This is a genomic window from Bradyrhizobium sp. BRP22, from assembly GCF_020194175.1.
GTDB lineage: Bacteria > Pseudomonadota > Alphaproteobacteria > Rhizobiales > Xanthobacteraceae > Bradyrhizobium.
The window spans coordinates 1-57,210 of record NZ_JADYVX010000040.1 but is presented as its reverse complement, the minus strand read 5'-3'; the positions used below and the strand labels follow the sequence as shown (position 1 = coordinate 57,210).

General features: G+C 64.1%; 55 protein-coding genes and 1 pseudogene (1 of these 56 only partly in view). 35 read left to right on the top strand and 21 right to left on the bottom strand.

Annotated elements, in window-relative coordinates; all coding sequences use genetic code 11:
* Positions 1-350, top strand: partial view of a CDP-diacylglycerol--serine O-phosphatidyltransferase gene (pssA, locus tag I6F35_RS33325; protein ID WP_225121877.1) — the 3' end only. It extends 526 nt beyond the left edge of the window; 350 of the gene's 876 nt are visible here — the last part of the coding sequence; its start codon lies off the left edge, out of view; it ends in the stop codon at positions 348-350.
* 262 nt (positions 351-612) lie between these two features.
* Positions 613-1,332, top strand: coding sequence for an RraA family protein (locus I6F35_RS33320; RefSeq protein ID WP_225121876.1), 720 nt, complete (start codon positions 613-615; stop codon positions 1,330-1,332).
* Between the two features lie 18 nt (positions 1,333-1,350).
* Here the strand turns inward: I6F35_RS33320 and I6F35_RS33315 are convergent, their stop codons facing one another.
* Positions 1,351-1,974: a TerC family protein gene (locus I6F35_RS33315; RefSeq protein WP_225121875.1), complete on the bottom strand. Its 624-nt coding sequence runs from the start codon at positions 1,972-1,974 to the stop codon at positions 1,351-1,353.
* A 324-nt stretch (positions 1,975-2,298) separates the two neighbouring features.
* Positions 2,299-2,592, bottom strand: coding sequence for a hypothetical protein (locus I6F35_RS33310; protein ID WP_225121874.1), 294 nt, complete (start codon positions 2,590-2,592; stop codon positions 2,299-2,301).
* A gap of 250 nt (positions 2,593-2,842) precedes the next feature.
* Here I6F35_RS33310 and I6F35_RS33305 point away from each other — a divergent pair, with 250 nt between their 5' ends.
* The 8 genes from I6F35_RS33305 (at position 2,843) to I6F35_RS33270 (ending at position 12,355) form a co-directional block, all read left to right on the top strand.
* Positions 2,843-3,673 carry an SDR family NAD(P)-dependent oxidoreductase gene (locus tag I6F35_RS33305; RefSeq protein WP_225121873.1) on the top strand — a complete coding sequence of 277 codons (831 nt, stop codon included), beginning with the start codon at positions 2,843-2,845 and terminating at the stop codon, positions 3,671-3,673.
* Positions 3,674-3,879: 206 nt separating this feature from the next.
* Complete coding sequence (locus tag I6F35_RS33300) at positions 3,880-4,653, top strand: MotA/TolQ/ExbB proton channel family protein (protein WP_225121872.1); 774 nt, start codon at positions 3,880-3,882, stop codon at positions 4,651-4,653.
* Between the two features lie 33 nt (positions 4,654-4,686).
* On the top strand, positions 4,687-5,517 hold the full coding sequence (locus I6F35_RS33295) for a flagellar motor protein MotB (RefSeq protein ID WP_225121871.1): 831 nt from the start codon (positions 4,687-4,689) through the stop codon (positions 5,515-5,517).
* 133 nt (positions 5,518-5,650) lie between these two features.
* Positions 5,651-7,549: a potassium transporter Kup gene (locus I6F35_RS33290; RefSeq protein ID WP_225121870.1), complete on the top strand. Its 1,899-nt coding sequence runs from the start codon at positions 5,651-5,653 to the stop codon at positions 7,547-7,549.
* 148 nt (positions 7,550-7,697) lie between these two features.
* Positions 7,698-9,623, top strand: a complete 1,926-nt coding sequence (locus I6F35_RS33285; RefSeq protein WP_225121869.1) for a potassium transporter Kup — start codon at positions 7,698-7,700, stop codon at positions 9,621-9,623.
* Positions 9,624-9,734: 111 nt separating this feature from the next.
* A complete protein-coding gene (locus I6F35_RS33280; RefSeq protein ID WP_225121868.1) occupies positions 9,735-10,064 on the top strand; it encodes a rhodanese-like domain-containing protein in 330 nt (109 codons plus the stop codon).
* A gap of 7 nt (positions 10,065-10,071) precedes the next feature.
* Positions 10,072-11,241, top strand: coding sequence for an aminotransferase (locus I6F35_RS33275; protein ID WP_225121867.1), 1,170 nt, complete (start codon positions 10,072-10,074; stop codon positions 11,239-11,241).
* A 4-nt stretch (positions 11,242-11,245) separates the two neighbouring features.
* Complete coding sequence (locus I6F35_RS33270; RefSeq protein WP_225121866.1) at positions 11,246-12,355, top strand: polyamine ABC transporter substrate-binding protein; 1,110 nt, start codon at positions 11,246-11,248, stop codon at positions 12,353-12,355.
* Between the two features lie 121 nt (positions 12,356-12,476).
* Here I6F35_RS33270 and I6F35_RS33265 read toward each other — a convergent pair whose 3' ends face one another.
* From I6F35_RS33265 to I6F35_RS33240, 6 genes are all read right to left on the bottom strand, one after another.
* Positions 12,477-13,412, bottom strand: a complete 936-nt coding sequence (locus I6F35_RS33265; RefSeq protein ID WP_225121865.1) for a lipid A biosynthesis lauroyl acyltransferase — start codon at positions 13,410-13,412, stop codon at positions 12,477-12,479.
* Between the two features lie 68 nt (positions 13,413-13,480).
* Positions 13,481-14,758, bottom strand: a complete 1,278-nt coding sequence (locus I6F35_RS33260; protein WP_225121864.1) for a beta-ketoacyl-ACP synthase — start codon at positions 14,756-14,758, stop codon at positions 13,481-13,483.
* A gap of 117 nt (positions 14,759-14,875) precedes the next feature.
* A complete protein-coding gene (locus tag I6F35_RS33255; protein WP_225121863.1) occupies positions 14,876-16,063 on the bottom strand; it encodes a beta-ketoacyl-ACP synthase in 1,188 nt (395 codons plus the stop codon).
* Entirely contained in the window at positions 16,056-16,529 is a 474-nt protein-coding gene (locus I6F35_RS33250; protein ID WP_225121862.1) for a 3-hydroxyacyl-ACP dehydratase FabZ family protein, read from the bottom strand. The genes I6F35_RS33255 and I6F35_RS33250 overlap by 8 nt, the downstream gene beginning before the upstream one ends.
* An 11-nt stretch (positions 16,530-16,540) precedes the next feature.
* A complete protein-coding gene (locus I6F35_RS33245) occupies positions 16,541-16,846 on the bottom strand; it encodes an acyl carrier protein (RefSeq protein WP_027583603.1) in 306 nt (101 codons plus the stop codon).
* Positions 16,847-17,039: 193 nt separating this feature from the next.
* A complete protein-coding gene (locus I6F35_RS33240; protein WP_225121893.1) occupies positions 17,040-17,381 on the bottom strand; it encodes a hypothetical protein in 342 nt (113 codons plus the stop codon).
* 293 nt (positions 17,382-17,674) lie between these two features.
* Between I6F35_RS33240 and I6F35_RS33235 the strand changes: the two genes are divergently transcribed.
* Positions 17,675-18,301, top strand: coding sequence for a ParB-like protein (locus tag I6F35_RS33235; protein ID WP_225121861.1), 627 nt, complete (start codon positions 17,675-17,677; stop codon positions 18,299-18,301).
* Here I6F35_RS33235 and I6F35_RS33230 read toward each other — a convergent pair.
* The 4 genes from I6F35_RS33230 to I6F35_RS33215 form a co-directional block, all read right to left on the bottom strand.
* The gene (locus I6F35_RS33230; RefSeq protein WP_225121860.1) at positions 18,298-18,804 is read right to left on the bottom strand and encodes an MgtC/SapB family protein; all 507 of its coding nucleotides are present in this window, start codon (positions 18,802-18,804) and stop codon (positions 18,298-18,300) included. The two genes, I6F35_RS33235 and I6F35_RS33230, sit on opposite strands and share 4 nt — an antisense overlap.
* 21 nt (positions 18,805-18,825) lie before the next feature.
* The gene (locus I6F35_RS33225) at positions 18,826-19,404 is read right to left on the bottom strand and encodes a peroxidase-related enzyme (protein WP_225121859.1); all 579 of its coding nucleotides are present in this window, start codon (positions 19,402-19,404) and stop codon (positions 18,826-18,828) included.
* 90 nt (positions 19,405-19,494) lie between these two features.
* Positions 19,495-21,231, bottom strand: coding sequence for an ATP-binding protein (locus I6F35_RS33220; RefSeq protein ID WP_225121858.1), 1,737 nt, complete (start codon positions 21,229-21,231; stop codon positions 19,495-19,497).
* A gap of 297 nt (positions 21,232-21,528) precedes the next feature.
* Positions 21,529-21,957, bottom strand: a complete 429-nt coding sequence (locus I6F35_RS33215; RefSeq protein ID WP_225121857.1) for an SRPBCC family protein — start codon at positions 21,955-21,957, stop codon at positions 21,529-21,531.
* A gap of 153 nt (positions 21,958-22,110) precedes the next feature.
* On the opposite strand from I6F35_RS33215, the gene I6F35_RS33210 reads away from it, so the two are divergent.
* From I6F35_RS33210 to I6F35_RS33195, 4 genes are all read left to right on the top strand, one after another.
* Positions 22,111-23,319: a cytochrome P450 gene (locus I6F35_RS33210; protein ID WP_225121856.1), complete on the top strand. Its 1,209-nt coding sequence runs from the start codon at positions 22,111-22,113 to the stop codon at positions 23,317-23,319.
* 75 nt (positions 23,320-23,394) lie between these two features.
* On the top strand, positions 23,395-24,873 hold the full coding sequence (locus I6F35_RS33205) for an amino acid permease (protein WP_225121855.1): 1,479 nt from the start codon (positions 23,395-23,397) through the stop codon (positions 24,871-24,873).
* Between the two features lie 134 nt (positions 24,874-25,007).
* Positions 25,008-26,270 carry a sulfite dehydrogenase gene (gene soxC, locus I6F35_RS33200; protein ID WP_225121854.1) on the top strand — a complete coding sequence of 421 codons (1,263 nt, stop codon included), beginning with the start codon at positions 25,008-25,010 and terminating at the stop codon, positions 26,268-26,270.
* Positions 26,257-26,796 carry a cytochrome c gene (locus I6F35_RS33195; RefSeq protein WP_225121853.1) on the top strand — a complete coding sequence of 180 codons (540 nt, stop codon included), beginning with the start codon at positions 26,257-26,259 and terminating at the stop codon, positions 26,794-26,796. The genes soxC and I6F35_RS33195 overlap by 14 nt, the downstream gene beginning before the upstream one ends.
* Positions 26,797-26,800: 4 nt before the next feature.
* Here the strand turns inward: I6F35_RS33195 and I6F35_RS33190 are convergent, their stop codons facing one another.
* Complete coding sequence (locus I6F35_RS33190; RefSeq protein ID WP_225121852.1) at positions 26,801-28,063, bottom strand: acyltransferase; 1,263 nt, start codon at positions 28,061-28,063, stop codon at positions 26,801-26,803.
* A 484-nt stretch (positions 28,064-28,547) separates the two neighbouring features.
* Entirely contained in the window at positions 28,548-29,513 is a 966-nt protein-coding gene (locus tag I6F35_RS33185) for a LysR family transcriptional regulator (protein WP_225121851.1), read from the bottom strand.
* A 118-nt stretch (positions 29,514-29,631) separates the two neighbouring features.
* Between I6F35_RS33185 and I6F35_RS33180 the strand changes: the two genes are divergently transcribed.
* Positions 29,632-30,813, top strand: a complete 1,182-nt coding sequence (locus tag I6F35_RS33180) for an MFS transporter (RefSeq protein WP_225121850.1) — start codon at positions 29,632-29,634, stop codon at positions 30,811-30,813.
* Positions 30,814-30,828: 15 nt separating this feature from the next.
* On the opposite strand, the gene I6F35_RS33175 is transcribed toward I6F35_RS33180, so the two are convergent.
* The 7 genes from I6F35_RS33175 to I6F35_RS33145 form a co-directional block, all read right to left on the bottom strand.
* Positions 30,829-31,107: a DUF2158 domain-containing protein gene (locus tag I6F35_RS33175; RefSeq protein WP_225121849.1), complete on the bottom strand. Its 279-nt coding sequence runs from the start codon at positions 31,105-31,107 to the stop codon at positions 30,829-30,831.
* A 38-nt stretch (positions 31,108-31,145) separates the two neighbouring features.
* A complete protein-coding gene (locus tag I6F35_RS33170; RefSeq protein WP_225121848.1) occupies positions 31,146-32,072 on the bottom strand; it encodes an RNA polymerase factor sigma-32 in 927 nt (308 codons plus the stop codon).
* 144 nt (positions 32,073-32,216) lie between these two features.
* Positions 32,217-32,648: a cupin domain-containing protein gene (locus I6F35_RS33165; RefSeq protein ID WP_225121847.1), complete on the bottom strand. Its 432-nt coding sequence runs from the start codon at positions 32,646-32,648 to the stop codon at positions 32,217-32,219.
* 331 nt (positions 32,649-32,979) lie between these two features.
* Positions 32,980-34,293, bottom strand: a complete 1,314-nt coding sequence (locus I6F35_RS33160; RefSeq protein WP_225121892.1) for a sorbosone dehydrogenase family protein — start codon at positions 34,291-34,293, stop codon at positions 32,980-32,982.
* A 50-nt stretch (positions 34,294-34,343) separates the two neighbouring features.
* On the bottom strand, positions 34,344-34,814 hold the full coding sequence (locus I6F35_RS33155; protein WP_225121846.1) for a DUF2231 domain-containing protein: 471 nt from the start codon (positions 34,812-34,814) through the stop codon (positions 34,344-34,346).
* A gap of 294 nt (positions 34,815-35,108) precedes the next feature.
* Complete coding sequence (locus I6F35_RS33150) at positions 35,109-36,527, bottom strand: cytosine permease (protein ID WP_225121845.1); 1,419 nt, start codon at positions 36,525-36,527, stop codon at positions 35,109-35,111.
* Positions 36,528-36,828: 301 nt separating this feature from the next.
* Positions 36,829-37,323: a MarR family winged helix-turn-helix transcriptional regulator gene (locus tag I6F35_RS33145; RefSeq protein ID WP_225121844.1), complete on the bottom strand. Its 495-nt coding sequence runs from the start codon at positions 37,321-37,323 to the stop codon at positions 36,829-36,831.
* 161 nt (positions 37,324-37,484) lie between these two features.
* Here I6F35_RS33145 and I6F35_RS33140 point away from each other — a divergent pair, with 161 nt between their 5' ends.
* From I6F35_RS33140 to I6F35_RS33050, 19 genes and pseudogenes are all read left to right on the top strand, one after another.
* Positions 37,485-38,762, top strand: a complete 1,278-nt coding sequence (locus tag I6F35_RS33140; RefSeq protein ID WP_225121843.1) for an amidohydrolase/deacetylase family metallohydrolase — start codon at positions 37,485-37,487, stop codon at positions 38,760-38,762.
* 128 nt (positions 38,763-38,890) lie between these two features.
* Positions 38,891-41,182 carry a xanthine dehydrogenase family protein molybdopterin-binding subunit gene (locus I6F35_RS33135; protein WP_225121891.1) on the top strand — a complete coding sequence of 764 codons (2,292 nt, stop codon included), beginning with the start codon at positions 38,891-38,893 and terminating at the stop codon, positions 41,180-41,182.
* Positions 41,179-42,015: an FAD binding domain-containing protein gene (locus I6F35_RS33130; RefSeq protein ID WP_225121842.1), complete on the top strand. Its 837-nt coding sequence runs from the start codon at positions 41,179-41,181 to the stop codon at positions 42,013-42,015. The genes I6F35_RS33135 and I6F35_RS33130 overlap by 4 nt, the downstream gene beginning before the upstream one ends.
* Positions 42,012-43,217, top strand: a complete 1,206-nt coding sequence (locus I6F35_RS33125; protein WP_225121841.1) for a 2Fe-2S iron-sulfur cluster-binding protein — start codon at positions 42,012-42,014, stop codon at positions 43,215-43,217. The genes I6F35_RS33130 and I6F35_RS33125 overlap by 4 nt, the downstream gene beginning before the upstream one ends.
* 77 nt (positions 43,218-43,294) lie before the next feature.
* Positions 43,295-44,449 carry an ABC transporter substrate-binding protein gene (locus I6F35_RS33120; protein WP_225121840.1) on the top strand — a complete coding sequence of 385 codons (1,155 nt, stop codon included), beginning with the start codon at positions 43,295-43,297 and terminating at the stop codon, positions 44,447-44,449.
* Positions 44,450-44,675: 226 nt separating this feature from the next.
* The gene (locus I6F35_RS33115) at positions 44,676-45,548 is read left to right on the top strand and encodes a branched-chain amino acid ABC transporter permease (protein WP_028164695.1); all 873 of its coding nucleotides are present in this window, start codon (positions 44,676-44,678) and stop codon (positions 45,546-45,548) included.
* The gene (locus tag I6F35_RS33110) at positions 45,545-46,594 is read left to right on the top strand and encodes a branched-chain amino acid ABC transporter permease (RefSeq protein WP_225121839.1); all 1,050 of its coding nucleotides are present in this window, start codon (positions 45,545-45,547) and stop codon (positions 46,592-46,594) included. Before I6F35_RS33115 ends, I6F35_RS33110 begins: the two co-directional genes overlap by 4 nt.
* Positions 46,591-47,376 (top strand): ABC transporter ATP-binding protein, encoded by a 786-nt coding sequence (locus I6F35_RS33105; protein ID WP_225121838.1) that lies wholly within the window; start codon positions 46,591-46,593, stop codon positions 47,374-47,376. Before I6F35_RS33110 ends, I6F35_RS33105 begins: the two co-directional genes overlap by 4 nt.
* Positions 47,369-48,073 carry an ABC transporter ATP-binding protein gene (locus tag I6F35_RS33100; protein WP_225121837.1) on the top strand — a complete coding sequence of 235 codons (705 nt, stop codon included), beginning with the start codon at positions 47,369-47,371 and terminating at the stop codon, positions 48,071-48,073. The genes I6F35_RS33105 and I6F35_RS33100 overlap by 8 nt, the downstream gene beginning before the upstream one ends.
* The gene (locus I6F35_RS33095) at positions 48,066-48,434 is read left to right on the top strand and encodes a Rieske (2Fe-2S) protein (RefSeq protein ID WP_225121836.1); all 369 of its coding nucleotides are present in this window, start codon (positions 48,066-48,068) and stop codon (positions 48,432-48,434) included. The genes I6F35_RS33100 and I6F35_RS33095 overlap by 8 nt, the downstream gene beginning before the upstream one ends.
* 95 nt (positions 48,435-48,529) lie before the next feature.
* Positions 48,530-49,378 (top strand): STN domain-containing protein, encoded by an 849-nt coding sequence (locus tag I6F35_RS33090; protein WP_225121835.1) that lies wholly within the window; start codon positions 48,530-48,532, stop codon positions 49,376-49,378.
* Between the two features lie 278 nt (positions 49,379-49,656).
* Complete coding sequence (locus tag I6F35_RS33085) at positions 49,657-50,208, top strand: RNA polymerase sigma factor (protein WP_225121834.1); 552 nt, start codon at positions 49,657-49,659, stop codon at positions 50,206-50,208.
* Between the two features lies 1 nt (position 50,209).
* The gene (locus I6F35_RS33080) at positions 50,210-51,475 is read left to right on the top strand and encodes a FecR domain-containing protein (RefSeq protein WP_346283230.1); all 1,266 of its coding nucleotides are present in this window, start codon (positions 50,210-50,212) and stop codon (positions 51,473-51,475) included.
* A gap of 172 nt (positions 51,476-51,647) precedes the next feature.
* Positions 51,648-52,109: a hypothetical protein gene (locus I6F35_RS33075; RefSeq protein WP_225121833.1), complete on the top strand. Its 462-nt coding sequence runs from the start codon at positions 51,648-51,650 to the stop codon at positions 52,107-52,109.
* A gap of 220 nt (positions 52,110-52,329) precedes the next feature.
* Positions 52,330-54,081 carry a ShlB/FhaC/HecB family hemolysin secretion/activation protein gene (locus I6F35_RS33070; RefSeq protein WP_225121832.1) on the top strand — a complete coding sequence of 584 codons (1,752 nt, stop codon included), beginning with the start codon at positions 52,330-52,332 and terminating at the stop codon, positions 54,079-54,081.
* The gene (locus tag I6F35_RS33065; RefSeq protein ID WP_225121831.1) at positions 54,081-56,081 is read left to right on the top strand and encodes a MotA/TolQ/ExbB proton channel family protein; all 2,001 of its coding nucleotides are present in this window, start codon (positions 54,081-54,083) and stop codon (positions 56,079-56,081) included. The genes I6F35_RS33070 and I6F35_RS33065 overlap by 1 nt, the downstream gene beginning before the upstream one ends.
* A gap of 5 nt (positions 56,082-56,086) precedes the next feature.
* Positions 56,087-56,491 carry a biopolymer transporter ExbD gene (locus I6F35_RS33060; RefSeq protein WP_225121830.1) on the top strand — a complete coding sequence of 135 codons (405 nt, stop codon included), beginning with the start codon at positions 56,087-56,089 and terminating at the stop codon, positions 56,489-56,491.
* A gap of 167 nt (positions 56,492-56,658) precedes the next feature.
* Positions 56,659-56,991: a hypothetical protein gene (locus tag I6F35_RS33055; RefSeq protein ID WP_225121829.1), complete on the top strand. Its 333-nt coding sequence runs from the start codon at positions 56,659-56,661 to the stop codon at positions 56,989-56,991.
* Positions 56,988-57,210 (top strand): annotated as a pseudogene (locus I6F35_RS33050) (energy transducer TonB); the annotation flags it as partial. The gene I6F35_RS33055 and the pseudogene I6F35_RS33050, both read left to right, overlap by 4 nt.

The following is a 57,210-nucleotide window of genomic DNA, read 5'->3' as shown; positions in this document are numbered from 1 at the left end:
CGCTGACCGCCTTCTATACGCTCCTGATCGCGTTCCTGATGGTGTCGCGCCTGCCGGTATTTTCCGGCAAGACGATGCGCATGCGGGTGCCGCCGGAAATGCTGCTGCCGGTGTTCGTCTCGGTGGTGTTCTTCATCGCGCTACTCGTCAGCTATCCCTGGCATATCCTCTCCGCGGGCTCGGTGCTCTACCTGATCAGCCTGCCGTGGGGCTGGAAGACTTATCGCGACCACGCGCGTGCCGCGGAGGCGATTGTGCCGGCCGAGGCCTCGACGTCGCCAACTCCGCCGCCGAGCTATCCGGGCGTCACTGACGCCGATCACGACGACCGTCCGACTCGTCTCAATTGAATGATGCCAGACCCTTATGGTGAGGAGCGCGCAGCGCGTCTCGAACCATGGGGCCCGGCCGGTGGCCTCATCGTTCGAGACGGTCGCCGCGTGACCTGCTCAGGATGAGGGGCGATAGCGGAGGGACGACGGTTCGATACCGAAACTCCTGCCCCAAATATCAGCCATGAGCGGAGCTTGGTTGGGTTCACGGCCGATCTCGGCTATAGCCATGGGCCAAGATCGTCTCGCCAAGAAGCATCCACTTGCCAGGAGAAACGCCGTGAACAAAGCCGTCACCGCCCCGCTGCCCGCGTCCGTCCTCGAAGCCTTGGCGCGCTACGACACGCCGACGATCTGCAACGCGATGGAGATCGTCGCCCCGGAGCGGCGGTTGATCGGCTACACGACCAAGCCGCTGGTCTGCCCGTTCCCGAACCTGCCGCCGATCGTCGGTTACGCCCGCACCGTGACGATCCGCTCCGTCCTTCAGTCCGGACTGCCGGCGGCCGAGCAGGCCAAGCGTCGCATCGAGTATTACGAATATGTCGGCACCGGTTTGGGCCCGCGTATCGCCGTGATCCAGGATATCGATGGCGCCGATGTCGGCTATGGCGCATTCTGGGGTGAGGTGCAGAGCAACGTGCACAAGGCGCTCGGCTGTCTCGGCGTGATCACGGACGGTTCGATCCGCGATATCCCGCAATGGGCGCCGGGCTTTCAGGCGTTGGCCGGATCGATCGGTCCGTCGCACGCCTGGGTGCATGCCGAGAGCTTCGGCGGCGAGGTGCGGGTTGCCGGCATGACCGTGCGCTCCGACGATCTCATTCACGCCGACCAGCACGGCGCGATCGTGATCCCGATCGATATCGCCGCGAAGCTGCCGGATGCCGCCGAGCTCTGCGGCCGCCGTGAGACGCCGATCCTGGAGATCGCACGCAGCCCGGACTTCTCGCTCGAGAAGCTGAAGGAAGCGCTGAAGCGCTCGGCCGAGATTCACTAAGCGAAGTAGCTCGCGAGCTCACGCCGGCGCAATCTTGGCAACGTCGTGAGCACCGCGAATGACCATGTCGACGGCGACATAGAGGATGACGGCCAGGCCGACATAGGCGATCCAGCGATGCTTCTGCAGCAGCCGCGCAATGAAGGTTGCGGCTGCTCCCATCAAGGCGATGGAAAGGATCAGGCCGAAGACCAGCACGATCGGATGCTCGCGGGCGGCTCCCGCGACGGCGAGGACGTTGTCGAGCGACATCGAGACGTCGGCGACGATGATCTGCGTCGTGGCCTCGAAGAGCGTCTTCCGGGGCGCCACCTCGGCGGACGCGCCGAGTTCCGCATCGGCTTCCTCTTTCGCGGCGGCGCGTAGCTCACGCCACATTTTCCAGCACACCCACAACAGCAGGATTCCGCCGGCGAGCAGGAGGCCGACGATCTGCATGATCTGTGTCGCAACCACCGCAAACAGGATGCGCAGCACGGTGGCGGCAAGAATGCCGATCAGGATCGCCTTGCTGCGTTGCTTCTCAGGCAGGCCGGCCGCGGCAAGGCCGATCACGACAGCATTGTCGCCGGCGAGCACCAGGTCGATCAGGACGACCTGCAGCAGCGCGGCAAGGAATTCAAAACCAAGAAATTCGGACACGGGTCATGCTCCCCTTCTGATTGGGAGAGCGACCCCGGACTCGATGTGGGTTAGATGGCGAGATGCGTCTTCGGTGAGGAATTCACCGATGCGTCCCGCGATCCAATGCCGCAGATCAAAGCAGGGCCACTCCAACTTGACTCCAGTCCGACATCGCAGCCTGTCGGCTGCCAGAGGGGCCCGGCCTGGTACACTTCACTTAGATCATGATCCGCTCAGACGGAATAGGATCATGATCTCATCTCTTGTTCGAGCCTGATCTCCGGGCAAACGCTTTGCATTTGTCGCGAGGGAGAACCGGTCTCCGCTTGTGCCGATCATGCTCTAGGGTTGCGAATTCGCACGCGCGATGGCCTCTTCCTCGAAGAACAGCGCCGCCTGGTCCGGTTCGCCAAAAATTGCCGCTGCACACCCCATGAAGGTGAATGCACCGGCAAAATCCCACCACGTAATGTTCGCTGAATTGGTCTGAGCCCGGACCAGGCCCGCCACGATGGCGGCGATCGCCGCCTCCGCGAACAGCAGGATGCTGAAGGCGGGCAGGACGAGCGCGGGCTCGAGCAGGCGGATCAACAGGATGACCGGGAACAGGGTCACGGCGCCAAACAGCGCGAACACGCCGAACGGCTCCAGCGAGGGCGCATTTCGCATGATCCAGTTTGAGCTGGAGGCCAACATCTGTTTCCCTGAATGAATACACAGAGATAGAAGCCGCGCAGAAAATCTGCCCGCAGCACGCTATCGAGGGTGATTCATAGCAAAAGGCATGTGCGTGCGGGAGGTTTCTGACCCGTGGCGCAGCGCCGCAGACGGGTGTAGTTGTCCTCCGACCGCCATGCGGAACCCGGACAGGGACGGAAGGTGCTCGATGGAAATGCGCGACAAGACCGTGTTTATCACCGGGTCCACCGACGGTGTCGGCCGCTATGTTGCGACCAGGCTCGCCGTCGGCGGCGCCAATGTCCTGGTCCATGGGCGCGACCAGGCGCGCGCGACAACGCTGATCGAGGAGATCAGGCGGGCAGGGGGCCGCGAGCCCATCTTCTACCAGGCCGATCTGTCCTCGCTCGCCGAGACGCGAAAGCTTGCCGAGGCCGTGCTCGCAAACCACAAGCGACTTGACGTCTTCGTCAGCAATGCCGGGATCGGTTCGCAGAACGAGGGTCCGGCCCGGCAGACCAGCAAGGACGGTCACGAGCTGCGCTTTGCGGTGAATTACCTTGCCGGCTTCCTGCTGGCGCATCTGTTGCTGCCGCTATTGAAGGCGAGCGCACCGTCGCGGATCGTCAACGTCGCTTCCCTCGGTCAGCATCCGATCGACTTCGACGACGTGATGATCACGAAGAACTACAGCGGCTCGCGGGCTTACGCCCAGAGCAAGCTCGCGCAGATCATGTTCACGATCGATCTCGCCGAAGCGCTGCAAGGCTCCGGCGTCACCGCAAATTCGCTGCACCCGGCGACCTATATGAACACCACCATGGTGCGGGCCGGCGGCATCACCCCGATCTCCACCGTCGAGCAGGGCGGCCAGGCGATCCTGCATCTGGTGTTGGGCGACGATGTCGCCGACGAGAGCGGACTGTTCTTCAACGGCATGAATGAGGCCAGGGCCAATCCGCAAGCCTATGACGCATCCGCGCGGAAAAGGCTGCGCACGCTCAGTTGCGAACTCACCGGGCTCGATGCCGATCGCTGAGCCACGCCGACGATTATGGTTAGCGAAAGGTTGAGACCGCCATCGCGCTCGGGCTCCGCTCGGTTTGCGCGTGATTTTACGGGTTCCTCCTCGGCTTAACCTTTACGCGTCTTTAATGGCGGCCACGTAGGTTTTCCGGCGCGGTCCGGGGTTGGGCCGTGCACCGTCCAGGACAGGCGGTGTGTAGCGTACGCGTGGAGTCTCCCATGGATATCATGACGGGCGTCGGGCTCGTGGCGGGCATTATCGTGATCTCGACGATGATGCTGATGGGCGGCGACCTGCACATGTTCATTTCTGAACATGCCATGATCATCATTTTCGGCGGATCGATCGCGGCCACGATGATCCGCTTTCCATTGGGCGCTATCCTGCATGGCCTGCCGCTGGGGGCGAAATTCGCCTTCACCATGAGCCGGCTGTCGGCGCGTGATCTGGTCGACGAACTGGCCCGGATCGCCGAGATCGCCCGCAAGCAGGGCCCGGTCGGCCTTGAAAAAGTCGAGACCAGCGAGCCCTTCCTGGCCAAAGGGATCCGCTATGTCGCCGACGGCTACGACCTCGAATTCATCCGCGACAATCTCGAGCGCGACCGCGATAATTTCCTGATGCATCTCGACGAAGGCAGCAAGATCTACCGTGCGATCGGCGACTGCGCGCCCGCCTTCGGCATGATCGGCACGCTGATCGGCATGGTGCAGATGTTCGCCAACATGACCGATCCCTCAAAGCTCGGCCCGTTCATGGCGACCGCGTTGCTTGCCACGCTCTACGGCGCGCTGATTGCGAACCTGTTCTGCCTGCCGATTGCCGACAAGCTGCATGGCAAGCTCCTGGACGAGGAGACTAACCGCACGCTGATCATCGACGGCATCCTGATGATCCGCGATTCGAAGAGCCCAGCATTGGTCCGCGAAATGCTGCTCGCTTATCTGCCGGAAAAGCACCGCGAGGAAGAGGGCGAACCGGTGCCGGCCTGATCTTCGGCCTGGCAACGGTCGGAGGTTCACGCGATGGCCAAGAAGAAGCGCGGCGACGCACATACCGGAGGGCACGGCTGGTTCGTGACCTTTGCCGACCTGATGGGGCTGATGATGAGCTTCTTTGTGATGCTCGTCGCCTTCTCCAGCATGGACAACAACAAGCTGAAGATCGTCGCAGGCTCGATGCGCGACGCCTTCGGTTCGCAGACCAATGTGCGCTATTCCGGCATCATCGAATCCGACGGCCTGCCCACGCGGCCGAAGTTGAAGAACGTCGAACATATCTCGCCGGAAGAAACCTCGGACAAGCCGACGCCGGACGAGAAGGAGCGCAACCAGGTCAACGGCGCCAAGCTGCACACCGATCGCGCCTTCGCGCTCGCTTCCGCTTCGCTCCGCCAGGCGCTGCAGGACATGCCGGAATTGACCGAAATGTCCAAGCACATCATGTTCGAGGAAACCAAGGAGGGCCTCAACCTCGAGATCGTCGACCAGGACGGCCGCTCGATGTTCGCCGACGGCTCCAAGGTGCCCTTCGACCGCACGCGGCGGCTGATCCAGAAGCTGGCCGGGCCGCTCAAGGCAACGCCGCTCCGTGTATCCATCGTCGGCCACACCGCCGCCGGTTTCGTGCCGGCGCGCAGCGACTACGGCGCGTTCGACCTGTCGGCGGACCGCGCCAACGCGGTGCGCCAGATCCTTGAGCGCGAAGGGCTGCCGCCGTCGCACATCTTCGCCGTCTCGGGCAAGGCCGACAGCCAGCCGTTGTTTCCGGATGATCCTTCACTCGCGGCAAACCGTCGCGTCACTATCACCTTGATGCGCGAGGATCCGCCGCTGCCGCCCGGCTTGAAGCCGTAATCCGCCGAATTTACTATCTTGCTGTCTGTCCGCCTGCCACGGATACGCGTCCGGCGCAACCGTTGACAGGGAACGCGGAAGCGTGGATAGCCGCGCCGGATCAAACCAGCAGATAGGGCGTTCTCCCCCCGCCATGGCTGTCAGCGTCTCATCGAGCGAGGTCCAAGAGGGGCCAGTCACCTCCAATTTCTGGGCCCTGACGCTGGGCAGTATTGGCGTGGTGTTCGGCGATATCGGCACTTCGCCGCTTTATGCCTTTCGCGAGGCGGTCGCCGGCGCCACCCACGGACAGCCGGTATCCCGAACCATCGTCCTCGGCGTGCTGTCGCTGATCCTGTGGGCGCTCTTCATCGTCGTCACCTCGAAATACGTGCTGCTGTTGCTGCGCGCCGACAACAACGGCGAGGGGGGCACGCTCTCGCTGATGGCGCTGGGGCAACGCGCGCTTGGGCGGAGAAGCTGGCTGTTGCTGGCGCTCGGCGTGGTCGGCGCCTCGATGTTCATCGGCGATTCCATGATCACGCCGGCGATCTCCGTGTTGTCGGCGGTCGAAGGCCTCAAGCTCGCGACGCCGGCACTCCAGCATTATGTGGTGCCCGTCACGATCTTCATCCTGGTCGTGTTGTTCTCGGTTCAGCGCATCGGCACCGCGCGGGTTGCTTCCGCCTTCGGGCCGGTGATGGTGGTCTGGTTCGCAACGCTCGCCGTGATGGGGCTGGTCCACATCAGGGATGACCCGTCGGTGCTGGCGGCGATCAATCCCTATTATGGGCTCCAGTTCTTGCTCACGCATGGCACCATCGGATTGGTGACGCTGGGCGCGGTGTTCCTTGCCGTCACCGGCGGCGAGGCGCTCTACGCCGATCTCGGCCATTTCGGCCGCAAGCCGATCCAGTACGGCTGGTTGTTCTTCGTGCTGCCCTCGCTTCTGCTCAATTATTTCGGGCAGGGGGCGCTGGTACTGTCTGATCCGTCCGCGATCGAGAATTCCTTTTACCGGATGGTTCCCGACTTCCTGCTGTTGCCGCTGGTGGCGCTCGCCACAGCAGCCACCGTGATCGCAAGCCAGGCCGTCATCACCGGCGCCTATTCGCTGGTGCGTCAGGCGGTGCAGCTCGGTCTGCTGCCGCGCTTCGAGGTCCGCTACACCTCGGAGTCCCATGCCGGGCAGATCTATCTGCCGCGCGTCAACCGCTTGCTGCTGATCGGCGTCGTCTTGCTCGTGCTGATGTTCCACACCTCGAGCGGACTCGCATCGGCCTACGGCATCGCCGTCTCAACGACGATGGTCGCCGACGGCATCATGGGCTTTGTCGTGATCTGGAAATTGTGGAACTGGCGCGTGGCGACCGCAGCCGCGGTGATTGTGCCGCTCGTGGTTGTCGACATGACTTTCCTGAGCGCCAATCTCCTGAAACTGTTCGAAGGCGCCTGGGTGCCACTGCTGTTTGGCGTTGCGATGGCGGTCATGATCTGGACCTGGCGGCGTGGTGTGGCCATCCTGCTCGCCAAGACCCGGCGCATCGAGGTGCCGCTCGATGATCTGATCAAGAGCCTGGAGAAGCGGCCGCCGCATATCGTCAAGGGCACCGCGGTCTTCCTCACCAGCGATCCAGGCTTTGTCCCGACTGCGCTATTGCACAATCTCAAGCACAACAAGGTGCTGCACGAGCACAATGTGGTCCTGACCATCGAGACGGCGCAGACGCCGCGCGTCGATCCCTCCGAGCGCGTCCATATGGAACGTGTCAGCGACAAGTTTTCCAAGGTGCGCCTCCGGTTCGGCTTCATGGAATCGCCAAACGTCCCCAAAGCACTGGTGATCGCCCGCAAGCTCGGCTGGCAGTTTGACATCATGGCGACGTCATTCTTCGTGTCGCGGCGGTCGCTCAAGCCCGCGGCGCAGTCGGGCATGCCGCTGTGGCAGGATCACTTGTTCATCGCCATGAGCCGCTCCGCCAACGACGCAACCGATTATTTTCAGATCCCGACCGGACGGGTGGTTGAGGTCGGCACCCAGGTAACTATCTGACGGGCGCGAGATTCTGGCTGGCTCAGCCGTAGAGTTATGTGCTAAATGCATGGCGGAGGCCTGATTGTCGCCTAACCTATGCATTCGCGCGGGGATATAGGCCTGTCACTCTGTTTCATTGTGCAGTGAACAATAGAGGCTTCCTCCCATGTCGTCCGAGAGTGCCGTCACCGCGGCGGAAACGCCTGCGGCCAGTGGACATGGAGAGGCGCATTCCACGGCAAGTTTCGGGGCGCTGACGCTCGGCAGCATCGGCGTTGTCTACGGAGACATCGGCACGAGCCCGCTCTATGCCCTGCGCGAAGCTGTCGTCGCGGCCAGCGGGCACGGTGGCGTCGCCACGACGCAGGCAGTGCTCGGCGTGCTCTCCCTGATCCTGTGGGCGCTGATCGTGGTCGTCACGCTCAAATATGTGGTGATCCTGCTGCGCGCCGATAACCACGGCGAGGGCGGAACGCTGGCGCTGATGGCGCTGGCTGAGCGCGCCGTTACCAAGGGTGCCGGTGCCGTGGTGATGCTCGGCATCATCAGCGGGGCCTTATTCTACGGCGACGCGGTGATCACGCCGGCGCTGTCGGTGCTGTCGGCGATCGAAGGCATCAAGCTCGTTACTGCGACCTTCGAACACTATATCGTGCCGATCACGGCGTTGATTCTGGTGGCGCTGTTTGCCGTGCAATCGCATGGCACGGCGCGGGTTGCGGCATTCTTCGGTCCGATCATGTGCGTCTGGTTTGCCGTGCTGGCGATCGCAGCCGTGCCACAGATCATCGCCCATCCGCAGGTCCTGGCCGCGCTGAATCCGCTCTATGCCGTTTCCTTCATGCTCCACCACGGCTTGATCGGTTTCATTACCCTCGGCGCGGTGTTTCTCGCCGTGACGGGCGCGGAAGCGCTCTATGCCGATCTCGGGCATTTCGGCAAACGGCCGATCCAGTTCGCCTGGCTGTTCATCGTGCTGCCGGCGCTGGCGCTCAATTACATGGGGCAGGCGGCGCTCGTCATTGTCGATCCCAAGGCGATCGAGAATCCGTTCTTCCTCATGTTCCCGGATTGGGCGCTGATCCCGATGGTCGTACTTGCCACCATCGCCACGGTCATTGCGAGCCAGGCCGTCATCACTGGCGCCTATTCGCTGACTCGCCAGGCGATCCAGCTCGGCCTGTTGCCGCGTTTCGAGATACGCCACACCTCGGAAGCCCATTCGGGTCAGATCTACATTCCCCGCATCAACCGGCTGCTGCTGGTTGCGGTGTTGTTGCTGGTGCTGTTGTTCCGCTCCTCGAGCGCGCTGGCCTCGGCCTATGGCATCTCGGTGACCGGCACCATGGTGGTCACGGGCATGATGGGTTTCGTCGTGGTCTGGAAAGTCTGGCGATGGTCGCCGATCGCCGCCGCCGCGCTGATCGCGCCGTTCCTGTTTCTCGATGTTACCTTCCTGTCGGCAAACCTGCTGAAGGTGCTGGAGGGCGGCTGGGTGCCGCTCGCGCTCGGCGGCGCCGTGATGCTGCTGATGTATACGTGGCGGCGGGGCAGCCGGCTGTTGTTCGAGAAGTCGCGCAAGCTGGAATTCCCGCTCGCCGATCTCGTCGCGATGCTGGAAAAGCGGCCGCCGCAGCGCGTCTCCGGCACGGCGGTGTTCCTGACCAGCGACCCCGCCAGCGCGCCGACCGCGCTCATGCATAGTCTAAAACACTACAAAGTGCTGCATGAGAAGAATGTCATTCTCACCATCGAGACCGCACCGACGCCGCGGATCGATCCGTCCGAGCGGGTGCGGATGGAGCAGATCAGCCCGACCTTCTCGAAGGTGACGCTGCGCTTCGGCTTCATGGAATCGCCGAACGTGCCGAAGACCCTGGCGATCGCCCGCAAGCTCGGCTGGCAGTTCGACATCATGTCGACCTCGTTCTTCCTGTCGCGGCGATCACTCAAGCCCGCCGCGCATTCCGGCATGCCGCGCTGGCAGGACCATCTGTTCATCGCCCTCAGCCGTTCTTCCAACGACGCCACCGACTATTTCCAGATCCCGACCGGCCGCGTCGTCGAGGTCGGAACGCAGGTAACGATCTAGCTTTTGCCGGTCCTCGACCCTTTGCGGTGCTTGATTTTCCCTGCGCAAGGGGCGACTTTGCGCCCGAAATCACGGGGCTGGCTGAGCCCACGAATTGTCTGGAGAACGCGCGTGGCTGACCACAAGGTGCATGATCTAACGCCTCAGGAGGTGTCGAAGGGAATAGCGGACGGACGCTATCTCCTGGTCGACGTCCGCGAGCCCAACGAGGTCGCTGCCGAGGCCTATCCTGACGGCGCCGTGGTGCCGCTGTCGACGTTCGATCCGGACGAGATTCCAGATCCGCAGGGCAAGGAGGTCGTGTTCGCCTGCCGCTCGGGCAAGCGTTCGGTCACCGCCTCGCTCGCGGCCCAGTCGGCGGGGCTGCCCTACGACAAGCATCTGGCAGGAGGCATGCTGGCCTGGAAGGCGGCAGGATTGCCGACCAAGACGGGCGGCTGACCTTTCCATGACTTCCATGAACAAGGTCTTCGCGGACCTTCCCGTCACCATTTTCGAAGCGATGTCGCAGCTCGCGCGCGACAACAACGCCATCAATCTCGGGCAGGGCTTTCCGGACGATCCCGGTCCGGAGGACATCCGTCGCGCGGCCGCGGATGCCTCGGTCAACGGCTACAACCAGTATCCGTCGATGATGGGCATCCCCGAGCTCAGGCAGGCGATCGCGGCTCATTACGGCCGCTGGCACGGGCTCGACCTGGATCCCATGACGGAAGTCATGGTGACCTCGGGCGGCACCGAAGCGCTGACCTCATCGATCCTGGCCATGGTCGAGCCGGGTGATGAGGTGGTGGTCTTCCAGCCGGTCTACGATTCCTATCTGCCGATCATCCGTCAGGCAGGCGGCATTCCGCGGCTGTTGCGGCTCGAGCCGCCGCACTGGCGGCTGAACGAGGAGATGCTGCGGAGCGTCTTCAATCACAAGACCAAGGCGGTGCTGTTCAACAATCCGCTCAATCCGTCCGCCGTCGTCTATCCGCGCGAAGACCTCGAACTGCTGGCGCGGTTCTGCCAGGAGTTCGACGTGGTCGCGATCTGCGACGAGGTCTGGGAGCACGTGATCTTCGATGGTCGCGAGCACATCCCGCTGATCACGCTGCCGGGCATGCGGGACCGCACCATCAAGGTCGGCAGTGCCGGCAAGATCTTCTCGCTCACCGGCTGGAAGGTCGGTTTCGTCTGCGCCGCGCCGCCGCTGCTGCGGGTTGCCGCCAAGGTGCATCAGTTCCTCACCTTCACCACGGCGCCCAATCTGCAGGCGGCGGTGGCCTATGGGCTCGGCAAGGCCGACGCGTATTTTCACGACATGCGCAAGGATCTGGCGCGGAGCAGGGACCGGCTGACACAAGGATTGGAGAGCCTCGGCTTTCCGGTCCTGAAATCCCAGGGCACCTATTTCCTCACCGTCGACCTGTCGCCGCTCGGGCTCAACGAGACCGACGAGGCGTTCTGCCGGCGCATCGTGACGGACTACAAGGTGGCCGCCATCCCCGTCTCGGCCTTTTACGAAAAGGATCCGGTGACCTCGGTCGTACGTTTTTGCTTCGCAAAGAAGGACGCGACCCTCGACATTGCGCTCGAGCGTCTATCGGATGCGGTGCACCGTCGAAAGAGGTAGAGAGATGCACGAGCTGGGCTGTCATCCCCTTCGCTTCGCCGCCCTCTTGGCTGCGGCCCTGCTCGTTTGTTCCTCTGCCCGCGCCGAGGAGCGCACGGTCAATTTCTACAATTGGTCGAACTATATGGCGCCGGGGGTGCTGGAGGACTTCACGAAGGAGACCGGCATCAGGGTAACTTACGACACCTTCGATGCTAACGAGACGCTGGAGACGCGGCTGCTCGCGGGCAAGTCGGGCTACGACGTCGTGGTGCCGACCGGCTATTTCCTGCAGCGCCAGATCACCGCAAAGGTCTTCCTCAAGCTCGACAAGTCGAAACTGCCGAACCTCGCCAATGCCTGGCCGGTGGTGACCAGCCAGCTCGCGACCTACGATCCCGGCAACAACTACGCCGCCAATTACATGTGGGGCACCACCGGCATCGGCTACAACGTCCAGATGGCGCAGAAGATTCTCGGCCCCGACGCCAGGATCGATAGCTGGGACATCGTCTTCAAGCCCGAGAATCTCGCCAAGTTCAAGGACTGCGGCATCCATATGCTGGACTCCGCCGATGACATCCTGCCGGCCGCTCTGAACTATCTCGGCATCGATCCGAACTCGACCAAACAGGCTGATCTCGAACGCGCCGCCGACCTCGTCAGCAAGGTCAGGCCCTATGTGCGCAAGTTTCATTCCTCTGAATATCTGAGCGCGCTCGCTTCAGGCGAGATCTGCTTCGTGGTGGGCTGGTCGGGCGACATCATGCAGGCGCGCAGCCGCGCGGTCGAAGCCAAGAACGGCGTCGAAATCGGCTACACGATTCCGAAAGAGGGCGCGCAGATGTTCTTCGACAATCTCGCGATCCCCGCGGACGCCAAGAACGTCGCCGAGGCCTATGAGCTGATCAACTATCTCTACCGGCCGGACGTCGCCGCGAAGAACTCGAACTTCCTGTCCTACGCCAATGGCAACCAGGCAAGCCAGAAGCTGATCGATCCGAAAATCCTCGACGACAGGAACATCTATCCGGACGAAGCGATGCAGAAGAAGCTGTTCGTCATCACTGCGCGCGACCCGGCAACCCAGCGGATCATCAATCGTCTCTGGACGAGGGTGAAGACGGGGAGGTAAGGCTCGCTGTCGGGATTCTGTCCGTCATTGCGAGCGAAGCGAAGCAATCCATAGCGCCACAAGCGGAGGAGTGGATTGCTTCGCTTCGCTCGCAATGACGCGGGCGGTATAAGCTTCAGGCTCACCGCCAGCGGCGGTGCAGCCACAACCACTGCTCCGGATATTCGCGGACCCAGCCTTCGATCACATTGGTGACGGCCTGCATCGTTCCCTGAATATCGATCTCCCCGGATGCGTCGAACACCGGCTTTATTTCTTCGGAGAGCTCGCCGCGGAAGCGGTTGTTGGGCAGGCGGATGATGCGGGTGCCGTGGATCGGGCATTCGACCTGACGCCGGAGCCGCGCCAGCATGGGGTTGGCCTTGGTCTTGCGGCCGAAGAAGGTGACCTCGACGCCGTTGGTCAGATATTGGTCGACCAGCATAGCGACGTGCTGGCCGTTCTGCAGCGCCTGCGCAAGGCGGAGCGGCGCGCCGCGGCCGGCGGGGATCAGCGTGCCCATCTCGACCGCGCGGATCTTCTCGATCGCACGGTCCGCGGCTTCGCTGTTCGGCCGCCGGAACAGGATCGCAGTGTCGAGCCCGTGCGCGACGGCCGCCAGCGCTGGTAACTCCCAGTTGCCGAGATGGGCGGCAAAGATCAGCGCCGGCTTGCCGTCGTCCCTGATCTGGTCAAAGAGCTCGATGGTTCGCGGCGACAATTCGATGCGGCTGTTTTCGGGATGGTCGCGGTCGTAGTCCCAGATATGGTCGAGATGGGCGAATTCGGCGCCGATGCGGCCGAGATTATCCCAGACGCCGGCCAGGATGTTTTCGATCTCCTCGGGCGATTTTTCCGGAAACGCGGCCCTCAGATTCTCGCGACCGATCCGGTCCTCGCGCAGCCTGCGACCGATGAAGTGCGCAGCGCGACCGAAGAAATCGGCGGTCTTGAAGGGATCGAAGCAGCGCGCGGTGCGCAACAGCGCGATTGTCAGCGCGCCCACCGCGGCGTCGCCCACGGGCTTGGCGGCGTCGCGAAGGCGCGCGCGGGCACGCAGGAGCTGCAGGCGGTTCATCGCGACAGTGGTGTTTGGTCGAGCATGATCTCGTCAGAAGACCGGAGACCAGTTCGTCGAAGCATGCTCTAGGCCGGCTCGCGCGTCAGGATCAATGAGGCGTTCTGCCCGCCAAAGCCGAATGAGTTGGACATCACGGCAGTGACGCGGGCATCACGTGCCTTGTTGCCGACCACATCGAAATGAATGCTCGGATCCGGCACGTCATAGTTGATCGTCGGCGGAATCCGCTGATGCTCGAGGGTGAGCAGTGAGAACACCGCCTCGACCGCACCGGCCGCCGAGATGGTATGGCCGACCATCGACTTGTTCGACGAAACCGGAATCTTGGAGATCTGCTCGCCGAATACCGCTGAAGTCGTCAGATATTCCATCTTGTCGTTCTCGGGCGTCGCCGTCCCATGCGCGTTGATGTGGTCGATCTGCTCCGGCACCATGCCGGCGTCGGCCAGCGTCTTGCGCATGCAGCCGATGATCGGCTTGCCGTCCGGGCTCGAGCGGGTGCGATGAAACGAATCGGTCAGTTCGCCGCAGCCAGCAACAACGCCCAGGATGGTCGCGCCGCGCGCAGTCGCCGCCTCATAGCTCTCCAGCACCAGCGCGCCGGCGCCTTCGGCCATCACGAAGCCATCGCGGTTCTTGGAGAACGGCTTCGATGCAGCCTGCGGCGGATCGTTCTGCGTCGACAGGGCCGAGAGCAGGGAGAAGCGGACCACGGCTTCCGGATTCACCGAGCCGTCGGTCGCAACGCACAGCGCGGCATCTGCCTCGCCGCGCCGGATCGCCTCCACGCCGAGCTGGATCGCCGTCGCGCCGGAGGCGCAGGCTGTCGACAGCGAGATCGGCGAGCCCTTGGTACCGAAGTTCTCGGCGAGGAATTTTGCGACCGAGCCGAACATGAAGCGATCATGATAAGGAGCGAACCTGCCGCCGCCGCTTGCGCGCAGCATGTCATAGTAGTCGAATTCCCTCTTGGCGACCGTGCGCCCGAGTTCGAGCCGCTGCGGCCATTCGGTCTCAACCGGCGCGACCGCGAGGAAGAGGGGGCCTGGAAAGTCGCCCTTGCTGCCGATGCCGGATTGCGCCAGCGCCTCTTCGGTGGCGATTTCGGCGATGCGCTCGGAAAGCCTGGTGGACGTGAAGGGATCGACGTCGATGAAATCGATCGTTCCCGCCATTGTGCTCCTCAAGCCATCGATCGGGAAACGGGTGACCGTCTTGATCCCGGATTCGCCGGCGACGAGCTTGGCCCAATTGTCGGTCTTGCCGGCGCCGAGCGAGGTGACGATGCCCATGCCGGTCACGACAACGATCGGCCTGCCGAATTTATCGCGTGGTGTCGCCATGCTTCCCCCGTCCGATGCTGCGCTCGATCGCGATCCGATTCGAGCGAATCGGATCATGATCTCATCCCATTGTCTGAGCGTGATCTTTCGGATCACGCTGAAGCGCGCAAACGCGCTCTACTTGACGGCCTCGACCAGGGCCATGCCTTCGCCCTGCCAGTGACCGGTTCCCATCACTACAATCTGGGTTGGCGGGTCGGACTTTTCAACCTCAAACCCGGTGGGATCGTTCGGCGGAAACAGCGCGCCGCGCGAGATCGAGAGCGCCGCCAGCGCAACGCCGAGCGGGAACTGGGCTTCTACGGTGTGGCCGAACATCGTTCCGGTGGCGCGCACGGCAAGCCCCTGGTGCTCACGCAGGAACGCTCGCTCCTCCGATGTGACGGGCTCGGCGCCGGTCGCGCCGGTGACCACCACGCCGACATCGTCGCCAACACCGAGTTTCGACCACAGCGTTTCCAGCGACTTCGTGACCGCGCCCGGCTGCTTGCGTTGTGCGAGGTCGGCGACCACTTTCGTGAGCTTGGCGTAAGGCTTGACGCCGCGCGCCTCGGCGTGCTCGCGAGACTCCAGCACCAGGAATGCGCCGGCGGAGCCGAGTGCGAATCCGCTGTTGTTCTCGCGTGCCCAGACCGGCGTGAACTCGCCGGTCAGGTTGAAGTCGCCGAATTCGAAGAGGACCAGCAAGTCGAGGCGTTCGCCATTGTAGGCGCCACCGACGAGGGCAATGTCGCTCTGGCCGGCCTCGATGCGCGCCACGGCAATGCGCGCCGCATCGATGCTGGACGCTTCCTCGCCCATGAAGGTGCGCGAGGTGCCGCGGACGCCGTGAACGATGGCGATATTGCCGGCAAGCAGATTCGAGAGTTGCGCCAGGAACAGCGTCGGTCGCAGCTCGCTCATCAGGCGTTCGTTGAGAAAGCCGGGGCTGAAATTGCCGTGCGCGTCGGCGTTCAGGATCGCGGTATCGACTGCGAGATCGCGCTCGCCGCCGCCGGCCGCGACGATCATGTCCATGCGGGACAGGATTTCCTGATTGCCTTTGACGCCAGCCGAATCCAGCGCCAGCCCCGCGGCGTAGGTGCCGATGCGCTGCCAGGCTTCCATCTGACGCTGGTCGCCCTTCTTCGGGATCTGCGCGTCGAAGCTGACAGGGGCGAGCGGATGGATGATGTAGGGTGCGAACCGCTTGTCGTCGACATTGATGCGCTTGGCATTGAGCGCATCCCAATGTGCATCCAGGCCCTCGCCGAGCGACGACAGGATGCCAATGCCGGTGATCCAGACTTCCTTCCGCTCAGTCATGCGCCAGCGCCTGCAGCGGAAAGCCGATCTTCTTGGCCATCGCGTCCATGTGCACGCGCAGATCGGGATGGGGGAAGGGGATGTGGCGGAAGGTCAGTTCGGCGTTGCATTTCAATTCCTTGCCTACCCGAACCTGGGCCGACGTCACCGCAAAGCCCGAGCCTTCGTGCTCGACCTTGGCATCGATCGTCAGCACCTCGCCCGGGTTGACGAAGCCGCGCATCTTGGCTTCCTTGATCATCGCCAGAAAGGGCATCCGTTCGAACTTCATCAGCCCGAGCAGAAGCCAGCCGGACGACTGCGCCATCGCTTCCGTCAGGAGCACGCCCGGCATGATCGGGTGCCCCGGGAAATGGCCCTCGAAAATCGTGTTGGTCTGCGGAACGTCAGCCTCCACCACGATCGTCTTGTCGTCGATGTTGAGGTCGACGATGCGATCGATGAGCTGGAAATATTCGAGCTGCATGGGGCGCTCGATTACGAGCCCGACGCCGTGCCCGTGCCTGCGTTCTTGGCCGCGACCAGTTCGTCGATGCGGTCAGCGAGATTCTTCAGCACGAAGTACTGCTCGGTCGTGGCCTTGCCGTCGTTGACTTCCTGGGTCCACTTCTCGAGCGGCATCTTGATCCCGAATGCCTTGTCGATCGCGAAGGCGATGTCGAGGAAGTCGAGGCTGTCGATCCCCAGATCGTCGATGGCGTGGCTTTCCGGCTTGATCGTGTCGCGCGGGATATCGCAGGTCTCGGCGATAATGTTGGCGATCTGCTCGAATGTGGAAGACATCACTAAGCCTTTGATATATTGGCGATAAATTCCGGGACGATCGGGAGGTGGCGGGCGGCGTTGTCCCGGAATGCCCTGTTCCCCCGGGCGGACTCGAGTGCCCGTATATCGGAGCGGGGCCGCGAGTTCAATGGAGCTTGGCCTTCCCTGTGGGCCGCCTTGTTGGGCAGGAGATGCCGCTGCGGTTCCCGTGCTAGCCCCGCGGCATCACCGAAATCCGCGCGCAATCCCGCCGGCCCGTCAGGACGCAATCCTGGGTTTTGCGCAGGTCGGCGATGCTCACGGCCAGCCAGATGCCGATCGCGGTCAACGCAACCGTGAAAGCGAAGGCCGCGATATTGGCAAGCATGCGCTGGCGGAAGTCATCAGGCTCCTCGCGCGGACGCTCGTAACGGGAAAGGTCCCGGGCGACCTGGCCAGACTTTCCCGCCTCACGCGGGTGCTCGTGGCGGGTGGGTGGATGGGCGGAGGTGCGCGGCCGGAATTTGAGCACCACGTGCTCGCCATCCGAGCTGATAGGCCGCTGGGTTTTCACTGCCGTCCGTCCGCAGAAGTTGTGATCCTGTTTAGCACGCCGCACGCGATTCTCACGTAAAATATTGGTGCGCGCTCGCGCGACGTGATCCTGCGGCATTGGTGGAACTGATGGTGAGGCGATGTGGGCGAGGCATCACGGCGAGATGTGCGATGCACCCTCGTGCGCGTCTCCAGGATTTCCGTTCACAGCTCGTCGAGACGGGAGCCCGAGGAATTCAATCCCTGGTGGCGCCGTGCCATAGTGGAACCAGCCCTCGGTGATTTCCGTCGGCAGGAATGGAGAGTTGAACCATGGCCAATACGCGCGAGCCGATTCTCAAGCCGGTCGCGATTATGTCCCTGCGCCCGACTCAGATGACGGTCGGCATGAGGGAGGTGAAGGAGAAGCGCGAACGCTGGCGCGAGCACAAGTCAGCGAGGAAGCGCGCCGAAATGCTCGGCAAGCATATGATCCCGGTGGTGCTCGGGCCCGATGAGCGCTACTACGTCGTCGACCATCACCATCTCGCCCGTGCACTGCACGATGAGGGCGTCAAGGATGTGCTGGTCACGGTGATCGGCGACCTCACCATGGTCGAGCGCGATGCGTTCTGGGGGGTGATGGACAACAAGCGCTGGGTCTATCCCTATGACGCCAAGGGTGAGCGCAGGCATTTTCGCGATCTGCCGAAATCGGTGAGCGACCTGAAGGACGATCCATTCCGCAGCCTCGCCGGCGAACTGCGCCGTGCCGGCGGTTTCGCCAAGGATACCACGCCATTCAGTGAGTTTCTGTGGGCCGATTTCCTACGCCGCAAGGTCACGCGCAAGACAGTGGAGGTTGATTTCGCAAAAGCCATGGAAAAGGCGCTCGGCTTCGCGAAGAGCAGGGATGCGATCTACCTGCCGGGCTGGTGCGGGCCGGCAGCAGATGATTAGCGGCTTGCCGGTGGTTGCGGCTGTGGTGGTGTGGCTGCCGTGTGCTGTTCGTCGGGATCATCGTTGCCGCCCAGTTTGCGGTGCAGGAAGCGCTCGGTGCGGCGGCCGACGGTCAGGAGTATGAGCGCGATCGCCAGGGCTGTCGCGACGATCCGCCACTCGCCGGCACCGGAGACGATTCCGATGCAGGCTGCCAGAAAGGCGCAGGCGGCGCTCGTCAACCCGCGGACGCGGAAGGGCTCCCTCTCCCGGACGATCACGCCGGCACCGAGAAAGCCGATGCCGGTCAGAATGCCCTGAATCACCCGGCTCGTTGCATCGGTGATCCTGCCGACCTCGGTGAACTGCACGGCGACCACCACGACTGTCGCGGTGGACAGTCCAACGATGCCGAGCGTCTTCAAGCCGATCGGCTTGCCGCGCAGGTCGCGATTGAGGCCGATCAGGCCGCCGGCGAGCGTGGCCACGCCGAGGCGCAGGATGATGTCGCTCCATTCAAGCACGCGGCATACCTCGGCCGTCGGTTATTTCGGCAGCCGTCCCATCATGTAGAATTCATCGTTCGGGCGCATCGCGGTGAAATTGGCCATCCGGTTCGACAGCGCAAAGAAGGCGGCGATCGCCGCGATGTCCCAGATGTCGTCATCGCTGAATCCATGCGCTGTGAGCGTGGTGAAGTCGGCTTCCGAGATCGTGCTCGCCTCGCGGCTCACCTTCATCGCGAAATCGAGCATGGCGCGTTGGCGCGGCGTGATGTCGGCCTTGCGATAGTTGACAGCGATCTGGTCTGCGATCACCGGATTCTTGGCACGGATGCGCAGGATCGCGCCATGCGCGATCACGCAGTAATGGCATTGGTTGGCGGCGCTCGTCGCCACCACGATCATTTCCCGCTCGGCCTTGGAGAGGCCGCTATCCTTCTCCATCAGCGCGTCGTGATAGGCAAAGAAGGCGCGAAATTCGTCGGGGCGATAGGCAAATGTCAGGAAGACGTTCGGCACAAAGCCGGACTTTTCCTGAACCGCGAGGATGCGCTCGCGGATATCCTCGGGCAGTTGGTTGAGGGCAGGCGTGGGATAACGTGTTGCGATCGGTTCAGTCATGGCTGGTCCCGGCTTAAGGTTGTGCGCGGTGCGGCTTGGCCGGAACCATAGTCGATGGCGGCGCGGGCGCAAGCGCCCGGCGGAAGCCGCTCAGCGCAGCGGCTTCTTCAGGAGCGAGAAGCGATCGGGATCGAGCCCCATCGAGGGTTGCAGCATTGGTGCATCCAGCGTCGTGGTGCGTGCGGCCGGCCGCTCGCTGATCGCGGGGTCGTTGGGCACGTCGCGGTGCGAGGTGGCGCCGCGCCAGCGCTCCAGGACGGCCGAGACGAAGTGCATGTCGTGGCCGGCGGCAACCGACGGCACGGTCGCGATGGTGGCCTCGCTGCGCGGAAGCTGATGCGGCGGCACCTCCTTGAAGCGCAGCCGGGTCGGCAGCGCCACGCCTTCGCCGAATGCCAGCACCTCGCGGGTGCCGAGCGAGGGCACGAACGACAACAGGTTGGCCGCAGCGTCAGAGACCGCCGAGCGCAGCAGCGCCTGGTCGCGATCGTTGGCGAGCCGCATCGTGAACAGCGTATTGCACTGGGAGATGATGGTGGCATCGAGTTCGGCCGGACGCTGGGTGACGAGGCCGAGATAGACGCCGTATTTGCGGCCTTCCTTGGCGATGCGGGACACCGCCTTGCGGGTCGGGCCGAAGCCGATGTTTCGGTCGGCGGACGCGTAGCGGTGCGCTTCCTCGCAAACGAACAACAGCGGCGAGACGCCGTCGCTCCACAGCCCGAAATCGAATGCCATCCGGCAGAGCACGCTCACGACCGAGTCGATGACCTCGGCCGGGAAGCCGGCGAGCTGCATCACCGTCATCGGCTTGCCGTTGGCGGGCAGGCGGAACAGATGGCTGATGACCTCCGCCATGGTGTCGCCGCCGACATTGGCGTTGTCGAACATGAAGGCGTAGCGCGGATCGTTGCGCACGGTCTCGATGCGCGAGATCAGCTTGTGATAGATGATGCGCGAGGAGCGGTTCTCGAGCTTGCCCATGCGCTCGTCGATCAGCGAGATCAGGTCGACCAGGCGATACGGCACCGGCGTATCGACGGTGTAGCCGATCTGCTTGGGATCGATGCGCTTCAGGCCGATGCGGTCGGCGTTCTGGTATTGGGTGTAGATGCCCTTCGCCATCGGGATGACTTCGGCGAGGATGTCGAGTTCTTCCGGCACGCCGGGGCGGCCGCCGAACAGCACGTCGACGATCTCTTCGAAGTTGAACAGCCAGAACGGCAGTTTCAGGTTGCGCGGGTTGAGCACCTGCGCGCGCTCGCCGAAACAGCGGCCGTATTCGTTATGCACGTCGAGCAGGAAGATGCGCAGGTTCGGCCGCGACTTCAGGATCTCGTTGAGCAGCAGCGACACGCCGGTGGACTTGCCGACGCCGGTCGAGCCGAGCACGGCGAAGTGCTTGGACAGCATTTCTTCGATATCGACATAGGCGGTGACCGAACGGTCCTGCTGCAGGGTGCCGACATTGATCTGGTCGGAGCCGCTCGGCGCATAGATCGTGCGCAGCTCCTGTGCATTGATCAGATCGACGGTGTCGCCGATGGTCGGGTAGTTGGTGACGCCGCGCTGGAACTTGGGACGATCGCCGCCGAGAATTTCGCCGAGCAGGTCGACGGAAGCGCTTGCGATGTAATTGTCGGACGTCGGCAAGTCCTCGCAGCTCACCTCGGTGATCATGGCGACGATCACGGAAGACGCACTCCGGATGCTGACGAAGCGGCCGACGGTCGCGCGCACTTCCGAAAACGGCATCTGGCTGGTTGCCAGGAGTCCGACGCGGGCCTGTGAGCCGCGCACCGAAATCACACGTCCAAAGGATGTCACAGTTCCGGACCCGCGATATTTGGGAGATTGAGCTAAGAGCTCACTATGGGAAGCGGCGCTGGACAAAGGGTTAAACCGATGCGCCTCCAGGTTTGCTAAATCCACATCATCCGGGTGAGCATTTGCTTCGCGAGCAGCGGCTGGCAGCGGAAATTGCCCGGAAAAATCAGGCTTTTCTCGTCAGAACCGGGCCGATTCCACGTTGGGTCCGATTAACGATCGATTTACCACGACGCCAGACCGCGATACCGCTGGCAGCGTCAACCATTCGCCCCGCACCGGGGCGGCCGGGTCGCGTCACGCCGGAGGCCGAGGGTGGGTGCTGGCAATATGGTCGAGACCTGCTTTCAGGAATGATTTGACGGCATCCGCCGCGCCGGATGCTTCGTCCGAGATCAGGTCGAAATGCGCGGACCATATCACCCTGCTGCTGTGGTCCGGTGCGTCCTCGATGCGGAACTCGCCGACATAATTGCGGATCGGCATTGCGGTTGCTTCCATCCTGTAGCGATAGAAGCGCTCATTCGGCGCGAATTCGATCAATCGTTCTGTCTGTCGCTTGCCGTCGCGCGTTTCCGCCACCCGCGCGCAACCTTCGTGATCGCCTTCGCTTTCCACTCTCGCCAGCATCGGGTGCCATAAGCCCACTGCGCCGAAGGAACCGATCTCCCGCCAGAGGTCTGTGGATTTCTCGCCGATCGGCACGGAAACGATGATTTGCGGCATGCGTCAGTTCCCCGTCATTCTGCTTGCCTCATGGCGCAAACTATTTTGCGGCGCAGCGGTTCCGGGGAACGTCTGAAAAAAGCGGAGACGGCTCTTGGCGCTCGGAATATCGTTCGCAGGCGTGATTCTCCGCGCAGAAGCCCGGAATAACCAATGGCGACACGCATCGATTTCACGAGCGAAGAATTTTTTCGCGATCCCGCGGCTGCTGTTGCGGCGCTGCGGGCGTGTGCGCCGGTGGTAGCCACGCGATTTCCGATCGTGGGCAAGGTCTGGGTCACCACGACCTATGAGACCACTGCACAGATGCTGAAGGATTCCTCCACCTTCACGCTGCGCAAGGAGGACGGGGCGCTCGCGGGGCTGCAGTGGTGGATGCCGAAATCCATCGCAACGATCGCCAACAGTATGTTGACCAAGGACGAGCCGGATCACAGCCGGTTGCGCGGCATCGTCGATGAGGCGTTCCGCCGTCGTGCCGTGCTCGAGATGGAGCCGCACATCCGGGCGATCGCGGAAGGCCTTGCGGACGAACTGTTCGCATCGGGCAGCCCGGCCGATCTGGTGCAGCGCTATGCGCGCATCCTGCCGCTCTCCGTCATCTGCGAGCTTCTCGGCCTGCCGGCGGCCGACCGGCCGAAATTCATCGGCTGGGCGAATGCGATGGGGCAGGTTGCCAACACCTTCGGCTTCCTGCGCATGCTGTTCATGCTGGGGAAGATGCGGCGCTACCTGCAGGAGCGCCTGCAGGCGGCGCGCAAACAGGGCGGCGAGGGACTCATTGCCGAACTGGTGCAGGTCGAGAAGGAGGGTGGCCGCATCACCCCGGACGAGATGGTATCGATGGTGATACTCCTGCTCGGCGCCGGTTCCGAAACCACGACGCACCTGATCAGCGGATCGGTGTTCGAGCTGCTGAAGAACCCCGAAACGCGTAACTGGCTCGAGGCGGACTGGAACCGCGCCGCCCTCGCGGTGGAGGAATTCCTGCGCTTCGTCTCGCCGGTGCAATTCTCAAAGCCGCGGTATGTGCGGCACGACGCCGAGCTCGGCGGCGTCGCGCTGAAGAAGAACGATCGCGTGATGGCGATGATCGTGGCGGCCAATTTCGATCCCGCGTCGCATCCGCAACCCGAGCGGATGGACCTCGAACGGCGGCCGAACCGGCACATCTCCTTCGGCACGGGCATCCATTTCTGCCTCGGCCACCAGCTCGCGCGGATCGAGGCGATCTGCGCGCTGAAGGCGCTGTTCACCCGCTGGCCAAGGCTTCAGCTTGCTGTTCAGCCGTCTGAGATCCACTGGCGTCGCCGGCCCGGGATACGGATGATTGACAGGCTGCCAGTGATGCCGAATGCGTGAGCAGCGCGGCGTAGCAAGGCCGTGTTAGCCTTGCGCGACCGATCGCCCGGGGTCGAAGTCACGAGGAGGTGGTTCTTGGCAGAGATCTGGGCAAGGAAATCGACGGCCGACTTGCTGCTGGAAGCGGCGGCTATGGAAGGCGACGCGCGAACCTTGCCGCTGCGGCGCTCGCTGTCGGCGCTCAATCTCGTCGCGCTGGGCATCGGCGGCGTCATCGGTGCCGGCATCTTCGTCTTGACCGGACATGCCGCGGCGACAAACGCGGGACCCGCGGTAACGCTTTCCTTTGTGCTCGGCGCGATCGCCTGCGCCTTTGCCGGTCTCTGCTACGCGGAGATGTCCTCGACCGTCCCGGTCTGTGGCAGCGCCTATACGTTCGCCTATGCGACGCTGGGCGAGTTCGTGGCGTGGATCATCGGCTGGGACCTGATCCTCGAATATGCCGTTGGCGCGGTTGCGGTCTCGATCGGATGGTCGGGTTATGCGGTCAGCTTCGCCAGGGATTTTGGCGTTACGATACCACCGCAACTCGCATCCGCGCCGCTGAGCTATGACGCGACCACGCATGCATGGTCGTCGACGGGCGCGATCTTCAACGTGCCGGCGATGCTCATCATCGTCTTCATCACAACCCTGCTGGTTGCGGGGATCAGGGAATCGGCGCGGTTCAACAATTTCATCGTTGCCCTGAAGCTGACAGTCATTCTGCTCTTCATCGTCTGCACAGTTCCCTCGTTCACGACCGCGAACTGGGTCACCGCGAGCAATCCCGAAGGCGCCTTCATTCCGCCGAATGTGGAGGTCGGCGTGTACGGCTGGTCCGGCGTGTTCCGCGGCGCAGCGGTGGTGTTCTTCGCCTATATCGGTTTCGACGCGATCTCGACCGCCGCGCAGGAGGCGAAGTCGCCGGAGCGAGACATGCCGATCGGCATCCTCGGCTCGCTGGTGATCTGCGCGGCGCTCTATGTCGCCGTCGGCTTCGTGCTGACCGGTATCGTGCCATTCGACCGGCTGAATGTTCCCGATCCGATTGCGGTCGGAATAGACGCGGCCGGCGTCGGCTGGCTGTCGCCGATCATCAAGCTCGGCATCCTGTTCGGCCTGACGTCGGTCATGCTGGTGATGCTGCTGGCGCAGCCCCGGATCTTCCGCGCCATGGCGCATGATGGATTGCTGCCGCCTGCGATCGCAAACATCCATCCGCGCTTCCGGACGCCCCATGTCGCCACCATCGGTTCCGGCATCGTCGTTGCACTTCTCGGCGGGTTGCTGCCGATCGGATTGGTCGGTGAACTCGTCAGCATCGGCACGCTGTTCGCGTTTGCCGTGGTCTCGATCGGCACGATGGTGCTTCGCATCGTCGATCCGGACCTGCCGCGTCCGTTCCGGGCGCCGGCGATCTGGCTGGTGGGGCCGGCCGCGGCCGCAACCTCGCTCGTCCTGATGCTCAGCCTGCCTGCGGACACCTGGATCCGGCTCGCGGTGTGGCTCGTGATCGGCCTTGTGATCTATGCCGCCTATGGCCGGACGCATAGCCGGCTGCGCGCGAGCTAACACCCGATCGAAATATGCCGGCCAGCGCTGCATCGGCGACATGACACGCCGGCGATTTTGCAGATGTGAAGGCGTGTACTTAGCGTCCAGTGATAGGCTGAAACGACCAACGAGAGCGTCAAGGGGAAGCGTCCATGAGCGAGCAAACAACCGCCAAGCGCGAACGTCGACCATCTCGCCGGCATTTCCTGCAAGCAGGCGCCGCCGTCGCGGGCGGGGCTGCGCTCGGTGCGCCAGCCGTTGCGGACACTGGCAACCTTCCACCCAACATTCCCGAATGGATGAAAGCGCCGGGTGCGCCGATGGGCGATCAGCCCTATGGCGCGCCGTCAGTCTATGAGAAGGGCGTCATCAAAAACATCTCCAAGACGCTGCCGCAATATCTCTCCGCTTCCGGCCGCACGCCGCTGCAGGAACTCGACGGCATCATCACGCCGAACGGGCTGTTCTACGAACGCCATCACGGCGGCGTGCCGACGATCGATCCGGCGCAGCACCGGCTGATGCTGCACGGCCTGGTCGATCGTCCGCTGATCTTCACGATGGACGACATCCGCCGTTTCCCGTCGCAATCGCGGATCCATTTCATCGAATGTTCCGGCAATCCGGTCTACACCAAACCTTACGGCAAGACCGCCTCCGATCTCGTCGGCCTCGTGAGCTGCGCCGAGTGGACCGGCGTGATGCTGAAGGACGTTCTGAACGAAGCCGGCCTGCAGAAGGAGGCGAAATGGCTTGTCGCCGAAGGCGCGGACGCGGCGGCACTGACGCGCTCGATCCCGATCGAGAAATGCCTCGACGACGCCATGCTGGTCTACAGCCAGAACGGCGAGCGGCTGCGTCCGCAGCAGGGCTATCCGCTGCGCCTGCTGCTGCCGGGCTTCGAGGGCAACATGAACATCAAATGGCTGCGGCGGCTGAAGGCGGTGGCCGAGCCCGACTATTCGCGCGAGGAGACCTCCAAATATACCGACCTGATGCCCGACGGCACGGCGCGCGAGTTCACCTTCACCATGGAGGCGAAGTCGATCATCCTGCGTCCCTCGGGCGGACAGAAACTGAACGGCACCGGCTTCCACGAGATCTCCGGCATTGCCTGGAGCGGGCACGGCCGAATCAAGCGCGTCGAGGTCTCCGTCGATGACGGCAAGAGCTGGCAGGTCGCGACGCTGCAGGAGCCGGTGCTGACCCGCGCGCTCACCCGTTTCCGCCTGCCGTGGCAGTGGGACGGCAATGCCGCCGTGATCCAGAGCCGCGCGATCGACGAGACTGACTATGTGCAGCCGACGCTGGCCGAACTGCTCGCGGTCCGCGGCGTCAATCATTACTACCACAACAACGCGATCTGGCCGTGGCGCATCGCCGCGAACGGGGAGGTGAGCAATGCGCTGTCCTAGATCGCACATCGCACTAGTCGTCGCATTCATCGCCGGGCTCGCTGTTGCCGCGCAAGCCGAGGAGCGCTTTCACATCGGGCGGGCGGCGACGCCGGCGGAGATCAAGGGCTGGGACATCGACATTGGCCATGACGGATCGAACCTGCCGCCAGGCAGCGGCGGCGTCGAGCGCGGCCGCGTGGTCTATAGCGAACAATGCGCCGCCTGCCACGGCGCGGACGGGCAGGGCGGGGTCGGCGATCGCCTGGTCGGCGGGCAGGGCACGCTCGCGAGCGCAAAGCCGGTGCGCACCGTCGGCAGCTACTGGCCCTATGCGCCGACGCTGTTCGACTATATCCGCCGCGCCATGCCGCAGAACGCGCCGCAGTCGCTGAGCGATGAGGATGTCTACGCCGTGTCCGCCTATATCCTCCATCTCAATGGCCTCGTTCCGGCCGATGCCGTGCTCGACGCCAAGACGCTTGCCGCCATCAAGATGCCGAACCGCGACAGGTTCGTGTCCGATCCGCGGCCGGACGTGCGCTGATCGCCTACGGCAGCCGAACCGCGCGGAAACCGGCCGCCGTTCGGATCGCGCCGGCACTGAACTGCCGCCATACCGCAGCGCCGAAGCCCGTGGCCGGCGCCGTGCCGAGCGGCATTTCCCCGCGCGTCGTGGTCGAGAGCGCGTGTCGGGCGACGTTCATCGCAGGCTTCTCGATCCACCGATAGGTAAGCGCGGCGACGGGAACGACGAGGACGACGGAGAGAACGAGAGCGGCCACCACCGCCATCTCCGGCGTGCCCAGGACCACCAGCTTGTCGTCGTTGTGCCAGGCCACCAGTTCGAGGTGGAGCTTGTGGCCGAGGAACGAGGCGGCGCTGCGCATGATCTGGAAGATGAAGGTGTGGATCATGTAAATCGAGTAGGACCACAGCCCGAGCTTCTGCAGCATAGGAGAGCGCAGCATCGCCGAGATCTTGCCCTGATCGAACGAGAACACGCAGATCACGACCGCTGCGAGCAGTGGAAACAGATATTGCGGTCCGCTGGATGGGGTGACCACCACGAAGACTGCAAACAGCACCGCGCACGAGACCTCCAATATGTTCGGCATGTCGAGCCGGCCGTTGGAATAGAGGCGGAGGTCGTAGACCAGGCATCCCGCAAAGAAGGAGAACATCGCGCGCAGCATGCCCCAATCGCTGGAGACGAACAGTGAGCCCGGGGAGCGTTCGTAGAGATGTATTCCGGCGGCAAGGCAGAGGCCGAGGAAGATCTCGCGGCGCCTGCGCGGGAACAGCACGACGATGACGGCGAACAGGATCGAGACGTAGAACTCGACCGCCGCGCTCCAGGCAGGGCCGTTCCAGGTCAGGCCGCCATGCAGGTTGAAGGACTGCAGGAACAGGATGTTGGTGACGACTTCATAGAGCGTGTGTCCGTCGCCGAACGGTACCGAATCCAGCGAGAACGAACCGTCGGTGCGCATGAAGACGATCTTGCCGACTTCGATCATCACGAACAGCGCCAGCATCACCATGTGCAGCGGCCAGAGCCGCGCGAACCGCATCGCCACGAAGCGGATACCATCGCCGGCCTGGTTAAGGCGCTGGCCATAGGAATGACAGAGCACGAAGCCGGACAGGGCAAAGAACATGTCGACGCAGAATTGCAGGTTAACGAACGGCTGGGTGCTCTTCAGCGCATGGTAAACGGGAATGTGAAAGAGCACGACCAGCAGCGCGCAGATACCGCGCATTGCATCAAGTGCCTCAAACCGGTTGGTGCCCGACGATGTCTGTCCCGCCATGATACGCCTCTTTCGCTGGCTGTGCGTTTGGCATGTCCCTGAGCAAGGCGGAGACCAGAGGTGATGGCGGAGGGGCGTCGGCTGCGGTCAGTGCGAAGTTTGGTAAATCGAGATCGGCGTCGGCCGGGTCCCGGCTTCCGCCAGGACGACGTATTCCGTCATTGCGAGCGGTGCGAAGCAATCCATAGCGTCGCTTATGGAGAGATGGATTGCTTCGTCGCTTCGCTCCTCGCAATGACGGGGAAGAGTTCTGATTCAGATTTCAAACAGCAACTTCGTAGGATGGGGTAGAGCGAAGCGAAGCCCATCGGCTTCGGTCATATCACGGCCCACGCGACACGAGACCCTCATGGTGAGGAGCGCCGCAGGCGCGTCTCGAACCATGAGGCCCGCCGGTTGCCTCGCCCTTCGAGACGCCTGCTGCGCAGGCTCCTCAGGGTGAGGGGATAGAGTCGGGCATGTCGCTTGAGACGCATCGAGCCGGTCACCGCCTGGGATGCGCTTGCAGTTTCCACTTGCCTTCGGCGGCGCGCTTAAGAGCGGGGTCATCGAGGCGGATGTGGCGCGAGAGGAAATCGATGAAGGCGCGCACGCGGGCAGGCAGGGGGCCGGGGTAGCCGACATAGACGGCGTGCATATCCTCGCGGTCGCCGGGATTGAGAGTTTGAAGCACCGGCACCAATCGTCCGGCTTCGATGTCCGGACCAATGTGGAATAGCGCAAGCCGCGCCAGGCCGGCGCCGCCCAAAGCGAGCCGGCGGACGGATTCGCCATCGCTTGCGCGGACGACCGGCGGCGGCAGCACCTCTTCGATCCGCTCGCCCTTGCGGAACGGCCAGCCGCGGATGGTGCGTGGAAAGGTCCAGCCGATACCGCGGTGATCGGCGAGTTCGGCCGGCGTCTTCGGCGTGCCATGGCGCGCGAGATATTCCGGCGAGGCCACGACGACCATGCGGCTGGTCGCGAGCTTGCGCGCGATCAGCCGCGATACCTGCAGCGGCCCGGCGCGGATGGCGATATCGGCGCGCTCCTGCATCAGGTCGATCACGGTGTCGGTCAAGACGATATCGAGCGTAATCCCGGGATGCTCGGCGAGGAAGCGCGGCACCAAAGGAAGGACATGCAAGGTGCCGAACGGGATGTTGCTGTTGACGGTGAGATGGCCTCGCGGCGTCGCGCCGGCGGCGGCTTCGTGTTCGGCTTCCTGGATCTCGGCGAGGATCCGCACCGCGCGTTGATAGAAGGCTTCGCCTTCCGGCGTGAGCTGCAGCCTGCGCGTGGAGCGGTTGATCAGCCTGGTGCCGAGACGGGCCTCCATTCGCGACACCAGCTTGCTGACGCCCGACGGCGTGAGCCGCAAACTCCGCGCCGCGGCGGTAAAGCCGGCGCGATCGACGACGCGGACGAACACTTCCATTTCGCCGGAGCGGTTGGTGTCTGAGCGAACCATGTTGAATTGGTGTCACAAATGATTGGACTTGTCGCCCTCTAATTCTCGCAAGGCTCCGGCGCTATTTGCGGGCTTGCCGTCCTTTTGCTTGCCGTCCTTCCAGTCCGGAGCCACGTCCTTGCCCATCGCTGTCCTCGCGCTCACCGCCGGTGCCTTCGGCATCGGCACCACTGAATTCGTCATCATGGGTCTTCTGCTGCAGGTCGCGGCCGACATGCAGGTGTCGGTATCGGCGGCAGGCCTGCTGATCTCCGGCTATGCGCTGGGCGTCTTCGTCGGCGCGCCGATCCTGACGCTGGCGACGCGGCGGATGCCGCGCAAGGCCGTGCTGCTGGCGCTGATGGCCATCTTCACCCTCGGCAATGCCGCCTGCGCGCTGGCGCCGAGCTATGGGCTTCTGATGGCCGCGCGTGTATTGACCTCGCTGGCGCATGGCACGTTCTTCGGCGTCGGCTCGGTGGTCGCCACAAGCCTCGTCGACGAGGACAAGCGCGCGTCCGCGATCGCGACGATGTTCGTCGGCCTCACGGTGGCGACCATTCTCGGCGTGCCGTTCGGCGCCTGGATCGGGCTATCGTTCGGATGGCGCGCGGCGTTCTGGGCGGTCACCGTGATCGGCGTCGCGGCGTTTGCCGTCGTGGCGCTGTTCGTACCCGGCGGCGTGGGCGAGGATCGCAACGGGGCGAAGATCCAGGACGAACTGGCCGTGCTGTTTCGTCCGCAGGTGCAACTCTGCCTGGCCATGACGGTGCTCGGCTTTGCCGGGGTGTTTGCGGTCTTCACCTATATCCAGCCGATCCTCACGCGCGTCACCGGATTTTCCGATGCGGCTGTATCGCCGATCCTGCTGGTGTTCGGGCTCGGGCTGTCGATCGGCAATATCGCCGGCGGACGGCTGGCCGATCGAGGCCTGTCGCGCGCGCTGATCGTAACGCTGGCGGCACTCGCACTCGTGCTGGTCGCAATGGCCGCTGTGCTTTCGTTGAAGGTCCTGACCGTCGTCCTGGTCGGGCTGCTTGGCATCGCCGCCTTTGCCACCGTGGCACCGCTGCAGCTTCGGGTGCTCGAGACGGCGGGCGAAGCCGGACGAACGCTGGCCTCGAGCCTCAACATCGCCGCCTTCAATCTCGGCAATGCATTCGGCGCCTGGGCCGGCGGCGTCACCATCGATCATGGGCCCGGTCTCACCGCGCTGCCGCTGGTTGCGGCGGCGATCACCTCGGCCGGTCTTGCGCTCGCGTTGTGGAGTTTGCGGCTCGATCGGCCGCGGGTTCAGGCGGCGACGTGCCCGGCGGAATAGCGCAATGGCCTGCGATCAGAATTTTCGGAGGACCGGGACGGGGAAGGTCGCATTGTTGGTCTGGCCAGTGCCGTCGGTCCAGAAGCAATCGACCTGATCGTCCCTGACCGTGTCCACCGTCATCAATGACCCGCCTGAACGCAGGCGGACGAGATCGACGGGGTGAAATTGCGGCGTCGCAGGTCCGCTCGAGAGGCTCTGTGAAGCCGGGGCGGCAACTGCCTGAGCGAGGGGTGCGCCGAGCGAAAGGATCAAACCGGCGCCGATCGAGAAGCGCTTCGTCAGCGCGAGCATGCCGGAGCCTCCGTGTCTTCGGGGACGAGGTGGGCTCGTCAGAGCACCACCAGATCTGCATTTACGAAGTCCACGCGCCTGCCTTCACGAGCCGCCTCGTTCCTTCGATGCGGTCGATCGGGTTGCGTGGGCGGCACGCTCGTCGTGTCATCGGACGTCGATCGATCGGACCGCAGATAGCCGACGGCGGCGCGTTTCACTTTTTCAAAGGCGTGGTTCTCGATCTGCCGCACGCGCTCCGGTGAAATATCCATCCGGCCGGCGAGTTCTGCGAGCGTGGGCGGATTGTCGGTGAGGCGGCGAGCCTCGAATACCTGCCGCTCGCGCGGTGTCAGCACCTTGAGCGCGGCCGAGAGTGCGCTGGTCTGCTGGGTCGTTTCATCCCGCTCGGCCAGCAGCACTTCGGCATCAGGGGACTCATCGACCAGCATCGTCTCCCATTCCGCGGCTTGCCCGTCGTCATCCATCGGCTTGTTGAGCGAGAAGTCGCCGCGCAGCCGACCATCCATCTCGATCACGTCGGCGGCGGTGACGCCGAGGTGCTCGGCCACCACATTGGCAATTTCCGGCGTGAGCGAGGTCGGGTTGTTCGACACTTTTCTGATCTCGCTTCGGAGGCGGAAGAACAGCTTCTTCTGCGCGGCGGTCGTGCCGATCTTCACCAGCGACCAGGAGCGCAGGATGTATTCGTGGATGCTGGCCTTGATCCACCACAACGCGTAGGTCGAGAAGCGCGAGCCCCGGTCCGGCTCGAAGCGCTGTGCGGCAACCACCAGGCCGACATTGGCTTCGGCGACGATATCGGCGAGCGGCAGGCCATAGCCGCGGTAGTGCCGCGCCACCTTGGCCGCAAGCCTGAGATGACTTTTGACGAGAGCATGCAGCGCGGCTTGATCGCCGAGTTCGCGCCAGCGGCGTGCAAACCGCTGCTCTTGTTCCGCATCCAATAAGCCGTATTGTTCCATCGTAAAGGTTCCGTCGGTTATCGTGCTCGACACGTTTGCGTCGCATGCCGATTGGGGCGTGAGGCAAGTCGAGGTGGTACGATCATTAGGGGCAGGCGCTGCCGCGGTCTTTCGAGAGCGACGGTTTTTGCTGAAACGCACATTTCAGATCATCTCGGTCGGCCGCACGGCGTCGGCGTCCGGCCAGGTCGCGTCGGGAAGATTGATGACGATCGGCGTTGGCGTGCTGCGCACGATGACCCAGCGGAACGGCCGCTCGTTCGAGAGATTGCTTTCCATGTGCGGCAGGAACGCCGGGACGTGGATGAAATCGCCAGCCTTTGCGCAGGCAACGAATTCTCCTCCCGCACCCCAGCGGATCTCGCAGGCGCCGGAAAGCACGAATGCGATCGTTTCCTGCTCTCCGTGATGGTGGATGCCGGTACGTGATCGCGGCTTGACCTCGAACAGCCCGCCCCAGAGAGCCGAGGTGATACCAAGCGCGGGATCGATCGCGGCACGACGCTCAGAACCCGGCGTTTGGCTTGTGCCGAGGTCGAAGCGATCGGGGCTGACAACGCGGACTGAGCTGTTCATCACGCTCACCTTTCGGATTGGCTGCCCGTTGAGCGTAGGCCCGGCGTGGTCGGCAGAGCCACTAAACAGGTGTTTAATGAGTTCACGTCCGATTGAGTGGACGCTGCCGTCTGACAGATCGGTGAGCTTGCTGCACGCGGAGGGAAGCGGGCTCACGCTGCAGTTATTCTGCAGTGATGAAGAATAACGTTGGTTTGAGAAATCTTGCGTGCGAATCCGCAAGACATGCTTGCGATTGGTGTGTGGAGCCGCGAAGGCGGGTGATAGCGGAGCCGGGCGTCGCTTGCGAACGGCGCCCGGCTCTGCCTCGCTCCTTGGGCTCCTCTAGGGCTTATGTCGCCGGCTTGGGTGGAGCGGCTGGGCTCGTAGAGGACACCCGCCACACCGTGTTTCCAACATCGTCGGCTATCAGCAAGGCGCCCGCCCGATCGATCGCGAGGCCGACCGGCCTGCCGCGTGCGCGGTCGTTCGCATTGAGGAATTCCGTGACGACGTCCTGCGCCGGACCGGAGGGCTTGCCGCCGCTGAACGGCACGAACACCACCTTGTAGCCGTTGAGCGGAGTTCGATCCCAGCTTCCATGTTCGGCGACGAACGCGCCTCCGTGGTACCGCGCCGGAAGATTGTTGCCGGTGTACATGGCGAGGCCAAGTGGTGCCACGTGAGAGCTCAGGGCATAGTCGGGCACGATCGCCTTGGCGGCGAGATCGGGGCGTTGCGGCTCGACGCGTGGATCGAGATGCTGGCCGTAGTAACTATAGGGCCAGCCATAGAAGCCGCCGTCCTGCACCGAGGTCAGATAATCAGGCACGAGATCAGGGCCGATCTCGTCGCGTTCGTTGGCGATAGCCCAGAGCTTGCCGGTCTCGGGCTCCCATTGCAGCCCGGTCGGATTGCGCACGCCGCTGGCGAAGATGCGATGCGCGCCGGTCGCGCGGTCGACCTCCCAGATCGCCGCTCTCTCATACTCGGCCTGAATGCCATTTTCGGTGATGTTGCTGTTGGAGCCGACGCCGACATAGAGCTTGGTGCCGTCCGGGCTCGCGAGCAATGTCTTGGTCCAGTGATGATCGATCGGTCCGCCGGGAAGATCGGTCAGCTTGGTGCCGGGGGCGGTGATGCTGGTTTGTCCGTCCTGGTAGGGATACCGGACGATCGCATCGGTGTTCGCGACATAGAGATCGTGGCCAACCAGCGCAACGCCGAACGGCGAGTTGAGATGGTCAAGGAATACGGTGCGCATGTCGGGAACGCCGTCGCCATTGGTGTCGCGCAACAGCGTGATGCGGTTTGCATCCGCTGCCTTGGCGCCGGCGAATGATTGCACCCAGCCGGTGATGAGATCCTTGGGGCGGAAGACCGGAGCTTTCGGGCCGTTGCTTTCGACCACCAGCACGTCGCCGTTCGGCAGCACGTAAAGCGATCGCGGATGCTGAAACCCTGTCGCCAGGGCACGGATCTGCAGTCCCTTCGCCACCTTCGGCGTGTCGTCGCCCCACGGGACCGGCCGCGCAATCCTGATCGGCGGCAGCAGATATTGTTGCAACGCCGGGAGGAACGGGTGGGCGCCGATCTGCCTTGCAGGGTCGCCGCCAGCGTCGTCGCAGCCTGCAAGACTCAACGCAGCAACGGCGATGACAGCCATCGCGGCAAAGCGCGGCAGCTTCACCGCACGTGCAAGATCGAGCGAACCGGTCATCGGGCTGCTCCCAGGCCATCGCCATAGGTCAGGCTCCAGCCTCCCACCAACAGGGAGAGCAAGAGGATGGTGACGAGCCCCGAAAGTACGAGGCCGGTCGGCACCACAGCGGTATAACCGTCGCGGCTGTGAACGAGGACGTTCGCGATCGAGAGCGCGATCGCGACGACGTAAGTGAGTGCACGAAACCAGGCTGGCCTCTGCCTGTTGACCAGGAGGTCGATCGCGGCAGCGATGGCAGCAAGGAACGCGATGACAAGGCCGGCCGCAATCAGCCAGACTGAAAATCTCTCCCACATCACCAGCATGGTCCGCCAATAGGCGAGGTCGGTGACGAAGGCGCCGATCAGATAGGCGACCGAAAACGGCAGCAGCATTTGATGAATGGCGCGCCCGCGCGGCGCAACCACCGGCATTGCTTCGGCCTCGACTGTGGAATTGCTGTAGGCGACCGCGATCTGGGTCATGCTTCCATCCTCACGATAGTGTGCACGTGCGCGGCTAGCCCTGCCGACGCCTGCTCTGCGAGGCAACTGTTCTATCTGTTCGATATGTTGGAGGGCTTCGCCGCTCCCATCATTGCAAATGGAAAGTGGGCGGCGCTTTCAAAGGCGGTCGTCTCGAAACTGACGGTAAATCCTCTGTGACCGTCACGCACGCAAAGCGCCGGAAGGCAACGAGATTGTCACCCATCCGTCGCTTCCTGCATTATCGCCATGCGTATTTGGGCAAGCACCCTTGCAAGGGCGCTTGCGCCTCGTTCACTGGCTCGCGCTGGGTGCGGCAACAGGCGAGGGCGCGGTGGCGCGCTTACCGAGTGCCAGATAGACAGCGCCCGATACGCCGATCCCGAACAGCCAGCTCAGATCCGCGCCGCCGAGAAGGCCGGTCGAGATCGGTCCCTGCAGTGCGCTGACGAGGCCGTCTTCCACCGACCAGCCGGCAACGAGACCTGCGAGGAAGGCGATGATGCCGCTCCAATTGATGTCGCCGTAAGCGCTGGTTTCCGGCGAGCGGTAGAGCTCGGCGACGTCGATCTGGCCCTTTCGCTTGATGTAGAAATCGGCGAGCACGACGCCGGCCCACGGGCTCATCCATAGCAGCAGGCTGATCAACCAGTTGTCGAACGCCTTGGCAAAGGACGGCGCGAAGATGAAGTACAGCGTGGCCAGATAGCCGGCGACCCCGGCAATGATGGCGAGCGCGACGCGTGAGAGCTTGAGGCCGGCGCTGAGCGCGGCCAGCGCCGCCGAATAGACATTGAGGATGTTGGTCGCGATCGGCCCGTGCAGCACCATCAGCAGCACCAGGATGCTGGTCGGACCGCCGAACACCGCGCTGACCATCTTGGCCGGATCGGTGTCCAGCGTCGTGCTGGCGATCGTCGCGCCGAGGATGGCGAGCCACACGCTCGGAACGAACATGCCGACATAGCTGTACCAGAACACGGAACTCGAGGGCAAGCTCTTCGGCACGAAGCGCGAATAGTCCGATGCCCAGGTGACCCAGGAGATGCCCCAGCCGACCCCAACCGCGGTCATCAACAGCGTCAGCATCGCCAGATGCGCGCCGCCCGAAAGCGATGTGGTGAGGCCCCAGTTGACGATGCCCGGACGCGACCAGGCCAGCACGCTCATCAGGATCATGATCGCGACGGTCGCCGGCACCGTATATTTCTCGAAAGTCCTGATGGCATAGAAGCCATAGACGCCGATCCCGACCTGCAGCACCATCACCAGCGTGATGATGATGATCTCGACCAGCCAGGTGTCGGGAATGCCGAACTGGCCGAGGATGGCGACCGCGATCTTGACGGGGAAGTAGGTGTTCACGCCGATCCAGCCGAGCGTCATCAGGAACATTAGGATGCTCGGCAGATAGGCGCCGCGCACGCCGAAGGCCGAGCGGCTCAGCACCATCTGGTTGACGCCGGTCTTGTGCCCCATCACGGTGAAGGCCGCAAAGATCGCGCAGCCGACGATGTTCCCGATCACGATCACCGCGATGGTTTCCAACAGGCCGAGCTTGAGGATGATGCCGAGCGCGCCGAGCGCCCAGTTGACCGGCGCGATATTTGCGCCCGCCCAGATCCACATCTGCTGCGGGCCGGTGGAGTCCCGGTCGGCGTCGGGAATAGGCTCGATGCTATGAATATCGGCGCGAAGCTCGGAATCGGTCATGACATCCCCCGTTCAATACGAAGCACGCTTCGTAATCGGCGGGCGCAGCAACAATCATGCCATGGAAGGAGGGAGCGTCCGCGAAGCGCACTGCGCCGCATGCCGACGCGGCGGGCGGTCCGAACAATTGACGCTGTGTTTTCAAGGTCGGGACGGCATCGCTGCTCGCCCGCGTCAACGCGCGGGCCGGTTGGACGCGTCGCCTAATCGTGCCGGTCCGTGCAGCAGAAGAGCAGGCAACAGAGCGATCACGGATTGTGCAGCCCGCGCCGAAAAGACAGCCAATCGCTCCTCGTTCCATCTAGTCGAATAGGGCAGCCGCGCTGTCGCGATTGGCGTTGCCTGCAACGATGCGTTGCATCATTTCGATGAACAAGGCGCGTTCCTTCTCGCTCAAACCGGTCAAGGTGGCGCGATGGGCTGATCGCGCCGATGCCTCGATCCGGGCGAGCAGGGCCGTTCCGGCCGGCGTCAGCCGGCAGAGCCGGGCGCGCCGGTCATCCTTGTTGACGGCCCGTTCGACCAGATTGCGGGCGGCGAGCCGCTTCAGCGCACCCGTTGTCGTGGTCCGATCCAGCGCAATATCGGCCGCCACTGTGGTCTGATCCGCGGTTCCTCGCACCGCGAGCGCCGAGAGCAGGCTGTACTGCAGCGGCGTTATCTCGAATTCGCCGCAGGCTTCCTGGAACAGCGCGACGTGAATCTGATGCAGGCGCCGGATCAGGAACCCAGGCCGTTGTGACAATGGCCAGGGGCGATGCCTGGTCTCACCGCGACGCTTCTTCGCTTGCTGCAACGCACAGTCTCCAACCTTGGAATGCGGCGCGAGTAGCCCGATTCGAATGCACGCGCCATCACCGGATCATGGCATGAAGCTTGCTTTTTAAAAATACGAAGCATGCTTCGTATTTCCGCGAGAGCGGGATCAACCCGCCGGCGAGCTTAAGGAGAATGTTCATGTCCATCAGCGCCAGCTTCGACCTGCTCTTGCGTGGCGGCCGCGTGATCTGCCCGGCCTCCGGCGTCGACGGCATCAGGGATGTCGCCATTCGCAGCGGCAAGATCGCGGCAGTGCAGGCGGATATCCTGCCGACCAGCGCGCGGGAAGTGATCGATGTCACTGGCCAACTGGTGTTGCCCGGGCTGATCGATACGCACGCGCATGTCTATCAATATGTCACCGGACGGTTCGGCATGAATGCCGACATGGTCGGCGTGCAGTCGGGCGTCACGACGCTGGTCGATCAGGGCGGTCCGTCCTGCATGACGCTGCCCGGCTTTCGTCACTTCACCGCCGAGCCCGCGAAGTCGCGCGTCTATGCATTCCTGTCGGCCTATCTCGTCGGCGGACTCGAAGGACATTACTATCCGCAGCTCTATAGCCCGGAGGGCGTCGATATCGACGCCACCGTGAGGGCGGCGACAGCCAATCGTGACATCGTTCGCGGCATCAAGGCGCATGCCGAGATCGGCGGCTTCGCACGCTGGGGCATCCGTGTCATCGAAATGTCGGCGGAGATCGGTCGGCGTGCCGATCTGCCTGTCTATGTCCATTTCGGCCAGCTCTGGGGCCTGCCCGAAAGCGGCGCCAATGGCGAGGATGCCGACACGATCCTGACGCGGGTGATCCCGCTGTTGCGCGAAGGCGATATTCTGGCGCATCCGTTCACGCGCCATCCCGGCGGCTTCGTCAACCGCGATGGCGAGGTGCATCCGGTGATCCAGGCGGCGCTCGATCGCGGCCTCAAGGTCGATGTCGGCCACGGCAGCCATTTCTCCTACCGGCTTGCGAAGAAGGCGATTGCCGCCGGCATCGTGCCGACCACGCTCGGCGCCGATATCCATGGCTACAACACCCATGTGCCCGCGCCGGCCGGCACGCCGGACCAGCACGAGGATGATGAAAATCATCCGTTCGCGGGGCAGGCGAAGTTCAGCCTGGTGCAGGCGATGAGCTCGATGATGGCGCTCGGCCTCTCCCTCGAGCAGGTGGTGCCGATGGTGACCTCCAATCCGGCGAAGATGCTCGGGCGCGACGAGGAGATCGGCGCGCTGAGGGTCGGCAGGGATGCCGACGTCTCGGTGCTCACCGAGCAGGCCGGGCGGTTCATCCTGCGCGACAACGAGAAGAACGAAGTCATCGCGGAGCGATTGCTGCAGCCGGCGTTCTGTCTGCGCGCCGGCACGCGCTACGACGCGGTGGCGCCGATCCTGCCGCAAGCGGTTGCGGCATAAGGAGGCGGGAGCAGTCCGATCGGGAGAACGCCATCTTGCGCAACGAGCGTGACTTTTCCTCCGCACCAGGGTCCGGCGCCGGGCAGGGCGTCGGCGCGCGGCTGCCGCGCAAGGAAGACGACCGGCTGATGCGCGGCCGCGGCCAGTTTGTCGCCGACATTCGCCTCGCCGGACTGCAGGATGTTGCATTCGTGCGCAGCCCGCTGGCGCATGCACGCATTCGCGGCATCCATGTGCCCGAGCGCTACAAGGGAAGCGTGTTCACCGCTGCCGATCTCGTCGGCATCAAGCCGATCCGCGCGGTGTCGGCGTTGCCCGGCTTCAAGATTTCCGAGCAGCCGGTGCTCGCCACCGGCAAGGTCCGCCAAGTCGGCGAGCTCATTGCGATGTGCGTGGCGCCGACGCGCGCCGAAGCCGAGGACATCGGGGCATCAGTGACGCTCGATCTCGAAGAGCTTCCCGCCGTCTACGACATGCTGAAGGCGCGCGAGGCTGGTGCGGCGCTGGTGCATGAGCATTGGGGCGACAACATCTTCCTCGAGACCAATTACGAGGTCGACATATCAGCCGCGCTGGATGCGCCGATCAAGGTGACGCGCGAGATCTCGACCGCGCGGCAATGCATGTCGCCGCTCGAAGGGCGCGGCGTGGTCGCGACTTTCGACCACCGGCTCGATCAGCTCACGCTCTATTCGGCCGCGCAGATGCCGCATATCACCCGCAGCGGGCTTGCCGAGTGTCTCGGCATGGAGGAGGGGAGGATCCGCCTAATCTCGCCCGATGTCGGTGGCGGCTTCGGCCACAAGGGAATCCTGCTGCCCGAGGAAGTCTGCCTCTCCTGGCTGACCATGCGTTGCGGCCATCCGGTGCGCTGGACCGAGGATCGCCGCGAGCATCTCACCGCGAGCTCGAACTGCCGCGAGCATCACTACAAGATCGCGGTCTATGCCGATCGCGACGGCAGGCTGCGCGGCATCGATTGCGAGGCGACGGTGGATTCCGGCGCCTATTCTTCCTATCCGTTCTCGGCGTGCCTGGAGGCGGCGCAGGTCGCGAGCATCCTGCCCGGTCCCTATCTGATGCCGGCCTATCGCTGCCGGACTTTCTCGGTCGCGACCAACAAATGTCCGATCCTGCCCTACCGCGGCGTGGCGCGCACCGGTGTCTGCTTTGCGCTGGAATTGATGCTCGATCTGGTCGCGGCGGAAGCCGGCCTCGAGCCCGGCGAAGTGCGGCTGCGCAATCTGATCCGGCCAGAGCAGATGCCGTTCGACAATATCACCAGGAAGCATTTCGACAGCGGCGATTATCCCGAGGCGATGCGGCGCGCGCTCGCCGCCATCGACATCGATACGGTGCGCGCCCGCCAGTGCAAGGGCGAGGCTGATGGACGGCGGATCGGCGTCGGCGTTTCCATCTATTGCGAGCAGGCCGCGCATGGCACCTCGGTCTATGCCGGCTGGGGCATCCCGATGGTGCCGGGTCATGAGCAGGCATCCGCGCGGCTGACGCCGGACGGCGGGCTCGAGCTGCGCGTCGGCGTGCACTCGCACGGGCAGAGCATGGAAACGACGCTTGCCCAGGTCGCCCATGAGATATTGGGCATCGATGTCGCCAATGTCCGCATCATCCTCGGCGACACCGCGATGACGCCCTATTCGACGGGCACCTGGGGTTCCCGCTCGATGGTGATGGCGGGCGGCGCGGTCGCAACTGCCTGCCGCGAACTCGGCGAGCGTGCCAGGCGCATCGGTGCCAAGCTGCTGCAGCACGATCCGGCATCGGTGGTGCTGCAGAACGGCGAGGTGCGCGGCGTCAACGGCAGCGTGACGCTGAAGGAGATCGCCTACACCTGGTATCGCCGCCCGCAGGATCTGCCGGCTGACGTCGATCCCGGCGGGCTCGAGATCACCTCCGGTTACAAGCCGCAGCGCGACAGCGGCACCTTCAGCTATGCCGCACACGCCGCCGTCGTTGCCGTCGATCCTGATATGGGCGAGGTCGAGATCCTCGACTACGTCATCGTCGAGGATGGCGGCGTGCTGGTCAATCCGATGGTCGTGGACGGCCAGATCTATGGCGGTCTCGCGCAAGGCATCGGCACTGCGCTCTATGAGGAGATGCCGTTCGACGCATCCGGCCAGCCGCTTGCCACCACGCTCGCCGATTACCTCCTGCCGGGACCGACCGAGGTGCCCGCGGCGCGCCTCGACCACATGGAGACGCCGTCGCCCTACACGCAGTTCGGCGTCAAGGGCATTGGCGAGGGCGGGGCCATTGCGCCGCCGGCCGCAATCGCCAATGCGATCAACGATGCGCTAAGACCGCTCGGCGTCGAGATGATGCAGTCACCGATTACGCCGCACCGTATCGTCGAGGCTGTTCTCGCCGCGCGCGATGCAGAAAGGACGGCGACATGAAACCCGCGCCTTTCGGCTATGAGCGTCCACGCGATCTGCAGGCCACGCTTTCGTTGCTCGCTGAAGCCAACGGCTCGGCGAAGATCATCGCCGGCGGGCAGTCGCTCGGTCCGATGTTGAACCTCCGGCTGGTCCAGCCGGAACTGGTCGTCGACATCACCGGCCTTGCCGAGCTCAAGCAGGCCGAACGGAGCGGCGACGAGCTCGTGCTCGGGGCCTGCATCACGCATGCCGATATCGAGGATGGACGCACGCCGGATGTGACGCGTGGCGCCATGCGGGGCGTCGCCGCCAACATTGCCTATCGCGCGGTGCGCAACCGCGGCACGATCGGCGGCTCTCTCAGCCATGCCGACCCCGCCGCCGATTGGGTATCGGCGCTTGCGGCATTCGGGGCGCGGCTGACGTTGCGCAGCCTCGCAGGTGCGCGCACGGTCGCGATGGAAGATTTCATTCTCGGCGCGCTCGAATCCACTCTGCGTCCCGGCGAGATCGTCGAGACCATCCATGTCCCGGCGCGGCCGGCATCGGCGCACTGGGGCTACGCCAAGAGCTGCCGCAAGACCGGTGAGTTCGCGCACGCGCTCGGCGCCGTGATGATCGATCCGAGCGCTGCGACGGCGCGCGTGGTGATGGGCGCGATCGATACCGCGCCGATCGTGATCACCGATGCCGCGGAGTTGTTCGGCGGGCGCATCGCCGGCGACTACAAGGAACGCTTTGACGCGCGGGTTGCCGATACGCTTCTCGCGAAAGCCGGCATCGGCAGCGCGGCTGATCGACATATTCATGTGAGCGTGCTCAAGCGCGCCGTGCGCGAGGCGGCCGCATGAATACGATCGCGCTCAACGTCAACCGTCGTGCGGTGCAGACCGTCGCAGAGCCGCGCACGAGCCTGGCCGATTTCGTCCGCGACAAGCTCGATCTGACCGGCACGCATCTCGGCTGCGAGCATGGCGTCTGCGGTGCCTGCACGGTGCTGCTCGACGGCGTGCCGGCGCGCTCCTGCATCACTTACGCCGTAGCCTGTGAGGGCGCCGATGTCACCACCATCGAGGGGCTCGATGACGACGACATCACAGCCGAGCTTCGCGCCGCCTTCACTCGCGAGCACGCCCTGCAGTGCGGCTACTGCACGCCGGGAATGCTGGTCTCCGCGCGTGACCTCGTGTTGCGTCTCACCGCCGCCGATGAACGCCAGATCCGCATCGGCCTGAGCGGCAATCTCTGCCGCTGCACCGGCTATGTTGGGATCGTGCGGGCGGTGCAGTCCGTGATCGAGGCACGGCGTGCCCGCAACATCGCGCCCGAGCCGGACGGCGGCCGAAAGGTGCTGGGTCCGGCCGGCTCCGGCCGAAGCGGGCGCGAGGGCGTCATCCAGGCGTCGCGACCAGTCCAGACTGAACCCGTCTACGCGTCTGAGCCGGCGGCGGCCCCGGCCGAGATTCCGGACTTCACACCGGCCAACAGGCTCGAACGCGACTTCACGCTTCCCCATCCGCCAAAGGATGTCTTTGCGATGTTCAACGACATCGCCGCCGTTGCCGCCTGCTTGCCTGGTGCGTCGTTGACGGCGGTGCCGAGTCCGGAGCGGGTCGAGGGCGCCATCCGCATCAAGCTTGGTCCGATCGCCGCGACATTCCTGGGGACGGCCCGGATCGAGCGAGATCCGAACAATCTCTCCGGCCGCATCGTCGGTATCGGCAACGACCGGCGCAGCCGGTCGGCGACGCAGGGTGAGATCCGTTACCAACTGGCGTCGATCGAAGAGGGCGCAGGGGCCCGTGTGGATCTCTCCATCGGATACACGCTGACGGGAATGCTGGCGCAGGTTGGACGGCCGGGATTGGTGCGCGACCTTGCCGAGCGGCTAATCGCGGAATTTGCCGCAAATCTCGATCGCCGGATGTCGGGGGTATCCTCGGAGCAGGCAACTGCGACGGAGTTGCAGGGGTTTTCGATGATTTCAGAAGTCTTGCGGGCGCGCATCACGCGCTGGCTCGGTCGCTTCGTCAAGCGAGACGGAGCGGCCTGATGGTTCGGCGTCTCCCCATGTCGCGGGGCGGCGAGGTTGGGACTGCGCGGAGATCAACAGAGGGATTGGAGAGCCACATGATAAGGACGTCCAGGATTGTTCCGGCAATTGCGCTGGCAGCGGTTTTATTCGGCGGCGGCGCCGAGGCGCAAACCATCAAGATCGGCGTGAACGAACCGCTCACGGGCGCGTTCGCCGCGTCCGGCACCTATGTCGTCAACGGCGCCAAGATCGCCGCCGATGAGATCAATGCCAAGGGCGGCATCCTCGGCAAGAAGCTCGAGCTCGTGATCGAGGACAACAAGAGCAATCCGACCGAGGCCGCCGCCGTCGCCGAGAAGCTGATCACCAGCGACAAGGTGCCGGTGTTGATGGGCGCATGGGGCTCCAGCCTGACGCTGGCCGTGATGCCGAAGCTGATGGAATATGAAACGCCGATGGTCGTCGAGACGTCGTCGTCCGGCAAGATCACCACCACCGGCAACCCCTTCATCTTCCGCATCTCGCCGCCGTCGTCGGTCGAGGCTGCCGCGTTCAAGGGAATCGTCGACAAGCTCGCGCTGAAGAAAGTCGATTTCCTCGTCATCAATAACGACTGGGGCCGTGGCACTGCCGAGGATTTCAGCAAGATGATGAAGGAGAAGGGGATCAGCGTCGGCCTGGTCGAAACCATGGACCAGGGCGCGCAGGACATGAGCGCGCAGCTCTCCAAGATCAAGGGCTCGGATTCCGAGACCGTCATCGTCACCACCGCGGTCGACCAGCTCACGCTGATCTTCAAGCAGGCAGCGGCGCTGGGCTTGAAGAAGCGCATCATCACCACCGGCGGCTCGCAGAATCCGGATCAGATCATCGCGCAGGCGGGGGCCGCCGCCAACGGCACCATGCACCTGACGACCTTCCTGCCGTGGTTCCCGGAGAAGACGCCGAACCCGGAAGCGACCAACTATTTCGTGTCGGAATGGAAGAAGCGCGGCTTCGACTTCGCCGGCTGCACTGAAAGCTTCCGCGGCTATGACGGCATCCGCACCGCGGCGGCTGCGATCGAGAAAGCCGGCAAGGCGGAGCCGGCGGCAATCAAGGCCGCGCTGTGGGACATCAAGGTGAAGGGGTTGAACGGCGATATCGTGTTCCGCAAGTCCGGTCCGGAAGGCAAGGAGAGTGGGCAGAGCCAGCCGAACGTCTATCTGATCGAGATTACGGACGGCAAGGTCGACATGAAGACGCTGTGACGATGAGGACGAGATGGAATCTGGTCGAGCTGCACCAACGACGGCGCTTGGCTCCCTCTCCCGCTTGCGGGAGAGGGCTGGGGTGAGGGTCTCTCCGCGAGTCTTCGTGTGGAGAGAGCCCTCACCCGGTGTTGCGCGCCGACCTCTCCCGCAAGCGGGAGAGGTGGAGTTTGCAGGCCGACCGCTTCAACCAACTTCTACTGCGCCATAGGATGATGGAGCCGCCTTGAGCGAGTTTCTGCAACATCTGATCAACATGCTCGTCCTTGGCGGCACCTATGCGCTGCTTGGGATCGGGCTGACCTTGATCTTCGGCATCATGAATGTGGTGAACTTCACGCATGGCGTGCTCTACACGTTCGGTGCCTACATCATGTTCATCGTGGTGCAGCAGCTCGGGTTGAACTTCTTTCTCGCGCTGCCGGTCGCCGTCGTCGCCGGCTGGCTGCTGGGCGCGGTGATCGAACTCACCTTGCTGCGACCGCTGCGTGGCTCCGATATCGACACCACCATGCTGGTGATGATCGGTGCCTGGATCGCGATGCAGTCGGCCACGCTGTGGATCTGGGGCGGGGTCGCGAAATCGGTCGCGACGCCGTTTCCGGAAGCGCCGCTGGTATTGGGGCCTGTCTCGGTTTCCTGGCTGCGGCTGTTCGTTCTGGCCGCCGCGGCGCTTCTGATCGTGGTGACGTACCTGCTCATCAATCGCACCAAGCTCGGTTGCGCGATGCGGGCGACGTTTCAGGACCAGGACACGGCATCGCTGATGGGGGTCAATGTCGATCTCATCTACACCTCGACCTTTGCGATCGGCTCGAGCCTTGCGGCAGCAGCGGGCGCGCTGCTCGGGCCCGTCTATGTGATCTTTCCGCAGATGGGCGATCTTGCCGCGGTCAAGGCGTTCGCGATCGTGATCCTCGGCGGGCTCGGCAACATCACCGGCGCGGTCATCGGCGGCTTCATCCTGGCATTGGCCGAGGAGCTCGGCGCCGGCTACATCTCGTCAGGATACCGCGACGCGATGGGCTTCCTGATCATCATCGCGGTGCTGATCTTCAAGCCGACCGGTCTGTTCGCGCGCTCGGAGCGCGTCGGATGAGGGCAGCGATCACCATCCTCACGCTCGCGGCCTTCGCCTCCGTGCCGCTCTGGCTGCGCGATCCCTATCTGTTGAACGCGCTGATCACGACCGGTATCTTCATGATCGCCGCGATGAGCCTCAATCTCCTGCTCGGGTTCACCGGTCAGCTCAGCCTCGGTCACATCGCCTTCTTCGGCATCGGCGCCTATGTCAGCGCGCTGACCTCGCTTGGCTTCGATATCGGGTTGCCTGGTGGCTTCCGCCTGGTTCACGAACCATGGCCGCCGATCGTGGGGTTTGTGCTGGCGATCCTGGTCGCGGGACTGTGCGGCTATTTCGTCGGACTGCTGTCCTTCCGCGTGCGCGGCGCCTATTTCGTGATTGTCACCATTTCCTTTGCCGAGGTCGTCCGGCTGGTGGCGCTGAACTGGGTGGAGCTGACGCAGGGGCCGCTCGCGCTGACCAACATCCCGTCGATCACAATCGGCCTGCCGGGTCTCGGTGAACTGACGCTGCGCACCAAGTTTCACAACTATTATCTCGTGCTCGCGGTCGCAGCGGTCGCCTATCTCCTGATCTCGCGGCTGGTGCATTCCCATTTCGGCCGCGCCATGCGCGGGCTGATGGAAAACGAGACGCTGGCGGTGTCCGTCGGCATCGACGTGACCAGGACGCTCACGCTCGCCGCGGTGATCTCGGCTGCCATCGCCGGCGCGGCTGGCAGCCTCTATGCGCACTACATCCGGATCATCGATCCCGAAGTGTTCGCCTTCATCAACACGGTGACCATGGTGATCATGGTCATCAGCGGTGGTAAGGGCTCGCTGGCGGGACCGGTCGTCGGCGGCCTAATCTTCGGATTGCTGCCGGTGATGCTGCGTCCGATCATGGCGCCGGAAGCGCAATGGATCGCCTATGGCGGTGTCCTGATCGTGATCCTTTTCGTGCTGCCGCGCGGCATCGTGCCTTCGCTGGCGCAGCGCTTTGCGAAGCGAAAGCGCAAGGCGGCGGTGGTTGCGGTCACTCCGGTTGCCTTCTCCGAACGTGCCAAGGAGCCCGCATGACGACCGCGCGTGCGATCGCCTTGAACGTGGAGCAGGTCGCCGTTCGCTTCGGCGGGCTCGTCGCGCTCTCGGAGATGAACTTCACGGTCGGCGAGGGCGAGATCGTCAGCCTCATCGGCCCGAACGGCGCCGGCAAGACCACGGCGTTCAACGTCATGACGGGCTTCCTGGATCCTGCCCATGGCAGAGTGAGCTATCGCGGCACCGCGCTCAACGGATTGAAGCCGCATCAGATCGCCGATCTCGGATTGATCCGGACGTTCCAACGAACCAGTGTCTTCCCGAACGACACGGTCTACGACAATCTTCTGATCGGGCTGCATCGGCAGGGCAGGGTCGGATTGTTCGAGGCGATCCTTGGCCTGCCGCGCGCGCGCGCGTCGGAACGCCGGCTGCGCGAGCGCGCCGCCGAGCTCGTCGAATGGGTCGGCCTCGAGCGGCGGGCCTACGATCCTGCAGGCTCGCTCTCCTATGGCGAGCAGCGCCTTGTCGGCGTGGCGCTGGCGCTGGCCGCGGAGCCGTCGATGCTGCTGCTCGACGAGCCGGTCTCCGGCATGAATGCGTCGGAGACCCACACCTTCGTCGAGCTCATCCGCAACATCCGCGATCGCGGCGTCACCATCCTCCTGGTCGAGCACGACATGCCGATGGTGATGAGCGTCTCGGACCGGATCGTGGTGTTGAACTACGGGAGGATCATCGCGGAGGGGCCGCCGGAGGCGATCCGGAACGATCCCGATGTCATCGAAGCCTATCTCGGGCAGGGAGCCGCGCGTGCTTGAGGTCCACGATATCGTCTGCGGCTATGGCGGCGTCACTGCGCTGCGCGGCATCTCGCTGCAGGTGCAGGCCGGGCAGCTCGTCGCCCTGATCGGCGCCAATGGTGCCGGCAAGAGCACGACGCTGCGGGCGATTTCCGGACTGGTGCCGCCGCGCTCGGGGCAGATGTTCTTCGACGGCAAGGAGATCACCAGAGCGCGACCGCCACGCGTGCTCGCCAGCGGGATCGCGCATTGTCCGGAAGGGAGGCGGGTGTTTCCGCACATGACGGTCGAGGAGAATCTCGACATGGGCGCGTATCTGCGCGGCGATTCCGCCGAGGTCGCCGCCGATCGCGATCGCATCTATCAGGAATTTCCACGGCTGGCCGAGCGCCGGCGGCAGGCCGCAGGCACGTTGTCCGGCGGCGAGCAGCAGATGCTCGCGATCGGACGTGCGCTGATGTCGCGGCCGCGATTGATCATGTTCGACGAGCCTTCGCTCGGACTTGCGCCCAACATCGTCGAGCGGACCTTTGCCATCATCCGCCGCATCCGCGACGCAGGCACCACCGTGCTGCTGGTCGAGCAGAACGCCTTCGCCGCGCTTGAAATGTGCGATCACGCCTATCTGCTCGAGAACGGCCGGATCGTGCTCGCCGGAACGGGCGCGGCGCTGATCGAGAACGAGCACGTGCGAAAGGCCTATCTCGGTGGATGAACGGTTTCCGATCACCGCACATTCGGGTCAACCCGGCTGGGTGCCGGTCTGCGGGTTGAGCCGGCTGAGGACGGAAGCGATCGTGTGCGCGCGCGTGTGTGGCATCGATTTGATCGTGGTCTGGAACGACGGCGACGCCATCGCGTGCGAACGGGCGTGCCCCCACGAACAGGCGGATCTGAGCCTTGGTCGCGTGACGGGCGGAAGGCTGTTCTGTCCCCGTCACGCAGCGTCGTTCGATCTTCGCGACGGCCGCATCTCGCACGGCTGGCCAAGCCGGCCGTTGCGGCTCTATCCGGTCCGCATCGCGGAGGGACAGGTATCGATCGACGCGCAGTCGATCGGCGCGTCAGTGCGCTAGTTCGTATCAACAGGTGCACCGAAGCCGGTCAGGTGACGCCATCACGCCAGTCTGTCATATGGTTGACATGAGAAGGTACGATGTGAGGCCGAGGGATGGCGCGCGATCTCCGGGATCCCTGCGCGAAATCGAAAAACCCTCGCAAGGAAGCAGCCGACGAGACGGCTCAGTTGTCAGCAATGGTAGGTATTGGCCAAATCGTTTCGTCCCGTGTGCAAGTCCGGCAGCGGATACGCCTGCCGCGCCTCGGCGTCTGGCCCTTGGCGAAGATCGCGGCGGTACTTCTCATTATGGTCGGAGTTACCGTTGCGTCTGGAAACGAGCGGACGTCGCCGATCGGTCTCATGACGTTTAACATCCCGGCGCAGCCGCTGATCGACGCGCTGCAGGCGTACAGCCAGCAGGCCGGCGTTCAGGTGATGTTCGAAACGACCTCGGCGGCCGGCTTCCGCGCGCAGCCGGTCAAGGGCGAGTTCACGCCGCAGGCGGCGTTGCTGATGCTCCTGGCCGATACCGACCTGAAGGTGCGCTATAGCCGATCCAACGCCGTGACCCTGGCGCCGGCGTCCGCGCCGAATCCGGACGAGCCGCCGATCCATCCTCCGGTCTCCGCGGACATAACGCTTGGCACGCTGCGTGTTCGCGGCACGGGCGATGGCTCCGATCGCAATCTGGGTGAGTATATCGGCCTCATGCAATCGGACATCCAGAAGGCGCTCAAGAAGGGCGGACGGAATAAGCGCGGCGACTATCGGGTCGCGGTCAAGCTATGGGTGACGCCGTCCTCGCGAGTGATTGACAGGGCCGAGCTCGACGGATCAACCGGCGACGTTGATCGGGACAGTTCGATCACCGAGGCCTTGCGCGGCCTGGTGCTGAGTCAGCAGGCGCCGCCCAACATGCCGCTGCCGATCCGCTTCATGATCTCAATGCATGCGCTTTAGATTCCGCCTCGTGCGACAAGTATAAAGTATTGCCTCAAGCTCCGGCGACACCTTACTCAATGCTGTCGCGATCAAGCGACTCTGGGGGCGCGGCAAAGCTCCTGGTCAATGGCCGCGGTACCTAAATACATTGCCGCTGTGGTTCGATTGCCGCAATCGCCGACCAGCCTGCCAGTGACGATTGTCCGTCACGCGAGTGTCATCCTCGGTCGATAGGGAAAATAGTGGGACTGACCACGATCTGCGAAGCGCAGCGCGTGGTGTTGCGGGGCTGGTAAGTGTCTAATTCGAACAGTAAATCTCTGCGCGAGACGGTCGCAGCTGATTACGACGGCCTGGCCAAGCGGCTGACGCGTTGCCTTGGCTCGTCGGATTTCGCACGCGAAGCACTGCACGAAGCATTTCTGCGGGTCGATCGAGTCTCCGATGCAGTCCCCATCCATAGCCCCGTCGACTATCTGTTCCGCACCGCACTGAATGTCGCCAAGGATCGGCGCAAGAGCGACCGGCACTTGCTGAACGCTGCGGAAATCGCTGCCATCATGGACATCCCCGATGACCGTCCAGATCCGGCGATGGTGGTTGAGGCACGCATCGAACTGACGGAGTTTCAGAAGGCGCTCGAAGAATTGCCTGCGCGTCGGCGCGATGTCTTCATCGCAGCCCATCTTGATCATCAGCCCCATCGCGAGATCGCCGCTCGGTTCGGCATCAATGTGCGCACGGTCGATTTCGACCTGCAGCATGCCATGGAGCATCTTTCCCGCCGTCTCGGCCGCAACGTGCTCCGGCGCCTTGGGCCGCGTCCAAAGCTGAAATTAAACGAGTAGCTTGCATCTCGGCGGAGCAAGTGTTTATCAAGCGGTTCGGGATCGCTTTCCTGACGCATGCGCCCAGTGCTCGCACAGGCGGGAAATCCTCAACAAAAAATTCGAAAGATGCACTTTCTATAGCGACAAGGAGCTGGAAAGTGCGGATAGGTATTATTTTCGATTCAGTCTTGGTTCGCGTCGATCGTCTATAGAGCAAGAGGGCGCGGTATTTCCGAGTACGCCGGAGGCATTCGGCGAGAGAGACAGCAAAGAGCGATTGGTCTTGACCGCAGGCGACGATATTCCTTCCGAGCTGGACCCGCTGTTGCGGCAGGCGCTTGCGTGGGTAATTCGCCTGCAGTCGGGCGCGGCGACATCGGAGGATGCTGCCGCTTTGGGACTTTGGCGCGAGCAGAGCGCCGAGCACGAGGCTGCCTTCCGCGATGCCGTCGGGTTGTGGCGCAGTTTTGGCGAGGCCACGCGCAAGCTGGCCGACGAGCCGGGGTTCGTGAATGTTCAACGCAGGAGTCCGCCTCATCCGCGCGACAGGCTCAGCCGCCGGGCGTTGATTGGGGGAGCGATGGCCGCTGCCGCATCCGTGGCCGGCGGATATTTGGTCGTCCGTCCGCCGATGGGGCTGTGGCCGTCATTCGAAGAATTGTCGGCGGACTATCGGACTGCCAAGGGCGAGCGGCGCAGCATCGCTCTGTCCGACAATGTCTCGCTGACACTCAACACGCAGACGAGCATCGCCGTACGATCCGAGCAGGGGGCTTCGCGCATCGAACTGATTTCGGGTGAAGCTGCCGTTCAGGCCGAACGCGATATGCCCGTGCCACTTGTCATTGATGCCGCCGGAGGCCGCGTCACTGCGCGTCGTGCCAGCTTCAATGTGCGATGTCTCGATCGTGCCGTCTCGGTGTCGTGCATCGATGGCGACGTCGAAGTCGAATGGAAAGGACAACGCGTCGCCATTGCGGGCGAGCAGCAGATATCCTATTCGGCGGAGGCAGGGCTGGGGCGCGCATCGCAAGCGGATCTGGAGCAGGCGAACGCTTGGCGAAAGGGGCTGCTGATCGTCCGCGACTGGCCGGTCGGTCGGCTGGTCGAGGAGATCAACCGCTACCGGCCGGGCCGGATTGTCGTCATGGACGAGCAGCTAGGGCGTCGCATGATTTCCGGCACATTCCATCTCGATCACCTGGACGACTTCATCGCTCAAGCCCACGGCCTATTCGGCGCCACCGCGCGGTCGTTGCCGGGAGGCATCGTGTTGCTGAGCTAGCGCCTTGAATTGCCCGACAAGACAGGTCTGGCGGACGAAGCGCAAGATAATGAGGATGCAATTGATCAGATCGCGACATGCGGATGGAGCGTACCGGTGTCGCAGCTTGGCCTCCGTCATCCAAGGTATTGGCAAAGGCATTGCAGTCGGCTTCGGATTGCTGGGGATGACAATGTCGGCCGGCTGGCGCGCGGAGGCCCACGATATCGGCTGGGCGGTTGGCCAGCTCACGCCGTATCAGCAGCGTAGCGAGGTTTCGCCGTTGGCGCGCACGCCGGCGCTGTCGCAGGAATATCGCGAGGCAAGCAAGGCGCCGCCGCATTGGGCTCAATTCGCGAAGCTGGTCAGGTATCGTTTTGAAGATTGGATGGGCGCGGACGACGAGGTCGGTAACCGTTTCAGGGCCTATCTTCGCGAACACCGGGGAAAGGAAGACGGGCCGCCGCAGATGCTCGAGGTGCGCGCCTGGCTCAATCCCGACGGCACGGTTGAAAAGGTGACCTTCCCCCCGCTCAACAATGCGCAGGCCGATGCTGATCTGCGGAAGATCCTGACGCGGGGCAATGTCGGCGAGGCGCCGCCGCCGGAAATGCTGCAGCCGCTGCGCCTGCGCCTCCTGCTAAATCTGAAATAATCCCGCGACCGGGCGATGCCGGCAAGGCAGACGCCGCACGACCTGCGCCGCGTGCTCCCCGGTGATCTACGGGATCGCGCGAATCGTGGGGCACGCCCAAAAATTCTTAAGACTTTGATTCAGTCTCGTTCCGGTTCGATCGTCTGTTGAAGTGAGGCACCATGAACGCGGCATTCCGCCGTGCCGTCATGCGCGTGCCCCAGGAGACGAGCGAGCACCCGTGCAATCTGAGATCGGTTACAAGCGTGGCGGACCTGCGTCCGCCCGAACGGTGTTGCTCGGCCTGAGGCCTGTCATGTCGGTGGTCGCCGGCGGTCTTTGCGCGCTGGCGTGGGGTGAGGCAGGTGCCGCGCCACAACGCGCGCAGCAGGGCGCGAATGCACCCGCCGCGAATGCCGCGCCGGCGCAGCAGCCGGCGGCGCCGCAGGCCGCGGCTGCTGCGCAGCGCTTCGACATCGACGATTTTGCGGTGCAGGGGGCGGATAAGCTGCCGCAGATCGAGATCGAGGAGGCGATCTATCCGTTCCTCGGTCCGGACAGGAGCGCCGACGACGTCGAGAAGGCGCGGGCGGCGCTGGAGAAGGCCTATCGCGACAAGGGCTATCAGACCGTCAGCGTGTCGGTGCCGACGCAGAATGCGCTGCGCGGGGTGGTGATCCTGAAGGTGACGGAGATGAAGGTCGGGCGCCTGCGGGTGAAGAATTCGCGCTACTTCGACCTCGACCGGATCAGGGACCGGGCGCCATCGCTGCAGGAGGGCACGGTCCCGAACTTCAACGAGGTCACCAAGGACATCGTCGCGCTCAACCAGTGGCCGGACCGCCGGGTGACGCCGGCGCTGCGCGCCGGGGTCACCCCGGGCACCGTCGACGTCGATCTCAACGTCGAGGACAAGCCGCCGCTGCACGGCACGGTCGAGGTCAACAACCGCAACTCGCCGAACACGACGCCGGCCCGCCTCAGCGCCACCGTGCACTATGACAATCTGTGGCAGCTCGGGCATTCCTTCAGCTTCACCTACCAGGTGGCGCCGCAGCGGCCGAGCGATGCCGAGGTGTTCTCGGGCTCGTACCTGGCGCGGCTGCCCGAGCTCGACTGGCTGAGCCTGCTGGTCTACGCGGTGAAGTCGAGCAGCAACGTCGCCACCGTTGGCGGCACCAACATCGTCGGCCCCGGCGAGATCGTCGGCGGGCGCGCGGTGATGACATTGCCGGGGCGGGAGAACTTCTTCCAGACGCTGTCGGTCGGGGTGGACTACAAGCATTTCGACCAGACCGTGGGACTGGGGACCGACAGCTTCGCCTCACCGGTGACCTATTATCCGGTGGTCGCCAGCTACGGCGCCACGTTCCAGAACGACAAGTTCCTGACCCAGTTCAACGCCGGCATCACCTACAGCCTGCGGCCGTTCGGCAGCGACTGGACCGAGTTCGACGCCAAGCGCTACTACGCCTCGCCGAGCTTCACGCATTTCAACGTCGACGTCGCGCACACCCAGGAGCTGCCCGAGAATTTCCAGCTCTGGGGCAAGGTGCAGGCGCAGGTTGCCGACGGCCCCTTGGTGTCGAGCGAGCAGCTCAGCGCCGGCGGCCTCGACACCGTGCGCGGCTATCTGGAATCCGAGGTGCTCGGCGATGACGGGGTGATCGGCAATCTGGAGATCCGCAGCCCCAACCTCGGCGAGATGCTGCAGAAGGAGATGAAGGACGAGACCGGCCAGGGCCAGCCGCGGTTCGTGACCTTCAACGACTGGCGGCTGTTCGCCTTTGCCGACGCCGGCCATGTCCGCATCCAGCGCCCGCTGCCCGAGCAGCAGACGACGTTCAATCTGTGGAGCTACGGGGTCGGCACGCGGTTTCGGGTGTTCAACACGTTCAACGGGCTGGTCGCGCTGTCGATGCCGATGATCAGCCAAACCTATACGCGCGCGGACAATCCGCGGCTCAACGTTCGGATCTGGGGTGAATTCTGATGACGATGGGATGGGACAAGATGCGGGCGGTGAAGCGCGCGGCCGCACAGGCGGTGGCCACGCTGGGGCTGGCCGCGGCGGTGGCGCTGGCGCTGGCGGCGCCGGCGCAGGCGTGGTGGAACGATGACTGGCAATTGCGCAAGAAGATCACGATCGATGCCAGCGCCACCGGGGCCAACATCACCGATCCGGTCGGCACCACGCCGGTCCTGATCCGGCTGCACACCGGCAACTTCCGCTTTGGCTCGGCCAAGGACGATGGCTCCGATTTGCGGTTTGTCGCCGGCGACGACAAGACGCCGCTGAAGCACCACCTCGAGAAGTATGACGGGCTGCTGAGCGAGGCCCTGGTGTGGGTGGCGGTGCCGAACCTGCAGCCGGGGGCCAAGGCCGAGATCTGGCTGTACTACGGCAACAAGAAGGCGCTGGCCGCGGCCGACGCCAAGGCGACCTATGATCCGGACACGCTCTTGGTCTATCACTTCAACGAGCGCGGCACGCCGGCGCTGGATGCCTCGGTGTGGGCCAACAACGCCCAGAGCGTCGGCCAGCCGGCGGACGGGGCGATCATCGGCAATGGGGTGCGGCTGAGCGGGCAAACGCCGCTGACGCTGCCGGCGGCGCCGTCGCTGACGCTGGCCGCCGGCAGCGCGCTGACCTGGTCGGCGTGGATCCGCCCGGCGGCGGCGCAGCCGAATGCGGCGCTCTACAGCCGCCGCGATGCGGCGAGCGGCAATGCGCTGGTGATCGGGCTCGACAATGGCGCGCCGTTCGTCGAGGTGACGAATGCCGGCGCCGCGCAGCGCAGCGGCGCCGGCGCGGCGATCGCGCCCGGCACCTGGCATCATCTGGCGGTGGTCGCCAATGGCGGCCAGGTGACGCTGCTGCTCGATGGCAATCCCTATGCCTCGTTCGCCGCCGCGCTGCCGGCGCTGAACACCGTGGCCCTGATCGGAGGTGACACGGCTGCAACCTCCAGTGCAGCTCCGATCGCCCCCTCCGCAGCCGCGCAGTCCCCTGCTGCGCCGGCTGCGGACGGCGGGGGCACAGCCCCGGCGGACGATGCCGCCGCGGCGCCAGCCGCGGTGCCGGCGCTGGCCGGCTTTGCCGGCGACCTCGACGAATTGCAGATATCGAAGGTCGCGCGGCCGTTCGGCTTCCTCAAGTTTGCCGCGATCGGGCAGGGCCCCGACACCGCCAAACTGATCGCCTTCAGCGTCGACGAGGAGACCGCGAGCTGGCTGTCGGGCTACTTTGCGGTGATCCTGAAATCGGTCACGCTCGACGGCTGGGTGGTGATCGGCCTGTTGGTGATCATGGCGGCGCTGAGCTGGGTGGTGATGGTCGACCGCGCCAGCTACCTGAACCGCCAGGCCAGGGCCAACGCGCTGTTCATGACGCACTTCCGCGACCTCGCCGACGATCTCACCATCCTCGACCGCGGCGAGGACGTCGAGGTCGCCACCCTCGGTGGCCGGCTGACGGCGGCTGACGCCAAGGCGATGAAGGCCTCCTCGCTGTACCGCATCTACCACATCGGGACCGAGGAGATCCGCCACCGCTTCCGCAGCGGCGCCGCGCCGGTGTTGTCCGGGGCCTCGATCGCGGCGATCCGCGCCGCGCTCGACAGCGGCGTGGTCAAGGAGATCCAGCGGCTGAACCGGCTGATGGTGATCCTGACCATCGCGATCTCCGGCGGTCCGTTCCTCGGCCTGCTCGGCACCGTAGTCGGCGTCATGATCACGTTCGCGGCGATCGCGGCCTCCGGCGACGTCAACGTCAACGCGATTGCGCCCGGCATCGCCGCGGCGCTGGTCGCCACCGTGGCCGGGCTCGGCGTCGCGATCCCGGCGCTGTTCGGCTACAACTACCTGATCTCCAGGATCAAGGACCTGACCTCTGACATCCAGGTCTTCGTCGACGAGTTCGTGACCAAGATGGCGGAGTTCTACTCCGCCGAGCGGCCGGACCCGACCCTGCACCGCATGGCCGCGGAGTAACGGCGATGCAGCTGCAGAGCGACTCCAAGCCGTATGACGACATCAACATCACCCCGATGCTGGACCTCGCCTATGTGCTGCTGGTGATCTTCATCATCATGACCACGGCGACCGTGCAGGGCCAGAAGGTCAACCTGCCGAAGGCCTCGGCGGCGCCGTCGCTGCCGACGCAGACCACCAAGGCGATCACGGTCGCCAACGACGGCAAGATCTTCCTCGACACAATCCCGGTGACATTGCCCGAGCTCGAGCAGCGCCTGGTGCAGCAGAAGGCGCTGACGCCGGAGTTCCCGGTGGTGCTGCGCGGCGACGCCCAGGCCCAGTACCAAAGCGTGATGGACGTGCTCGACCTGCTCGGCCGCATCGGCCTCAACCAGGTCGGTCTCGCCACCAAGCCGCTCGTGAAATGATGCGATCGTCGACCCCGCTGCCAACGCCGCTCGTTCACACGCCCGTTCGGCGCAAACGCGCCTATGAGCGTGCGCTCGATACGCTACTGCGAGCGCTTGTCCGGCTGCGGCTGGTCGGGCCGGCTCCCGATGACCTTGCTTCCGAGGCCGTGAAGGGAGGGGATTGCGTGAGCTCTGTCGTTCTGCCTTTTCCCATCCGGGGCGAAGCGCTTCTGGTCAGTCTGGCGAACGAACTCCGCGGCCGCGTCTCGGCCGGAGAGCTGGAGGATGATCCGTTCCTGGCGACGATATCGCGCGGCCGCCGGCCGCGCCTGTCGATCGACCGCGATGCCTACGTCGAGTTCAACGTCGAAGATGAGACCTTTCATCTGAAGATCGATGCCACGCCCGTACTCAGGCTGACGTTGGAGACGCAGGAATTCACAAGGCTCGTTGAATTCGTCTTTCAGTATTTTGCCGAGCGCGATCGCGGTTTGCGGCAGGTCGAGGTCGTGTCGTGAGCAGGCTTCGGGACGATTGGAAGCTGCCGGATGAACCGCAGGCGTCGACGAGCGCGCGTCGTAGCTCCGTGTTCCGCAGCCCTGGGCTGCGTTACGGAGCGGCGCTTGCGGTGATCGCCTTGCTGTTCGGCGGGGCAGGCTACTGGTTGCTCGGGGGGAATGATCTGCCGCCGCCGCGACAGGTCCGCGAGATCACGATCGTCAACATCACGCCACCAC

Bases quoted from the DNA above. Each gene is read 5' to 3' on its own strand.
- I6F35_RS33305 (WP_225121873.1), top strand. From the start codon at position 2,843: ATGGAAATGCGCGACAAGACCGTGTTTATCACCGGGTCCACCGACGGT.
- I6F35_RS33300 (WP_225121872.1), top strand. From the start codon at position 3,880: ATGGATATCATGACGGGCGTCGGGCTCGTGGCGGGCATTATCGTGATC.
- I6F35_RS33295 (WP_225121871.1), top strand. From the start codon at position 4,687: ATGGCCAAGAAGAAGCGCGGCGACGCACATACCGGAGGGCACGGCTGG.
- I6F35_RS33290 (WP_225121870.1), top strand. From the start codon at position 5,651: ATGGCTGTCAGCGTCTCATCGAGCGAGGTCCAAGAGGGGCCAGTCACC.
- I6F35_RS33285 (WP_225121869.1), top strand. From the start codon at position 7,698: ATGTCGTCCGAGAGTGCCGTCACCGCGGCGGAAACGCCTGCGGCCAGT.
- I6F35_RS33275 (WP_225121867.1), top strand. From the start codon at position 10,072: ATGACTTCCATGAACAAGGTCTTCGCGGACCTTCCCGTCACCATTTTC.
- I6F35_RS33270 (WP_225121866.1), top strand. From the start codon at position 11,246: ATGCACGAGCTGGGCTGTCATCCCCTTCGCTTCGCCGCCCTCTTGGCT.
- I6F35_RS33265 (WP_225121865.1), bottom strand. From the start codon at position 13,412: ATGAACCGCCTGCAGCTCCTGCGTGCCCGCGCGCGCCTTCGCGACGCC.
- I6F35_RS33260 (WP_225121864.1), bottom strand. From the start codon at position 14,758: ATGGCGACACCACGCGATAAATTCGGCAGGCCGATCGTTGTCGTGACC.
- I6F35_RS33255 (WP_225121863.1), bottom strand. From the start codon at position 16,063: ATGACTGAGCGGAAGGAAGTCTGGATCACCGGCATTGGCATCCTGTCG.
- I6F35_RS33250 (WP_225121862.1), bottom strand. From the start codon at position 16,529: ATGCAGCTCGAATATTTCCAGCTCATCGATCGCATCGTCGACCTCAAC.
- I6F35_RS33245 (WP_027583603.1), bottom strand. From the start codon at position 16,846: ATGTCTTCCACATTCGAGCAGATCGCCAACATTATCGCCGAGACCTGC.
- I6F35_RS33235 (WP_225121861.1), top strand. From the start codon at position 17,675: ATGGCCAATACGCGCGAGCCGATTCTCAAGCCGGTCGCGATTATGTCC.
- I6F35_RS33225 (WP_225121859.1), bottom strand. From the start codon at position 19,404: ATGACTGAACCGATCGCAACACGTTATCCCACGCCTGCCCTCAACCAA.
- I6F35_RS33215 (WP_225121857.1), bottom strand. From the start codon at position 21,957: ATGCCGCAAATCATCGTTTCCGTGCCGATCGGCGAGAAATCCACAGAC.
- I6F35_RS33210 (WP_225121856.1), top strand. From the start codon at position 22,111: ATGGCGACACGCATCGATTTCACGAGCGAAGAATTTTTTCGCGATCCC.
- soxC (WP_225121854.1), top strand. From the start codon at position 25,008: ATGAGCGAGCAAACAACCGCCAAGCGCGAACGTCGACCATCTCGCCGG.
- I6F35_RS33195 (WP_225121853.1), top strand. From the start codon at position 26,257: ATGCGCTGTCCTAGATCGCACATCGCACTAGTCGTCGCATTCATCGCC.
- I6F35_RS33190 (WP_225121852.1), bottom strand. From the start codon at position 28,063: ATGGCGGGACAGACATCGTCGGGCACCAACCGGTTTGAGGCACTTGAT.
- I6F35_RS33185 (WP_225121851.1), bottom strand. From the start codon at position 29,513: ATGGTTCGCTCAGACACCAACCGCTCCGGCGAAATGGAAGTGTTCGTC.
- I6F35_RS33175 (WP_225121849.1), bottom strand. From the start codon at position 31,107: ATGCTCGCGCTGACGAAGCGCTTCTCGATCGGCGCCGGTTTGATCCTT.
- I6F35_RS33170 (WP_225121848.1), bottom strand. From the start codon at position 32,072: ATGGAACAATACGGCTTATTGGATGCGGAACAAGAGCAGCGGTTTGCA.
- I6F35_RS33165 (WP_225121847.1), bottom strand. From the start codon at position 32,648: ATGAACAGCTCAGTCCGCGTTGTCAGCCCCGATCGCTTCGACCTCGGC.
- I6F35_RS33160 (WP_225121892.1), bottom strand. From the start codon at position 34,293: ATGGCTGTCATCGCCGTTGCTGCGTTGAGTCTTGCAGGCTGCGACGAC.
- I6F35_RS33155 (WP_225121846.1), bottom strand. From the start codon at position 34,814: ATGACCCAGATCGCGGTCGCCTACAGCAATTCCACAGTCGAGGCCGAA.
- I6F35_RS33150 (WP_225121845.1), bottom strand. From the start codon at position 36,527: ATGACCGATTCCGAGCTTCGCGCCGATATTCATAGCATCGAGCCTATT.
- I6F35_RS33140 (WP_225121843.1), top strand. From the start codon at position 37,485: ATGTCCATCAGCGCCAGCTTCGACCTGCTCTTGCGTGGCGGCCGCGTG.
- I6F35_RS33135 (WP_225121891.1), top strand. From the start codon at position 38,891: ATGCGCGGCCGCGGCCAGTTTGTCGCCGACATTCGCCTCGCCGGACTG.
- I6F35_RS33130 (WP_225121842.1), top strand. From the start codon at position 41,179: ATGAAACCCGCGCCTTTCGGCTATGAGCGTCCACGCGATCTGCAGGCC.
- I6F35_RS33125 (WP_225121841.1), top strand. From the start codon at position 42,012: ATGAATACGATCGCGCTCAACGTCAACCGTCGTGCGGTGCAGACCGTC.
- I6F35_RS33120 (WP_225121840.1), top strand. From the start codon at position 43,295: ATGATAAGGACGTCCAGGATTGTTCCGGCAATTGCGCTGGCAGCGGTT.
- I6F35_RS33110 (WP_225121839.1), top strand. From the start codon at position 45,545: ATGAGGGCAGCGATCACCATCCTCACGCTCGCGGCCTTCGCCTCCGTG.
- I6F35_RS33105 (WP_225121838.1), top strand. From the start codon at position 46,591: ATGACGACCGCGCGTGCGATCGCCTTGAACGTGGAGCAGGTCGCCGTT.
- I6F35_RS33090 (WP_225121835.1), top strand. From the start codon at position 48,530: ATGGCGCGCGATCTCCGGGATCCCTGCGCGAAATCGAAAAACCCTCGC.
- I6F35_RS33075 (WP_225121833.1), top strand. From the start codon at position 51,648: ATGTCGGCCGGCTGGCGCGCGGAGGCCCACGATATCGGCTGGGCGGTT.
- I6F35_RS33065 (WP_225121831.1), top strand. From the start codon at position 54,081: ATGACGATGGGATGGGACAAGATGCGGGCGGTGAAGCGCGCGGCCGCA.
- I6F35_RS33060 (WP_225121830.1), top strand. From the start codon at position 56,087: ATGCAGCTGCAGAGCGACTCCAAGCCGTATGACGACATCAACATCACC.